At 60.0% G+C, this 57671-nt stretch carries 57 protein-coding genes and 1 pseudogene (1 of these 58 running past the window's edge); 16 read left to right on the top strand and 42 right to left on the bottom strand.

The window, feature by feature from the left end; genetic code table 11:
* Positions 1–163 precede the first annotated feature (163 nt).
* A complete protein-coding gene (locus tag ABD112_RS09785; RefSeq protein WP_343925419.1) occupies positions 164–589 on the top strand; it encodes an OsmC family peroxiredoxin in 426 nt (141 codons plus the stop codon).
* A gap of 2 nt (positions 590–591) precedes the next feature.
* The gene (locus ABD112_RS09790; RefSeq protein ID WP_343925421.1) at positions 592–1491 is read left to right on the top strand and encodes a TIGR01777 family oxidoreductase; all 900 of its coding nucleotides are present in this window, start codon (positions 592–594) and stop codon (positions 1489–1491) included.
* 62 nt (positions 1492–1553) lie between these two features.
* Here the strand turns inward: ABD112_RS09790 and ABD112_RS09795 are convergent, their stop codons facing one another.
* Both ABD112_RS09795 and dapB read right to left on the bottom strand, forming a co-directional pair.
* Complete coding sequence (locus ABD112_RS09795) at positions 1554–2009, bottom strand: hypothetical protein (protein ID WP_343925423.1); 456 nt, start codon at positions 2007–2009, stop codon at positions 1554–1556.
* Positions 2006–2761, bottom strand: coding sequence for a 4-hydroxy-tetrahydrodipicolinate reductase (dapB, locus tag ABD112_RS09800; RefSeq protein WP_343925425.1), 756 nt, complete (start codon positions 2759–2761; stop codon positions 2006–2008). Before dapB ends, ABD112_RS09795 begins: the two co-directional genes overlap by 4 nt.
* A gap of 70 nt (positions 2762–2831) precedes the next feature.
* On the opposite strand from dapB, the gene ABD112_RS09805 reads away from it, so the two are divergent.
* Positions 2832–3290, top strand: a complete 459-nt coding sequence (locus ABD112_RS09805; protein ID WP_343925427.1) for a GNAT family N-acetyltransferase — start codon at positions 2832–2834, stop codon at positions 3288–3290.
* On the opposite strand, the gene ABD112_RS09810 is transcribed toward ABD112_RS09805, so the two are convergent.
* Together ABD112_RS09810 and ABD112_RS09815 are read right to left on the bottom strand one after the other, a co-directional pair.
* Entirely contained in the window at positions 3287–3889 is a 603-nt protein-coding gene (locus ABD112_RS09810) for a histidine phosphatase family protein (RefSeq protein WP_343925429.1), read from the bottom strand. The genes ABD112_RS09805 and ABD112_RS09810 overlap by 4 nt on opposite strands.
* Positions 3890–3907: 18 nt before the next feature.
* Positions 3908–5275 carry a M16 family metallopeptidase gene (locus tag ABD112_RS09815; protein WP_343925431.1) on the bottom strand — a complete coding sequence of 456 codons (1368 nt, stop codon included), beginning with the start codon at positions 5273–5275 and terminating at the stop codon, positions 3908–3910.
* A gap of 313 nt (positions 5276–5588) precedes the next feature.
* Between ABD112_RS09815 and ABD112_RS09820 the strand changes: the two genes are divergently transcribed.
* A complete protein-coding gene (locus tag ABD112_RS09820) occupies positions 5589–6179 on the top strand; it encodes a TetR/AcrR family transcriptional regulator (RefSeq protein ID WP_343925612.1) in 591 nt (196 codons plus the stop codon).
* Between the two features lie 54 nt (positions 6180–6233).
* On the opposite strand, the gene ABD112_RS09825 is transcribed toward ABD112_RS09820, so the two are convergent.
* Positions 6234–7226 carry an aldo/keto reductase gene (locus ABD112_RS09825; protein WP_343925433.1) on the bottom strand — a complete coding sequence of 331 codons (993 nt, stop codon included), beginning with the start codon at positions 7224–7226 and terminating at the stop codon, positions 6234–6236.
* Between the two features lie 192 nt (positions 7227–7418).
* Here ABD112_RS09825 and ABD112_RS09830 point away from each other — a divergent pair, with 192 nt between their 5' ends.
* On the top strand, positions 7419–7961 hold the full coding sequence (locus ABD112_RS09830) for a YbhB/YbcL family Raf kinase inhibitor-like protein (protein WP_425563821.1): 543 nt from the start codon (positions 7419–7421) through the stop codon (positions 7959–7961).
* A gap of 63 nt (positions 7962–8024) precedes the next feature.
* Here ABD112_RS09830 and ABD112_RS09835 read toward each other — a convergent pair whose 3' ends face one another.
* Positions 8025–8210 (bottom strand): hypothetical protein, encoded by a 186-nt coding sequence (locus ABD112_RS09835; RefSeq protein WP_343925434.1) that lies wholly within the window; start codon positions 8208–8210, stop codon positions 8025–8027.
* Between the two features lie 174 nt (positions 8211–8384).
* Positions 8385–10634, bottom strand: a complete 2250-nt coding sequence (locus ABD112_RS09840) for a polyribonucleotide nucleotidyltransferase (protein ID WP_343925435.1) — start codon at positions 10632–10634, stop codon at positions 8385–8387.
* 308 nt (positions 10635–10942) lie between these two features.
* On the opposite strand from ABD112_RS09840, the gene ABD112_RS09845 reads away from it, so the two are divergent.
* Positions 10943–11125, top strand: coding sequence for a DUF5302 domain-containing protein (locus tag ABD112_RS09845; protein ID WP_343925437.1), 183 nt, complete (start codon positions 10943–10945; stop codon positions 11123–11125).
* A 10-nt stretch (positions 11126–11135) separates the two neighbouring features.
* Here ABD112_RS09845 and ABD112_RS09850 read toward each other — a convergent pair whose 3' ends face one another.
* On the bottom strand, positions 11136–11636 hold the full coding sequence (locus ABD112_RS09850; RefSeq protein ID WP_425563822.1) for a CE1759 family FMN reductase: 501 nt from the start codon (positions 11634–11636) through the stop codon (positions 11136–11138).
* Between the two features lie 33 nt (positions 11637–11669).
* Positions 11670–12782, bottom strand: a complete 1113-nt coding sequence (locus tag ABD112_RS09855; protein WP_343925439.1) for an LLM class flavin-dependent oxidoreductase — start codon at positions 12780–12782, stop codon at positions 11670–11672.
* Positions 12783–12939: 157 nt separating this feature from the next.
* Between ABD112_RS09855 and ABD112_RS09860 the strand changes: the two genes are divergently transcribed.
* On the top strand, positions 12940–13614 hold the full coding sequence (locus ABD112_RS09860) for a helix-turn-helix domain-containing protein (RefSeq protein WP_343925441.1): 675 nt from the start codon (positions 12940–12942) through the stop codon (positions 13612–13614).
* A gap of 36 nt (positions 13615–13650) precedes the next feature.
* Here the strand turns inward: ABD112_RS09860 and ABD112_RS09865 are convergent, their stop codons facing one another.
* The 5 genes from ABD112_RS09865 to ABD112_RS09885 form a co-directional block, all read right to left on the bottom strand.
* Positions 13651–14421 carry an anti-sigma factor gene (locus ABD112_RS09865; RefSeq protein ID WP_343925443.1) on the bottom strand — a complete coding sequence of 257 codons (771 nt, stop codon included), beginning with the start codon at positions 14419–14421 and terminating at the stop codon, positions 13651–13653.
* Positions 14408–14941, bottom strand: a complete 534-nt coding sequence (locus ABD112_RS09870) for an RNA polymerase sigma factor (protein ID WP_343925446.1) — start codon at positions 14939–14941, stop codon at positions 14408–14410. The genes ABD112_RS09865 and ABD112_RS09870 overlap by 14 nt, the downstream gene beginning before the upstream one ends.
* On the bottom strand, positions 14925–15533 hold the full coding sequence (locus tag ABD112_RS09875; protein ID WP_343925448.1) for a class F sortase: 609 nt from the start codon (positions 15531–15533) through the stop codon (positions 14925–14927). The genes ABD112_RS09870 and ABD112_RS09875 overlap by 17 nt, the downstream gene beginning before the upstream one ends.
* Positions 15534–15593: 60 nt before the next feature.
* Positions 15594–16286 carry a DUF4397 domain-containing protein gene (locus tag ABD112_RS09880; RefSeq protein ID WP_343925450.1) on the bottom strand — a complete coding sequence of 231 codons (693 nt, stop codon included), beginning with the start codon at positions 16284–16286 and terminating at the stop codon, positions 15594–15596.
* 122 nt (positions 16287–16408) lie between these two features.
* Positions 16409–17326 (bottom strand): NADP-dependent oxidoreductase, encoded by a 918-nt coding sequence (locus ABD112_RS09885; protein ID WP_343925452.1) that lies wholly within the window; start codon positions 17324–17326, stop codon positions 16409–16411.
* Positions 17327–17444: 118 nt separating this feature from the next.
* Here ABD112_RS09885 and ABD112_RS09890 point away from each other — a divergent pair, with 118 nt between their 5' ends.
* Positions 17445–18035 carry an HdeD family acid-resistance protein gene (locus tag ABD112_RS09890; RefSeq protein ID WP_343925454.1) on the top strand — a complete coding sequence of 197 codons (591 nt, stop codon included), beginning with the start codon at positions 17445–17447 and terminating at the stop codon, positions 18033–18035.
* Between the two features lie 144 nt (positions 18036–18179).
* On the opposite strand, the gene rpsO is transcribed toward ABD112_RS09890, so the two are convergent.
* The gene (gene rpsO, locus ABD112_RS09895; protein WP_009771894.1) at positions 18180–18449 is read right to left on the bottom strand and encodes a 30S ribosomal protein S15; all 270 of its coding nucleotides are present in this window, start codon (positions 18447–18449) and stop codon (positions 18180–18182) included.
* A gap of 131 nt (positions 18450–18580) precedes the next feature.
* The gene (locus tag ABD112_RS09900) at positions 18581–19426 is read right to left on the bottom strand and encodes a hypothetical protein (protein ID WP_343925459.1); all 846 of its coding nucleotides are present in this window, start codon (positions 19424–19426) and stop codon (positions 18581–18583) included.
* A gap of 94 nt (positions 19427–19520) precedes the next feature.
* Between ABD112_RS09900 and ABD112_RS09905 the strand changes: the two genes are divergently transcribed.
* Positions 19521–20702, top strand: a complete 1182-nt coding sequence (locus ABD112_RS09905) for a MarP family serine protease (RefSeq protein ID WP_343925461.1) — start codon at positions 19521–19523, stop codon at positions 20700–20702.
* Here ABD112_RS09905 and ABD112_RS09910 read toward each other — a convergent pair.
* The 5 genes from ABD112_RS09910 to ABD112_RS09930 form a co-directional block, all read right to left on the bottom strand.
* Positions 20699–21409 carry a hypothetical protein gene (locus ABD112_RS09910; protein WP_343925463.1) on the bottom strand — a complete coding sequence of 237 codons (711 nt, stop codon included), beginning with the start codon at positions 21407–21409 and terminating at the stop codon, positions 20699–20701. The genes ABD112_RS09905 and ABD112_RS09910 overlap by 4 nt on opposite strands.
* Before the next feature lie 9 nt (positions 21410–21418).
* Positions 21419–21739, bottom strand: a complete 321-nt coding sequence (locus tag ABD112_RS09915; RefSeq protein WP_343925464.1) for a hypothetical protein — start codon at positions 21737–21739, stop codon at positions 21419–21421.
* Between the two features lie 45 nt (positions 21740–21784).
* Positions 21785–22219: a VanZ family protein gene (locus tag ABD112_RS09920; RefSeq protein ID WP_343925466.1), complete on the bottom strand. Its 435-nt coding sequence runs from the start codon at positions 22217–22219 to the stop codon at positions 21785–21787.
* Positions 22220–22341: 122 nt separating this feature from the next.
* Positions 22342–23136, bottom strand: coding sequence for a nuclease-related domain-containing protein (locus tag ABD112_RS09925; protein WP_343925468.1), 795 nt, complete (start codon positions 23134–23136; stop codon positions 22342–22344).
* A gap of 216 nt (positions 23137–23352) precedes the next feature.
* Positions 23353–25602 (bottom strand): HelD family protein, encoded by a 2250-nt coding sequence (locus ABD112_RS09930; RefSeq protein WP_343925469.1) that lies wholly within the window; start codon positions 25600–25602, stop codon positions 23353–23355.
* Positions 25603–25835: 233 nt separating this feature from the next.
* Between ABD112_RS09930 and ABD112_RS09935 the strand changes: the two genes are divergently transcribed.
* Positions 25836–26354 (top strand): hypothetical protein, encoded by a 519-nt coding sequence (locus tag ABD112_RS09935; protein ID WP_343925470.1) that lies wholly within the window; start codon positions 25836–25838, stop codon positions 26352–26354.
* Positions 26355–26659: 305 nt separating this feature from the next.
* Here the strand turns inward: ABD112_RS09935 and ABD112_RS09940 are convergent, their stop codons facing one another.
* Complete coding sequence (locus ABD112_RS09940) at positions 26660–27904, bottom strand: PrsW family intramembrane metalloprotease (protein ID WP_343925472.1); 1245 nt, start codon at positions 27902–27904, stop codon at positions 26660–26662.
* Positions 27905–27946: 42 nt separating this feature from the next.
* Positions 27947–28774, bottom strand: a complete 828-nt coding sequence (locus ABD112_RS09945; RefSeq protein ID WP_343925474.1) for a hypothetical protein — start codon at positions 28772–28774, stop codon at positions 27947–27949.
* A gap of 126 nt (positions 28775–28900) precedes the next feature.
* Here ABD112_RS09945 and ABD112_RS09950 point away from each other — a divergent pair, with 126 nt between their 5' ends.
* Both ABD112_RS09950 and ABD112_RS09955 read left to right on the top strand, forming a co-directional pair.
* Positions 28901–30376 carry an AlkA N-terminal domain-containing protein gene (locus ABD112_RS09950; protein WP_343925475.1) on the top strand — a complete coding sequence of 492 codons (1476 nt, stop codon included), beginning with the start codon at positions 28901–28903 and terminating at the stop codon, positions 30374–30376.
* Positions 30377–30385: 9 nt separating this feature from the next.
* Positions 30386–30979: a protoporphyrinogen oxidase gene (locus tag ABD112_RS09955; RefSeq protein WP_343925477.1), complete on the top strand. Its 594-nt coding sequence runs from the start codon at positions 30386–30388 to the stop codon at positions 30977–30979.
* Positions 30980–31099: 120 nt separating this feature from the next.
* On the opposite strand, the gene ABD112_RS09960 is transcribed toward ABD112_RS09955, so the two are convergent.
* The 4 genes from ABD112_RS09960 to ABD112_RS09975 all read right to left on the bottom strand — a co-directional run bounded on the left by ABD112_RS09960 (position 31100) and on the right by ABD112_RS09975 (position 37321).
* Positions 31100–32593 (bottom strand): aspartate ammonia-lyase, encoded by a 1494-nt coding sequence (locus tag ABD112_RS09960; RefSeq protein ID WP_343925479.1) that lies wholly within the window; start codon positions 32591–32593, stop codon positions 31100–31102.
* 98 nt (positions 32594–32691) lie between these two features.
* Positions 32692–34836, bottom strand: coding sequence for a DEAD/DEAH box helicase (locus ABD112_RS09965; RefSeq protein WP_343925480.1), 2145 nt, complete (start codon positions 34834–34836; stop codon positions 32692–32694).
* A gap of 206 nt (positions 34837–35042) precedes the next feature.
* Positions 35043–35375 carry a DUF6804 family protein gene (locus ABD112_RS09970; protein ID WP_343925481.1) on the bottom strand — a complete coding sequence of 111 codons (333 nt, stop codon included), beginning with the start codon at positions 35373–35375 and terminating at the stop codon, positions 35043–35045.
* A 38-nt stretch (positions 35376–35413) separates the two neighbouring features.
* Positions 35414–37321 (bottom strand): DUF2207 domain-containing protein, encoded by a 1908-nt coding sequence (locus ABD112_RS09975; RefSeq protein WP_343925482.1) that lies wholly within the window; start codon positions 37319–37321, stop codon positions 35414–35416.
* Between the two features lie 72 nt (positions 37322–37393).
* Between ABD112_RS09975 and ABD112_RS09980 the strand changes: the two genes are divergently transcribed.
* Positions 37394–38725 (top strand): M20/M25/M40 family metallo-hydrolase, encoded by a 1332-nt coding sequence (locus ABD112_RS09980; protein WP_343925484.1) that lies wholly within the window; start codon positions 37394–37396, stop codon positions 38723–38725.
* Here ABD112_RS09980 and ABD112_RS09985 read toward each other — a convergent pair.
* The 8 genes from ABD112_RS09985 to ABD112_RS10020 all read right to left on the bottom strand — a co-directional run bounded on the left by ABD112_RS09985 (position 38722) and on the right by ABD112_RS10020 (position 47482).
* On the bottom strand, positions 38722–39666 hold the full coding sequence (locus ABD112_RS09985; RefSeq protein ID WP_343925486.1) for a glycerophosphodiester phosphodiesterase: 945 nt from the start codon (positions 39664–39666) through the stop codon (positions 38722–38724). The two genes, ABD112_RS09980 and ABD112_RS09985, sit on opposite strands and share 4 nt — an antisense overlap.
* A 64-nt stretch (positions 39667–39730) precedes the next feature.
* The gene (locus ABD112_RS09990) at positions 39731–40657 is read right to left on the bottom strand and encodes a ribokinase (protein ID WP_343925488.1); all 927 of its coding nucleotides are present in this window, start codon (positions 40655–40657) and stop codon (positions 39731–39733) included.
* 40 nt (positions 40658–40697) lie between these two features.
* Complete coding sequence (locus ABD112_RS09995; protein WP_343925489.1) at positions 40698–42167, bottom strand: SDR family oxidoreductase; 1470 nt, start codon at positions 42165–42167, stop codon at positions 40698–40700.
* An 85-nt stretch (positions 42168–42252) separates the two neighbouring features.
* A complete protein-coding gene (locus ABD112_RS10000; protein WP_343925616.1) occupies positions 42253–43095 on the bottom strand; it encodes a CAP domain-containing protein in 843 nt (280 codons plus the stop codon).
* Positions 43096–43153: 58 nt separating this feature from the next.
* Positions 43154–44011: an aldehyde dehydrogenase family protein gene (locus ABD112_RS10005; RefSeq protein WP_343925491.1), complete on the bottom strand. Its 858-nt coding sequence runs from the start codon at positions 44009–44011 to the stop codon at positions 43154–43156.
* Positions 44008–45519: an aldehyde dehydrogenase family protein gene (locus ABD112_RS10010; protein WP_343925493.1), complete on the bottom strand. Its 1512-nt coding sequence runs from the start codon at positions 45517–45519 to the stop codon at positions 44008–44010. The genes ABD112_RS10005 and ABD112_RS10010 overlap by 4 nt, the downstream gene beginning before the upstream one ends.
* Positions 45520–45527: 8 nt before the next feature.
* On the bottom strand, positions 45528–46541 hold the full coding sequence (gene deoC, locus ABD112_RS10015) for a deoxyribose-phosphate aldolase (RefSeq protein ID WP_343925494.1): 1014 nt from the start codon (positions 46539–46541) through the stop codon (positions 45528–45530).
* Positions 46538–47482, bottom strand: coding sequence for a sugar-binding transcriptional regulator (locus tag ABD112_RS10020; RefSeq protein WP_343925495.1), 945 nt, complete (start codon positions 47480–47482; stop codon positions 46538–46540). The genes deoC and ABD112_RS10020 overlap by 4 nt, the downstream gene beginning before the upstream one ends.
* Positions 47483–47672: 190 nt before the next feature.
* Here ABD112_RS10020 and ABD112_RS10025 point away from each other — a divergent pair, with 190 nt between their 5' ends.
* Complete coding sequence (locus tag ABD112_RS10025) at positions 47673–48632, top strand: ROK family protein (RefSeq protein WP_343925497.1); 960 nt, start codon at positions 47673–47675, stop codon at positions 48630–48632.
* On the opposite strand, the gene ABD112_RS10030 is transcribed toward ABD112_RS10025, so the two are convergent.
* From ABD112_RS10030 to truB, 5 genes are read right to left on the bottom strand one after another with little or no spacing between them, the layout of a single operon-like run.
* Positions 48629–49876: an MFS transporter gene (locus ABD112_RS10030; protein WP_343925498.1), complete on the bottom strand. Its 1248-nt coding sequence runs from the start codon at positions 49874–49876 to the stop codon at positions 48629–48631. The genes ABD112_RS10025 and ABD112_RS10030 overlap by 4 nt on opposite strands.
* A 10-nt stretch (positions 49877–49886) precedes the next feature.
* Complete coding sequence (locus ABD112_RS10035) at positions 49887–50843, bottom strand: bifunctional riboflavin kinase/FAD synthetase (protein ID WP_343925499.1); 957 nt, start codon at positions 50841–50843, stop codon at positions 49887–49889.
* A 1-nt stretch (position 50844) separates the two neighbouring features.
* Positions 50845–51258, bottom strand: coding sequence for a hypothetical protein (locus ABD112_RS10040; RefSeq protein ID WP_343925501.1), 414 nt, complete (start codon positions 51256–51258; stop codon positions 50845–50847).
* Between the two features lie 24 nt (positions 51259–51282).
* Positions 51283–51651, bottom strand: coding sequence for a hypothetical protein (locus tag ABD112_RS10045; protein WP_343925503.1), 369 nt, complete (start codon positions 51649–51651; stop codon positions 51283–51285).
* Positions 51644–52579 carry a tRNA pseudouridine(55) synthase TruB gene (gene truB / locus ABD112_RS10050; protein ID WP_343925505.1) on the bottom strand — a complete coding sequence of 312 codons (936 nt, stop codon included), beginning with the start codon at positions 52577–52579 and terminating at the stop codon, positions 51644–51646. Before truB ends, ABD112_RS10045 begins: the two co-directional genes overlap by 8 nt.
* Before the next feature lie 136 nt (positions 52580–52715).
* On the opposite strand from truB, the gene ABD112_RS10055 reads away from it, so the two are divergent.
* Together ABD112_RS10055 and ABD112_RS10060 are read left to right on the top strand one after the other, a co-directional pair.
* Entirely contained in the window at positions 52716–53723 is a 1008-nt protein-coding gene (locus tag ABD112_RS10055) for a ketopantoate reductase family protein (protein ID WP_343925506.1), read from the top strand.
* The gene (locus ABD112_RS10060) at positions 53713–54606 is read left to right on the top strand and encodes an HhH-GPD family protein (RefSeq protein ID WP_343925507.1); all 894 of its coding nucleotides are present in this window, start codon (positions 53713–53715) and stop codon (positions 54604–54606) included. The genes ABD112_RS10055 and ABD112_RS10060 overlap by 11 nt, the downstream gene beginning before the upstream one ends.
* On the opposite strand, the gene rbfA is transcribed toward ABD112_RS10060, so the two are convergent.
* Positions 54603–55106 carry a 30S ribosome-binding factor RbfA gene (gene rbfA / locus ABD112_RS10065; RefSeq protein ID WP_343925509.1) on the bottom strand — a complete coding sequence of 168 codons (504 nt, stop codon included), beginning with the start codon at positions 55104–55106 and terminating at the stop codon, positions 54603–54605. The genes ABD112_RS10060 and rbfA overlap by 4 nt on opposite strands.
* 120 nt (positions 55107–55226) lie before the next feature.
* Positions 55227–57671: pseudogene (infB, locus tag ABD112_RS10070) on the bottom strand (translation initiation factor IF-2) (its annotated part continues 375 nt past the right edge of the window); the annotation flags it as partial.

The raw sequence follows: 57671 nt of genomic DNA on the forward strand, positions 1-57671 counted from the left end.
AACCGGCCACGCAAAATCCTCGGCTGGGCAACACCCGCCGAAGTCTTCCAAGAACTATCATCGAACGAAACCACACCGTGTTGCACTTCGAACTAGAACCCGGGTTTTCTCATGCGCGTCGCTCAGCCACCGCATAGTGTTGAGCACGACGAAAGGAACGGCAATGCCTGTTACGAGCGAAGCAACAACACTCTGGTTTGGTGACCTGTTTAGTGGCAAAGGTACGACATCGCTAGATTCCTCTGACGCCGCAGAATTCCCAGTCACCTGGGCAGCGCGGTCAGAAGGCCAAGAGTCGACGACAAATCCCGAAGAACTGCTTGGCGCCGCCCACTCGGCATGTTTCGCCATGGCATTCTCGAATGGTCTCGCCAGCAATGGAACCCCAGCGGAGAGCCTTCAGGTTACTGCCGCAGTTACCTTTGACCCAGCCGAAGGAATCACCGGAAGTCACCTGCTCGTCAGCGCCAAAGTGGCCGACCTAAGCGAAGAAGACTTTCAGCGGCTGGCACAGGAAGCCAAAGAAGGGTGCCCCGTTTCACGCGCCCTCACCGGCGTCCCGATCACGCTTGAAGCAAGCTTGGCGTAGCGGTGGCTGAAGCAGCGGTCACGCGGGTACTGGTCGCCGGCGCGTCAGGCTATATTGGCACAGAGCTTGTCTCGCAGTTGGAGACTGAAGGTTTCGAAGTTCTGCGTCTTGTGCGTCGCGAACCACGCACTTCTACTGAGTTTTACTGGGACCCCCGGTCGAGAACAATCGACGATCGAGCGATCGAACTCGCGGATGTTGTCATCAATTTGGCCGGTGCAAGCACAGGGAAGCTTCCGTGGACTCTTGGCTACAAACGTGAGATTCTGCGCTCTAGGGTGGATGGCACGCGCACTATTGCCGAAGCTATCCGACGTGCCACTTCTCCCCCGGATGCTTTTCTCAGTGGTTCAGCGGTCGGCTACTTTGGCAGCCGGCCCGGTGAGGAACTGACCGACGAGTCCTCAAAGGGAACCGGATTCCTCAGCGACGTTGTTGACGCGTGGGAGAAAGCTGCACGGCTCACGCCTTCGAGCACACGCCTTGTCATTTTTCGCACCGGAATCGTCGTCGGCGAGGGTGGAGCGTTCACACCGCTCAATTTGCTCACCCGCTTCGGCCTCGGCAGTCGACTTGGCAGCGGCGACCAATATTGGCCATGGGTCAGCCTTCACGATGAAGCTGCTGCCATCATCCATTTGCTGCGCAGCGACTTCTCCGGGGTCGTTTCACTCGTTGGACCAACTCCGGCAACCGCAAAAACAGTCACTAAGGCCCTCGCGCGCTCGATGCAGAAACCGCACTGGCTGGCGGTTCCCAGCTTCGCCTTTCGGATGCTGGGCGACGCAGGCAAAGATCTCATTCTGGTCGACGAGAACGTTCAGCCGCGCACTCTGCTCGACACCGGATTCAGCTTTACGCACACGACGATCGAGCAGGCGATCGACGAGTTCGTCGATTAGCTCATCGTTGCGCGGCTCGCTCTTGCGACTAGCTGCGACTAGCCATGACCGGGTGCGTTCGCCTACGCAGCCTTTTGGGCAGAGCTACGTGACAACGAGATGGCCCGGCGAGTGGCCCAACGGGCTCGGCTTCGGTCACCACTGGCGTCATAGGCAAGTCCAAGGCGTAGCCAAGCGCGCCACGACTCAGGGCTTGCCTCAGCTTCTTCGCGGTAGAGCTCGAATGCCCGGTCTGCCGCTTCAGGGTCGGGTCGACCACTTGGCCGACGTTCGTCAACTTCTTCGGGCAGTGCGCCTTCATCTCGGAGGGTGTTGAGCAACCTCTCAGCACGGAAAATGAAAACAAGCTCAGCGGCAAGCGCCCAGAAGCCGATCAGCGGCAGCACGAGCAGCGCCCACCCCATTACCTGCGCAATGAGCTCACCTGTTCCGATCAAAATGAACGAATAGTTGATGACAAAGACGAGATAGAGGGCCAGAAGACCCACCATCACCAGAGCCGCTATACGGGTTTTCACGCTGACTCCGTGCGACCACGAGGTGCTAGATCAATGAGCTGGTCGAGCCCGACTGTTACGCCACGCGCTGTAACGACCGCGCGCAAACCAAGCAGGATTCCGGCCTCGTAAGAGTCCTGAGACATTGTGCGGTGGTCGAGTGTGAGCACCTCGCCAGGGCCGCCGAAAATGACCTGCTGGTGCGCGACCACTCCCGTCATCCGCAGACTGTGCACGGGAATACCAGCAACCTGCTCGCCGCGGGCACGCTGGTCATGGTGGGGCGCAGCTACTGGCCCACGCTCACTCCGGGCGTCTGCCATGAGTTCTGCCGTGCGAACCGCTGTGCCGGATGGCGAATCGACCTTGCCGGCGTGATGGCTCTCAATGATTTCGATGGAGTCGAAGTATCGCGCGGCGGCGGCAGCAAACGATGTGGCCAGCGCGGAGCCGAGCGAAAAGTTAGGGATAAAGATGACACCGATGTCGGGCTTATCGGCAAGCGTGGATTTGATGCCCTGAATACGATCCTCACTCCAGCCTGAGGTACCAACAAGCACACTCTTGTCATGAGAGGTCGCGAACTCGACCACCGAAGGCGACACGCTCGGCTCAGTGACATCCACCACAACGTCTGCCTCAAGCATCTCGCTAAGATCCGACCGAGAGTTGAGGGTGGCAACGAGCGAAAAATCGTCTGCTGCGTCGACCACACCACTGATGAACTTTCCCATGCGACCGGTTGCGCCGACTACCGCTACTTTCGTTGTCATGGTTCAAATCTATCAATGCTGAGCGACGCTGCCGACTGCCCCAAGCCGCGGCCACGAGTACTGTTGTGCTGTGCCACAGTTTCGCCCCGTCCCCGTCACGGATGCTCTCGCCCACGAACTTCTTTCCGAGTACTTCAGCTACCGCGCTGAGACGTTCCCCTCGCCCGCGGGCTATGTCACGACGTTCCCCAGTGATGAACAGTTCACACCACCCCACGGCGTGTTTCTCTTCGTGGAGGAATCGGGCAACGCGCTGGGCTGTGGAGGCATCCGTCAGCTTGATTCAGGTCGCTATGAAGTAAAGCATTTGTGGGTGCGGCCCGAGGGTCGCGGCGCAGGGCTCGGGCGTCAACTCTTGAGCGAACTGGAACGTCGCGCCCGCCAGTGGGGCGCCATAGAGCTGGTACTCGACACCAATGAGAGCCTCGCAGCAGCTGGTGGCCTCTACCGGTCTAGCGGATTCGACTCAGTCGAACCGTACAATGACAACCCCAACGCAACCACCTGGTACCGCAAGGTGCTCAGCTAGTACGGCTGCTCCTCAGGCAAGCCCGTGCGGAGTTCCGCCGGCAGGTGCCCAAGATCATTGTGAGCGACGAGTACAGGCGGTTTCGCGCTGCGCACCCGGATGATCGTGAGACCGCAATTGGCTTGATTGAGCCCTAGCCAACGCCACTGATCGCCACCAAGCACTTCGCGCACGAACCAGGCGATTACGAAGTTGTGCGTGATGAGAAGATCGTGGCGATCCTCGCGCGCTGGCGTAAGGAATTCCGCAACAGCGTCTTCCATCTGGGCCTGCCCGGCATCGATCTCTTCGGGAGTGACAGAACCAAAAAAATGGTCAAACGCTGAAGGCATATCGACGGTCGGGCCGCTAGGGATGCAGTCCATCAGCAGTGTTGTGGGCTGCGACTCGAGGGCGGGCATCCGCTCGGTCATGATTGCCGCGGTTTCGGCCGCACGCTGTAGCGGCGAGTGGAAAGCGCGAGTAAACGGAACGCCGCTCAGCCGTTCAGAAATCGCCTTCGCCTGACGTGTCCCTTTGCCCGAAAGCGGGCCATCGGGCAGTCCGTGTTCTGCGTCTTGCTGTTCGCCGTGACGCACGAGGTACAGGTAGTGAGCCATCACCATTCCTTTGTTGATCTAGCTCTGGGCAACTCTGCCGAGAGAAAGCCCGGAAAACATCTCGTCAGTGACCGCACCGACTGCCGCGATGGACAGCGGGCGCGATGAGAGTTCGTGAGCAAGTTCTTGGATGCCGTCGGCCGTGACCGCCGAGATCCGTGCGATTGAGGTGTCGAGGTCGATAAACTCGCCGAGCGTCAGCTCGCTGCGACCGAGTCGCGACATGCGCGAGTCTGAGTCTTCAAGCGCGAGTGCTGAGGCGCCCCGTAGTTGGCCAACCGCCCGACTGATTTCTTCGTCAGTGACGTGAGAGTCGCCGAGCTTGTTGAACTCTTCGAGCATGAGTTCGGCAACCTGCGCAGACTTTGCGGGCGAGCATCCGGCATAAATGCCAAAGATTCCTGCGTCGGAGTAGCTGGGAGCGAAGGAGTACACCGAGTAGGCTAGGCCACGCTTCTCGCGCACTTCTTGGAACAATCGCGAAGACATTCCGCTGCCCAGAATGGAATTGAGCACGGTGAGGGTTGCGCGACGCTCATCAGTTGCTGACAACCCTTCGACGCCAGCAATGATGTTTGCCTGTTCGATGGGGCGATGAGTAACTTGAAGTCGCTGAGCTGGGGTGCTGGCTGATGCTGCTGTCGTTGCGTTGTTTCGACGCGCAACCGGTGTCGCCTCAAGTGAGAGGTCCCAGCCCGCCCCCACAAGGCAGGCAGAGACTGCGGCGACGAGCACGTCGTGGTCGACTGCACCTGCCACTGTGATCACGAGATCTTGTGGCCGATAGTTGCCGCGGTAGTGCTCCATTACTGATTCGCGCGAGATGGCGTTGATCGTTTCGGGGCTGCCGCCGATGGGGCGGCCTAGTGGATGATCGCCAAAGACCGCTTCGAAGAAGCGCTCACTGGCAACATCAGTGGGGTCGTCATCTGCCATGGCAAGTTCTTCTAGGATCACCCCACGCTCGTTGGCGAACTCTGTTGGATCGATCAGGCTCGACGTGAGCATGTCACCGATCACTTCGATCGCCATGGGCAAGTCGATGTCTTGCACTTTGGCGTAGTAGCAGGTGTATTCCTTGGCGGTCATGGCATTATGCTCGCCGCCGACCGCATCGAAGCTGACCGCAATATCTAGCGCAGTGCGTGACGGGGTTCCTTTGAACAGCAGGTGCTCAAGGAAGTGAGTGGCACCAAAGGTGCCAGAAAGTTCGTCTCGCGAACCAGCAGCTACCCAGTAGCCGACAGTGGCGCTGCGCGCGCCAGGAACCTGTTCGCTGAGGATACGCACACCACTCGGCAAAACGGTTCTGCGAACGAGACTGTCGCCGGTTGCGGTGAACGACAGTTCGGGAAGGTCAAGTGGAAGAATCACAGCGTCGTTCATCACTACGATCTTACGTCATTTGAATTGGCCGAGACGCTGGGCCCAAAACTCTCTTGACGAGACCCCCCAAATTGGGGATAATAAATGAGGACAGACAGACTTGTCTGTATGTCCTCATGTGCTACAGTCTTTTTTAGGCACCCGAAGCCGACAAACCATCACTTGGACCCGAACCGAGCGATGTCCACAACCACACAACCCGGACCCGAACCGGGTTGTGTACTAAAACCGCATCGCACGCCCCGAATCGAGCGATGCACTAATTAGGGGAATAGTTCCTGATCCGAATTTCCCCCGGAAGGAGTGCGCTGTGATGGTATTTGAGACACCAGAGACCGCACAGCGCGCTCCGGCCAAAGGTCGCATTCTTGACACGGCCAACGAACTTTTCTACCAAGACGGCATTCTGAACGTCGGAGTAGACCGCATCATCGCTAAGTCAAGCGTGACGAAGGCAACCTTCTACAAGCACTACCGCTCAAAAGACAACTTGATTCTTGAGTACGTCAAGAGCCGCAGAGCAGCCGCAGAGTCACAGGTGCAGTCCATCGTTGAGGGCGCAGCATCTCCTCACGACGCTGTCCTCGGCCTGCTTGAGGGAATTGCCGCTGAGCTCACGAAGCAAGACTTTCGTGGATGCCCGTTCCTCAACGTTGTCGCTGAATTCCCTGACCCGGCACACCCGGTACGTCAACTGATCGCCGAGCACCGCGACTGGTACAACGAAGCTCTCTACGAGCTCATGCGCGGCACAAATCATCCCTTCCCCGGCGACGCCGCTGACGAGCTCATGCTCGCCAAAGACGGTGCACTTGCTGGCGGATACGCTGGCGACACAATTGCTGCGGGAGCAGCAATGGCGCGAGTCGTCAAGCGCGTGCTCGCCGAATCCGTCTCCGTCTAAGCAGCTGTCAGCCTTAGTTAGCCGCAGCTCCAGCAGTACCTGTAGACCGCAGCCTTAGTAGGCTGAAGCTCGATCCAACTCGGCTGACTGATGCCGCGTCAGCTGCACACGGGCGGCCGCAAGCAACTCCGGCACCTGTGTGGCAGTGCTCGCGCTAACGACGGGTGCAACCACTCCAGGCTTGTTGAGCAACCACGCCAAGGCAATAGTGGCGACGCTGGCATCATGCTCATGAGCGACCTCATCCAATGCGTTCAGCGCTTTGAAGCCGCGACGACGAAGGTACCGTGCCGCATCATGTCCCCGCGAGTTGAGGGCCAAGTCGGCGCGCTGCCGGTACTTGCCGCTCAGAAATCCGCTAGCAAGCGCAAAGCGCGGCATAACGCCCAACGCTTGAATTGCCGCGACATGCGCAAGTCCAGTCTCATAGGTTTCGCGATGCAACAGGTTGTAGTGCGACTGCACGGCCACCATCGGGGCAACCCCCATTTGGCCGCAGGCAATGCGCGCCTGGATGAGTCGGTTGCCGGTGTGATCTGAGCCGCCAAAGTAGCGAACTTTGCCCTCACCAATCAGCTCATCGACCGCCAAGAGCGTCTCATCAAAATCTACGCTCTCGTCGTCAACGTGCAGGTACAACAAGTCAATGTGCGACGTACCCAAACGGGCAAGAGACGCCGTCACTGAACGCTTAATAGCGTCAGCCTGCATGCCGGGATTGTCGCGGCTCTTTCCGACTTTCGTGGCAACGACCATGTCATCGCGGTTGCGACGCACGCGCATCCACTTGCCAATCATTAGTTCACTGCGACCGGACGCATACGAGTCAGCGGTGTCGACAAAGTTGCCGCCGCCCTCGGCGAAGGAATCGAGAATGGCTGTTGTTGCGGGATCATCGGCAGTCCAGCCAAAGACATTCCCGCTGAGAGCGAGTGGGTACACACGAAGGTCAGAGGACCCAATCACTCGCGTGATGAAGTGCGGCTGGGCGGTTACTTGCGCGCTGGTAGAACCCGGCAGTGATCTAGTCGGGTGTACCTGCGTCATAGGGGCCTCCCACAAGGCTTTTGGCAAGGATAGGACGCGGCACCGCTCAATGCGTGCAGCGCAGGGCGATCGTTATTACTCCGTGTCGAAAACCGACAAATCTGTGCGTTGTGAGGGTCGTCGGTGTCGTTTCTGTTGCATCATCGCGATAATGGCAACAGCACAGTTTTGACCATCGAGAGGACTGCCATCGTGAATGACCCGAATTGGAAACTTCCCGTCGTGCCCTCATTTGAACTTGAGAGCCCCGATTTCGAAGCCGGCGGCACATTGCCTCAATGGGCACGCTCAGGGATAGCAAACGCCGGGGGCGAAGATCGCTCCCCCACACTGCACTGGCACGGGTTCCCTTCTGGCACTAAAAGCTTCGCACTGACCGTATTCGACCCGGATGCGCCGACGAGCAGCGGCTGGTGGCATTGGGCCGTGTTCAATATTCCGGCCTCGATCGAGTCACTGCCACAAAATGCGGGCAGCACCGACGGTGCACTAATGCCGAACGGTGCCATCACGCTGCCCAACGACCTGCAGCTCGAGTCGTTTCAGGGGGCAGCCCCTCCCGCCGGCCACGGCGACCACCGCTACGTTTTTACCTTGAGCGCATTGAACACCGAACGCCTCGAGCTCGCTGAAGGAAGTACGCCAGCGATGCTCGGGTTCGTTATGCGCGACCACGTCGTGGCGCGAGCCCAACTGACAGGGCTGTCACGCACAGAAAAAGACGGAGCAAGCTAGAAGGCACGTCAAACATCCCGCCTCGGGAATACGGGAAAATGGGAGAGCGCGAAAGCGTCTGCGTTAGCTGTTCTGGCGGAAGTAGTGCGGCACCCGCTCGTAGTCACGGCTGCGCATCTTCGCAACAACCACGCTGACGACAACGACAAGCACAACAATGCCGAGAGCTACCCACAGGTACCAAGCGGTCTCAACCCACACAAGCATGTCGCTCATAAAGGCGTCGAGGGGTGTAGTGATTCGGGTCACAGCACCACCCTACCGTTCTCAGGTGCGGCGGTCGCCACCCTTTGCTAGGGGAGACAAGGGTGACTACCCCCTGATCTAGGGATAACCTGCCTAATCCAACGGGCCTTAACGACACAGTGCCCACCCTCAAAGAGGATGGGCACTGTGTGCTAATGCAATTGCGTTTAGCCGAATCTAGCTTTCGTCAGCGGGAGCCGCTGCTTCTGCGTCGGACTCTTCGGTAACCGGAGCGAGCGAAAGCTTTCCGCGGTCATCGATCTTGGTGATTTCAACCTGAATCTTCTGGCCGACGGCGAGCACGTCTTCGACGTTCTCAACACGCTTGCCACCGGCAAGTTTGCGAACCTCAGAGATGTGCAGCAACCCGTCCTTGCCCGGAGTGAGCGAAACAAAGGCGCCGAAGGTAGCGATCTTGACGACCGTACCCAAGAAGCGCTCGCCAACCTCAGGGTTAAGCGGGTTCGCGATGGCGTTAACCGCCGCGCGTGCAGCCTCAGCCGAAGGACCATCGACAGCACCGATGTAGACGGTTCCGTCATCCTCGATTGAGATGTCAGCTCCGGTGTCATCCTGAATCTGGTTGATGTTCTTGCCCTTAGGGCCAATCAGCTCGCCGATCTTGTCAATCGGAATCTGAACCGAGATCACGCGAGGAGCCGTGGGGGCCATCTCGTCGGGAGCATCGATTGCAGCGTTCAGCACCGAAAGAATCGCGGTACGCGCTTCCTTAGCCTGCTTGAGTGCGCCGTCGAGAACCGACGAAGGCAAACCAGCGAGCTTGGTGTCGAGCTGAATAGCGGTAACGAATTCGCTCGTACCGGCAACCTTGAAGTCCATGTCGCCGAGTGCGTCTTCAGCACCGAGGATGTCGGTGAGGGCCGCGTAACGCGTCTCTCCGTCAACCACGTCCGAAATGAGGCCCATGGCGATACCCGCAACAGGAGCGCGCAACGGCACACCAGCGTTGAGCAGCGACAAGGTCGAAGCACAGACAGAACCCATCGACGTTGAACCGTTGGAACTGAGAGCCTCAGAAACCTGGCGGATCGCGTAGGGGAACTCTTCGCGGGGAGGAAGCACGGGTGCGATGGCACGCTCTGCGAGGAAACCGTGACCGATTTCGCGACGCTTCGGGCTGCCAACGCGACCGGTCTCACCAGTCGAGTAAGGCGGGAAGTTGTAGTGGTGCATGTAACGCTTCTTGGTCGCTGGCGCCAGTGAGTCAATCTGCTGCTCCATCTTGAGCATGTTCAGTGTGGTGACACCCAAGATCTGGGTCTCGCCGCGCTGGAAGATTGCCGAACCGTGAACGCGAGGAATAACCTCGACCTCAGCATCAAGCGCACGGATGTCGCTCAAGCCACGGCCGTCGATACGGATTCCCTCGGTCAGCACGCGAGCGCGCATGACCTTCTTGCTGACAGCCTTGTATGCGCCGCCAACCATTCCAAGAACGTCTTCGCCGAGTTCTTCAGCGTCGACCTTCGACTGAACCTCAGCCTTGACGCGAGCCTTGAGCTCGTCGTCTGCGGTCTGGCGCTCAACCTTGTCAGCGATCTTGTAGACATCGCGAAGCTCTGCCTCAGCGATTTCGCTGACTGCGTTGTACGCCTGGTCGGAGTACGGCGGGAAGAGCTTAAACTCTGCAACAGGCTTTGCAGCCTTGTTAGCAACCTCGAGCTGAGCCTTGACGAGCTGCTTGAGGAACGGCTTGGATGCTTCGAGGCCCTGAGCAACAACAGCCTCGTCGGGCTTGGTTGCGCCGGCCTTGATGAGCTCCCAGCTGTTCTCGGTAGCTTCTGCCTCAACCATCATGATGGCGATATCTTCTTCGCCCTTGTCGTTGGTGACCATACGGCCAGCAACAGTGAGGTCGAAGACAGCGTCAGCAAGCTGGCTGTGCTTTGGGAAGGCAACCCACTGGTCACCGATCAGAGCCAAGCGGATGCCGGCAACGGGACCATAGAACGGCAGGCCCGAGATCTGGGTGCTGAGTGACGCAGCGTTGATCGACAGTGCGTCGTAGAACTCATCAGGAGCGATGCTCAGAACGGTGATGACGATCTGAACTTCGTTGCGGAGCCCCTCAACGAATGTCGGACGCATCGGACGGTCAATGAGACGGCAGACGAGAATCGCTTCGGTCGATGGACGACCCTCGCGACGGAAGAAGCTGCCGGGGATCTTGCCTGCAGCGTATGAACGCTCTTCAACGTCCACAGTAAGGGGGAAGAAGTCGAAGCCCTCACGCGGGTGCTTACCCGCGCTCGTGGCGCTCAAGATCATTGTTTCTTCGTCGAGGTACGCAGCAACGGCACCCTGTGCCTGCTGAGCGAGTCGACCGGTTTCGAAGCGCACGGTGCGCTTGCCGAACTTACCGTTATCGAGAACGGCTTCGGCGAATGTGATTTCTGGACCCTCCATGCGGGGGTTTCTCCTTTGTTTTACGTCGCGCACCCGTGTGGTGTGCGACTCGTCAAGGAGCAGGAGCGGGCAGAAGGACGCGATGGTTCATGCGCATGCCTAGAGTGGCGGCGCATGTCTGGCCAACAGTAGAAAGCCTCCGAACGACTCGGAAAATTACCACCGGTGACCAGCTTCTTGCCAGCCTGCTCCGGTGTTGCCCTATAACTATGGGGACAACGCTCATAATCGTACCATTAGGCACCTTCCGACCCGAGAAATCAGCGGTATCGACACGCTAACGCTGTGAGTCGATTACGCTTGAGGGTATGGAACCCACAAAAGAAACACCCTCTGCGAGCGAAGAGAACAAGCGCAGGTTCCGCGAGGCGCTTGATCGCAAGCAGGGCAAAGAGACGGCGCGTCCGGGACACTTGGATGCCGAATCGGCTATCCACGGCACCCAAGACCGCGCTGACCACAAGCGCGACTTCCGCCGCAAGACCGGATAAGCGAGCGCTACTACGCCCTGAAGCTGCCCGACGGGCTAAAGCCCTCGGGCAGCGCAAACGGGTCGATCACCCGGTCGGAACGATCCGACACTGCCACAAGCGCCGCCAACTCCCCCGCCGCGCGAGCAATTCGTGTTGGTAGTGTGCTCGATCCACTCTCTCCTCCACCTCCCCAGTCTGCGGATGCCGCATACACGCCAGTCGGCACAGCCACGGCATGCAGGTAGGTGAACAGCGGTCGCAGCGTGTAGTCAATCGAAAGTGAGTGCCGATCGGTGCCGCCCGTTGCGCCGAGCAGTACGGGCAAGTCCGCGAGTGATTGCGGGTCAAGAATGTCGATGAACGATTTGAACAGCCCGCTGTAGCTTGTCGTGAAGATAGGTGTGACGGCGATGAGTCCGTCAGCACCGGTGACGGCGCGTATGGCTTCGTCAAGCTTGGCGCTCGGGAAACCCGTGAGCAGGTTGTTGGTTACGTCGTGCGCGAGGTCGCGCAGTTCGATCACTGTCACGTCTGTTTCTACGCCTCGTTCGAGGACTTGTGGCTAGACGGTGGTGTCGACAGCTGCGTCAGCGGCAAGAGCCGCGTCTCGTTTGGCGACGAGAGACGCGTGGGTGGGTGCATCCGCAACTTCGGCAGGCCGGTTGGTGGCGAACTCCTTGCGGAGCACTGGCACGACTTCTTCGCCCAGGATGTCGAGCTGTTCGAGCACGGTCTTCAGCGACAGACCAGCGTGGTCCATGAGGAAGAGCTGGCGTTGGTAGTCACCGAAGTGGTCGCGCATCCCGGCATACTTGTCGATGACTTCTTGCGGGCTGCCGACTGCGAGCGGGGTCTGGTCGGTGAAGTCTTCCATCGCTGGGCCGTGGCCGTAGACGGGAGCATTGTCGAAGTATGGACGAAACTCTGCCTTTGCGGCCTGCGAGTTGCTGCGCATGAACGCCTGGCCGCCGAGCCCAACGATTGCTTGCGCCGCGCTGCCGTGGCCGTAGTGCTCGAAGCGCTGACGGTAGTAGCCGACGAGGCGCATGTAGTGCTCTTTGGGCCAGAAAATGTTGTTGGCGAAGAAGCCGTCGCCGTAGAAGGCTGCCTGCTCGGCAATCTCAGGGCTGCGGATGGAGCCGTGCCACACAAACGGAGGGACGCCATCCAACGGTCGCGGTGTCGACTGGAAACCCTGCAACGGCGTGCGGAACTTGCCCTCCCAGTTCACAAACTCTTCACGCCACAGCTTGTGCAGTAACGAATAGTTTTCGATCGCGAGCGGGATGCCCTCACGAATGTCTTTGCCAAACCACGGGTACACCGGCCCGGTGTTGCCGCGCCCCATCATGAGGTCCGCACGTCCATCAGACAGGTGCTGAAGCATCGCGTAGTCTTCGGCGATCTTCACAGGATCATTTGTCGTGATGAGAGTCGTGCTCGTCGAGAGAATGAGCTTCTCGGTCTGTGCCGCGATGTAGGCAAGAGTCGTGGTGGGGCTGGAGGAAACGAATGGCGGGTTGTGGTGCTCGCCCAGGGCGAAGACATCGAGCCCGACTTCTTCCGCTTTCTTAGCGATCGTGACGATGGCTTTAATGCGCTCGCCCTCGGTGGGGGTGGTGCCATCGGTAGGGTCGGTCGTGACATCGCTAACGGTAAAAATCCCGAACTGCATGGTGTGCTCCGGTCTCCCAAAATCTCTCTGGATTAATCAGTCATCCCGTTCAACCACGCTGTTTCATGATAATTCCAGTACCGTACCGCCAAATGGCGGGTTTGGCCTTGGGCGTCGTACAGTAGTGGCGCACCGACGAGAAAGGGAGCTTGCGACCATGCACGCACTGAACGAGATTAGCGCCCACTCAAGCAACGAAATTGCCGTAAACACTCTGCTGGACGGTGAGCGCACTCCGGAGGACCGTCGCACCGCAGCTGGCTCACTCCACCTCGCTCCGACGACCCGCTATCGGGTGGTCGCCCAACCCGCAAGCACCACCAGCGCCACGGCCGGACCGTCAGCAGTGCTTACGACGCTGGTGGGTGCCGTTCGCGCGGAAGTAGTGCTCAGCTCGGTTCCCGTAGGTGCGCCGCGAGCCGGAATCGGCATCGCTGCCGCACCGGGAGAACTGGCGCGGTCGTGGCAGTCCGCACTTACCGCCCTGCGGTTGACCTCAGATGGCGAACCTGTGTTGTACGCGGACGATCTCGGTTCGCTTCTCCTCCTCGCCGAAATTAGTCCGGCGGGAGCACCCGAGAACTGCGACCTTCAGTCTGTTGGCGTTGTCATTCGCGAGTCGCCGCGCGTCATCGCGATGCTCGACACTCTCGCTGCGAGCGACAGTCTGCGTGCTGCCGCCAGCACTCTCGGCTTTCATCACTCCACAGTGCAGTCCCGCGCTGAAGAGCTCAGTGGAAAACTCGGCTTCGATGTGCGTACCTCCCGCGGGCGTACGCGGCTCTCGGTTGCGCTCGCACTGTATCGACTGGAGACTGCGCGCTTCGACTGAGCGACACCGCTCGTCAACACGCGGATCAGAGACCGCTTAAGCGTTGTCGGTAAGTTGACCCCGCACGATCGAATCACCCGAGTGCGCAGGGTTGCCGTCGAACTGTTCCTCCGAGATATCTACGAGGTCGTAGCGATCGATATCGAGACCGTCGGGAACCGTGAACTGACCCGACGTGCCCTCAACGATTCCGAGGCTCACGAGAGCCGAGGCATCCGAGGTGATTAGCCACACTTCGCGATAACCGTCCGCTGTTGCCGGCGCATCGAATTTCACCTCGATAACTCGCGTACCATCTGGAAGTTGCTCAAGCTTTGCCTCGCCCGTCGAATCGGCCCAATCCGGGAACGCATCAAGAGTTGCGCTCGCAAGGACCATCGGCTGCTCGGCCGGCTGGAACGTCAACCAAATCGCTGAACCGGCTGCAGCGACAAGAGCCAGAGAGGCTGCCGCCGCGAGTGCTCCAACCCAAGGACGACGGCGTTTCTTCTCAAGCGAATGCACTATAGCGCCACCGGTGACTTGGCTAGCGTCCTCGACCACGACAGCAGTGGATGCTGCACCTGGCAGCGTCGCTGCTTCAGGGCTCAGAGCTAACTCGTCACTGATACGCTCCCACACCCGCGCTGGTGAATCGAGCAACTCGCCCGCGTCGAACGTCGAACGACCAACCATTGCCGCACGCGTCAGGACTTCAATCTCGCGTCGACACTGCTCACACTCGCTAATGTGCCCGCTGTCGTCAGGGAGGGCAACCTGCTCGCCGAGGGCAAGCAGCGCAAGCACCTCAGGATCAACGTGTCGCATAGGCCTCCTCCAATCGTGTTCGCATCCGTTGCAGACTTCGCCGGATATGGCTCTTAACCGTGCCCAAAGGTAGTTCGAGGCGGTCTGCTATTTGGTTGTGTGTGAGATCGTCGAAGAATGCCAGTCGCATAATTGCTTGAGCATCCGGTTCAAGACGGGCGATTTCGTCGGCCACCATCAGAGTGTCAGCCAGATCGAAGTCTTCCACAATCGGCTCTCTTCTCGACGTTGTCGCTGCGAGCTCTTCCTGAAGTCTGCGCACACGCGCCCTTGCTTCGTGAGTATCGGCGATCTTGTTCTTGGTGATTCCTACAAGCCACGCAGAGAGACTTGAGCGCTCAGGCTTGTAACTTGCTCGAACAGTCCAGGCCGATACAAAGACTTTCTGAGTGACATCTTCGGCGTCTCCGCGAGCGCCGATTCTTCTCCAGCAACGAAAGCGTGCGTGATGCGCGCTTCGTTGGCTAGATCCTCGTCGGTCATGGCTCTCCGGTTGGTTGTGGTCACAGCGGATTCGCAATCGCTACGACGTTGTCAGAATATCTCCGCACATTCTGATCGAACTGTCCACCACACGTCAGAAGAACAATTCGCGGGGCCCCATCCCGATCAAATACCTGATCGAGCGGAACTTGCTCCTTCTGGATGCTCTGCACTGACTCCAGGCGGTAGCGGTGATCTACCCCATCATCCGTCGTCACGATTATTTCGGCATCAGCGGGCATCTCCGAGAGGTAAGCGAACGGTCCAAGCCCCTGAACGAAGTCATCCACGTGGGCGGTTATCACTGTTGAGCCCGTGTCACTGCTGGGTGAGGGCCCATAGCTGTACCAGCCGGCGACCGTAATGTTTTCGGGAATCTGCATGAAGCCGTCCGCCTCGATTCCGACCGGAGTGATCTGGATGTCGATAGAGACGGAAGGAATCTGGATTCGAACCGGTGCTGCAACTCGCTCTACCGGCGCAATTTCACTCGACTGACGCGGTACATCGATGACGGCAGTCGGTAGCGGAGCCGGTCCCGGATCGGGAGCTATCGGTTGTGCTGATGTTGCCGTGCAACCAGCAAGAAGAAGCGCCATGGCCGCGAGGCCTAGGGATCTCGCGGCCATGACGTTCTCCTTGCTGAGGTATGTGAGTGCTTGTTTGTTCAGTGTTGTTAGTGCCGGTGACTACTTCGCTGCGCGAGCGGCCGTGAGGCGAGTCGCTGCGAATCCTGCGAGAGTGAGGTTGTCGTCAGCGGCACTGCCCCAGGCGTACACGATGGTGTTGACGCCTTCGGCGATGGTCACGTCAGCCGGCCCGATAACCGGGTCAGTGGTTCCCGTGAGCGCAACAGCAGCCGAAATAGTTCCGACCGGAAGATTCGCTTTCACTTCATCAGGGTTACTGAGGTTCTCAAAGGCAGCCGCACCGTTCGCAAGCACGTCTACGGCGGGGGCCGCAGCCGTGTGGCGCACGGTGAGCTTTCCCTCACCGGCAGGAATCGTGCTCAGGTCGTTCGTGAACAGGCTCGCTGTGGGGTCACCAGAAGCATCCAAGTGAGCGACAGCGGTGTAGCTCATGTTGGCTTCGAGCACGAGATCGATCGGGCCAACGGCGGGCGACGAGTCGTCAGCGGCATCCGCTGCGGTGATCGCTACCGTGTAGGTGCCAGCGGGCAGGTCAAGGGGACCAGCGAGATCACTGGGCTCAAAGTTGTCGAGCGTGAGGTCACCGTTGACGTACACGTCGACCGTGAGTCCTGGCACAGCGTGAAGTACGTACAGGTCCGCGCTGGAGTCGGAGATTGCGTTTGCGGGGATGGCGACGCCTACTGCGGCAATCGCGCCGACAGCGACGCCGGCAAGGATTTTGTTTCGCACTGTTCTTGTCCTCTCATGTTCGGGCGTAATTCGCCTGACATGGAGTACTTCTGGCTGAGCACCCAATTTGGATGCATCAATCTCAAAAAAGTTTCAAGAAGGCGCCTAAACTGACCAACAGCTTAAAGTGCGAGCACAATCTTTCCCCGCGAGTGACCCTCGACGAGCTTTGCGTAGGCCGTCGATACCTGATCGATCGGGAACACCGACTCGATCGGCACCTGCACGGTACCCGCAGCAACGAGTGCGGCGAGAGCCCCGAGATCATCGGGGGTTGCACCGGCAGCGCCAACGCCCGTTGTGCCGTATTCCTGCTGAGCGGAATAGTCGGCGATCGAGTTGATGCGGCCAGCCAGAGCACCAAGCGCGAGAGCGGCATCCACTGTTTCGCGCCCGTTATTATCTAACGCAGCTGTTATGCCTTCGGGGCTGATCTCAAGAATTCGCTCGACCATTCCCTCACCATAGGTGACGGGGTGGATGCCGAGCGACCGCAAAAATTCATGGTTCGATTCACTGGCGGAGCCGATTACTTTCGCACCCTTTAGCTTGGCCAGCTGTGCAGCGATCACGCCGACGCCACCCGCAGCAGCACTGACGAGCACGGTGTCTGCGGCCGTCAGAGAAAGACTTTCGACGCTGGCCCAAGCGGTGCGACCAGCAATGTCGAGGCCGCCGGCCTGCTCCCAGCTGAGAGCCGCTGGTTTGCGAACGAGTTTGGCCGCAGGAACCACCACGTAGTCAGCTTGAGCGCTGAAACCCTTGCCACCGAGAACCTCGTCGCCGACCACCCACTGGGTAACACCCTCGCCAATCTCATCAACAACACCAGCGAAGTCGTTGCCGTTGCCGCTGGGGAACGTGACATTCTGCGGAGTCGAAGTGGATGCACCACTAAAGACTTTGGAGTCGAACGGGTTGATGCCGGCAAATTTCACCCGCACCCGCACTTCGCCTTCACCAGCATGAGGTTCAGAAACTTCGGAAATTGTGAGCACATCAGGCCCACCGAGCTGAGAGTAAGTAACACGACGCGACATATATCGAGCCTAACGGGTGCGTCGTTCTTGCACATTCGCACCCAGAAGCTGGAAGAATGGGCAGATCACGCACCATTTGACCACACCGGTTAGGACTTTCATGAGCTCGTCTGACAGCATGACTTCCCGCTCCACTTCGGCCGAGACCCTACTCCCCGGACTGCTGCGCGCACACCGCGGTCAGCTCATGGCCGTGGCCGTCATCGGTCTCGTACTGGGTGTCGTCGGTCTGCTGTTCCCGGGAGCAACCATGCTGACCGTTGCGGTGCTCTTCGGTATCTACCTCATTGCCTCTGGCATGTATCGCATCATGTCCGCCTCCCTCGCGAACAACCTCGACTTCTCCATGCGCTGGGTTACCGGCATCCTTGGGCTGCTGATCGTCATCGCGGGCATTCTGTGCCTCTCTAACCCGTTCCAGTCGCTCATCGCGCTCGCGCTCGTGATCGGAATCGGCTGGATTCTCGAAGGAATCATTGACCTCGTCGGCGGCGTTCGCGGCACCGTCCACCCCCGCTGGTTCGGCTGGGTCAGTGGAATCGTCTCCATGGCTGCCGGTGTCGCCATGTTCGTACTGCCCGCAGCCGACCTCGTCTCGCTCGTCGCCATCGGCGCGATCCTGATGATCGCCGTCAGCGTCTCCACGCTGCTTACGCTCCCCCGCAAGAACAAGGCCGCAGAAGAGGCCACAGCGGGAGCCGCAGCCTAACGGCGCACTACCTCGGCCGAATGCGGTCTAATGCTGGCTATTTGCAGCACTCGACCGCGCTCATTGAGTGCTGCACTAACCCCGCCAACAACAAAGGCCGCCATCGCATTGCGATGACGGCCTTTGGTAAGTGTGACGAGTCGACTAGCGGCGCAGTCCCAGCTTCTCAATCAGCGTACGGTAACGCGTGATGTCAACGTTCTGCAGGTAACCCAGCAGACGACGACGCTGACCAACAAGAAGAAGCAGCCCACGACGTGAGTGGTGGTCATGCTTGTGCATCTTGAGGTGCTCGGTGAGGTCGAGGATGCGACGAGTCATCATCGCGATCTGGACCTCAGGGGATCCAGTGTCACCTGGGTGGGTTGCGTACTCTTCGATGATCGCCTTCTTGATGCTAGCTTCAAGAGCCATAAGGTGATCCCCTCTCTAGTCGTTGCGCGGTGCCCATAGCTGAATGCTTGAGCTCTCTTTATCCGCGGCCGTTAGACGGCAACCTTGAGATTCTAGCAGAATAGGGCGCCCCGCAGGACTACTCCACCGAGCTACCCGGCAAACAACCCGATAATCGCCGGGGCTGCAACAACAACCATGGTGACTGTTGCCGCGATCGCAGCCGCGCCCCCAGCGACAACCCACAAACGGTATCGCTGGCGGGCAGCATCCACTTCAGTACGAAGTCGTTCAAAACGTGCAGTGAGCCGCACACTCGCGCTGCCTGCCGCCGGGCGAACCTGCCACGACCCGAGTTGGCCCGCAACAGCAACGAGAGCTTGTACTTCGCTCGCTGAATAGACAGTCGATTCATGAAGAAGCCAACTGACGAGTTCCCCGAGCTGGAGAACCGGAACCGGGGGGCGCTTGTTGCCGTAAATGACTCCCGACGCACCGCCAATTACCACTAGCGGACGAACCGTTGTCGAGCCAGCGCCGAGTTGCGAAAGGGCCGCAGTCAGACGATCTGCGCCGACCAAGGCATCCCGAACGTACTCAACTCGGTGACCATTCACCATAATCATGCGCCCAGCAGTCACGATCTTTGCATGAGGATGTTGCCTGCTGCACACCAAGAAAGTGCCCGAAGGACCCAGCACGATGTGGTCCTCATCGACATGATCGTCGGCGGTCTGGGTTGCATTCGCCACCATCCAGTCGGAGCCCAACGCCGCGAGGGCAACCGCTGTCTCTAATTCGCTGAGCGCGCTCGAATAGAACTCGCGCGCTGCGGCGGAGAGCGGATTTGTGCCAAAGGCGGTCGCCAGCGCGCTCCGTGGCTCGCGAACTGCCTGTGCTCGGAGGCACGCTGCCATGGAAGAACCAAAACCGGCCGCACCTTCTGCGCCCGCCGCTGACACCGTTTCGGCGCTATCGTCACGCTCAATACCACTCACTTGATCCCCCACACGCCTCCCGCAGAGAATATCTCGGTTGTGCGCTTCCTCCCAATCCGGCGCCGAGAGGTAAACGGCGGTTTAGGGTTAAGGAGTGAACGTTGCCCCGCTACTCGACCTGCTGCTTATTGCGCTGCTGCTCGGCTACGTGGCGTACGGTATCTCGATCGGACTCACCCGCAGCGTCTTCGTGATCGCCGGCATCGTAGCGGGAGTCATTGCTGCGGTGCTGCTCGCACCAACAATATCGATCTCAATCCCGTGGCCACAGCTGCGCGTCGCGCTCACCATTGTGGCGGCAATCGTCCTGATCGCGATCGGTCATGCAGTCGGTGCCGCAATCGCTCGAGCGCTCCGTGACGATCTCGAAACCAGCAGGATGAGAGGAATCGATCGAGTCGCAGGCGGCATTGCGAGCGGCATTCTTGCCGCGCTCATCGTCTCAACCGTAAGTTTCAGCGTCGCTCAGCTCGGGTCGCCCTTGCTGTCTCGCACGATTGCGGGCTCGGCTGTCATCAGCACGATTCAAGATTTGACGCCCACCGACGTGGAAGTGCGAATTGCGCAACTGCGCACTGTGCTCGCCGACAAGGGCGTGCCATTCTTCACTTCTGAGCTGGGAACCGGTGGCGCAAAGATACCGTCAATCGATACCGACAGCGCTGTTCTTGCCGCTGCCGCCGAATCCGTTGTGCGAATTACCGGCAACGCCTACGCGTGCGGACAAGCTCAGACCGGAACAGGGTTTGTCGTTTCTGACGAACGAGTTGTCACGAATGCTCACGTCGTGGCTGGCACCGAACGGCCCGTCATCGAGGCACTCAACGGCCAGGTGCTCACCGGAACAATTGTTTACTTCGACGCACGCGATGACCTTGCGGTAATCGCCGTGCCAGGGCTCACGTCTGACGCCTTGTCCATGGGCGCCGCAGCACGCCCCGGCACCAGTACTGCAATCGAGGGCTATCCCTACGGTGGCCCCATCACGGTCGATGCGGCGCTGGTGCAGCACATCAGCGTCACCAACAGCCCCAATATCTATGGTTCAGGCGGTTCCCCTCGCGAGGTTTACACGCTTGCCGGGCAAGTAAATCCGGGAAACTCTGGAGGCCCGCTACTCACCCTCAACGGTGAAGTCGTCGGAGCAGTCTTTGCCCGCAGCGCCGACCAAGCAAACGTGGGCTATGCGCTAACCCTCACCGAGCTTCAACCCGTTGTGGATGAAGCACCCGCGCTTACCGGCGCAGTGTCAAGCGGGGCATGCATTCCCGGCTAGTCATCGCGCTCAGCGCGGCCCGACGAGCCTGCGGAGCGCTCAAATTTCAACGTCTCGAACGCGCCAGGATCGCCCGGGCACGCATCGACTGAAGTTTCGTTCAGCGTTGTGAAAGCAAACCACGACCAGTCACCGCCCAACTTCTTGGCAACCTTACTCGCCACGACAAAGCGCACAACGGCGCCGCTGACCTCTGCATCGTCAGTATCCATGCGATCACTTTTGTCGCTGTTCAGCTCATACGAGGTAACACTCTCGATTTCACCATCTTCAAGTTCGATGGAGAACTGATAAGTGCGATCAGCATCCGAGCTCTCCGCATACAGCCCCAGCAGCGCCGAGCCATCAGGGAGTGCGGATGTCAAGGTGAACTCGACCAGCAGCTCGTCGCGATCCGACTGAGCAACCGAAACCTCGTCGATATCAAGCGCGTCGGCCTCTGCCGTGAAGTCCACACAGCGCGCACCCGTCGATTCCTCTGTCGGGGCAACAGCAGCCGGCTCAGGGTCGGCACTGTTTTGCTCATTCGCCGATGGCGTTGCGCTAGGAGCGGACTGTAGAGCGCCGCCAGTCGGTGCAGTCGCAGTCGCGAGAGTGACAACAATCGTCACGACTACCGCGAAAGCTAGAACCGCGAGAAGGGCCACGACTACGGGAACCACAGCGACACGACGGTGAACGGGTTCTAGAGGAGGCTCTGAAGTCACCCAGACACGCTAGCAGTCTCCTCCGAGCGCTCCCGCACACGCAGAAATCCCGCGACAATCAATAGCTGGCCAACCAAGAACAGCACCGCTCCGGTCGCAATCGCGACACTGGTTGAAAATATCGCCGATCCATGCACACGCTAACGCGACAAGCAGCGCGACTTCCGCTGCGCGCAGCCGCAATCGAACGCGACCGACAACAGCAAGAATCAGCGCTGGCATCAAGAGGAACTTGGTGGCGTGTGCCGCGTCATCAGCTCCAAGAGCAAGGCCGACAACGTGCACGATTGAGACTGTGAGGTACGGAAGAAACCAGCGTGCGCCAGACATCCTCACAGCGTATGTCCCGATCGCTCAAATTCTGAAGAATCTTCGTTATCGTCTCGTCGGCTGATTGCGTCGCCGACGGATAACGGTGTGGGCATGCTGGCGAGCCGCAGCAACGCTAAGAGTAATCACGACCCCAATAGCTGCGCCCAATGAGTTCGAAAGGATGTCGCGCGGATCAGAAACTCTCGAAGGGATGAACTGCTGCACCCACTCAATGCCTGCCGTTAGCCCGATAGCCAGAGCAAGCGCAAGCCACCACTGCCGTTTGCCCACGAGCAACACAAAGAACAAGCCAAGCGGCACGAACAGAGCTATATTTGCCACGAATTCAAGATCATTAAAAGTCAGCCACTGTGTTGCAGAGAACCGATCAAGAAAGAGCGCGAGCTGCCAGAGCGGCCCATCCCGCTGATCGGGCGCCTGCGGGCTCAACGTCAACCACGCCACCACGGCCAAATACGCGAACGTGGCAGCGCTCAAATACGGATGGCGCCTAAACATTCATCAATCGTGCCCTACCTCGTCAGGGAAAGCCTTCGACTCGCTAGCAACTCACTACCTACTCAGGACCAACTCATAACTAGCTCATAACTAGCTCATAACTAACCAACGACAACAGATGCCAAAATTGACACGAGCGTCCACACCGAAAGAATAGTGACGATCAACGCGGCAACCACCCACAAAAAGCGCCTCACCGTCGCAGAACGCACATCGTGATGGATGCGCACGAACACCCGTGTCAGATTTCGTGCCTTACGCGCACTCTGCTGAGGTTGCGGCCACGTGTCATTGGACTCGGCTGCGCCCGAAATGTTTGCGACATCCTCGCCCGTGAGCACTGCGGGGGCGGCAAGGAGCCACTGTTCGAGCTGCATTGAGGTGAGCACCCGAACGTCGTCGGGCGCCTGCAACGTTATGACTTTGGTCGGCTCCACCAAGACAAGCACCGGCGTCACCGCGATTCGGTTATCGAAAGCGTCGCTCAGCGAATCAGAAACAATTGCCGCCACAGATCTCGCATCCAGAATGCTGGCCTTAACGCTCTTAGCAACAATGAGCTCGTCACCATTGACCGCAACTTCATCGCCCTGGCAATTGACAACGACGACGGCGAAGACGCCTGCACGTCCGACAGCAAAGTGATCGAGCGACGACAGCCCAAGCGGCACCCCGTGGAGTACATCCCAGCTGTGCCCGAGCTGATCAAGGATCGAACCAACGAGAAGTTCGCCGACCGCACCGCGGTAATGGGCTTTTCCTGCGTCGGTGAGAGGCGAAATACCAAAAGTGCGCGCCAGTCGTCCTCGCGGCGCACGACCCGCTTGCGCCTCAATGACGGCGGCCATAGCTGACTGTCCAGCAATCCGGCCGCGAAGATCGTGATTCTGCGACACGCAGACCCTCCAGCTCTCACATGCCCGTAATTGCATGCAGAAATACGTTGGGCCGGAGGCTCCCCCGCCTCCGGCCCGACTCGTGGCGAAAACTCGCTCCCGAGCGAAGGTCCCTCCCCCGAGGAACAACTTCTAGATACATAGTGCCTAACCTGAGAAGTTCATGAAACCCCCACTTTTGGGCCTACCCGAGTGGGGGTGAACAGTCGGAGCACCCTATTTCGGTACCGGAATACCTTCCGGAAGACCCTCGGAAGCGACAACGCTGAGGCGTTGGGTTGGGCGAGTCATTGCGACGTAGAGTGCGGCGGCTCCGCGCGCGATCTCGTCGACGATGCGCTGGGGCTCGACCACAACCACCGAATCAAACTCCAAGCCCTTCGATTCGCGAGGTGTCAGCACGGCGATCGACTTATTGAGGCCTGCAGCGCCCTCGCCGACCTGGCCGGGGAACTCGCTCGTGAGCGCCCCCACAGTTTCAGCAGTGAGCGATTCGCTCACGATGACCGCGATGGTTCCGTCAGCAGAAATTTCCCGATCCGTTCGCACAGCCTCAACAACACTCGCTGAACGCCTCTCGGCAGTAGCCACGGTGACCGCCACGGGCCACGGACTCTCCCGCACGGCGCGCGACGGCGTGATCGATACCTCGTGTGCCAGTGCGACCGCCTCGGCAACCGCAACAATCTGTGACGGTGTGCGGTAGTTGACGGTGAGTTCTTCAAGCCGCCACGCGCTGCCAACGTGGGCTGCGAGTGCCGTATCCCACCGAGTCGCGGCCGCGGCTGCACTTGCCTGCGCCACGTCACCGACGATTGTGAACGACTTCAGCGGATTGCGGCGACCCAAGAGTCTCCACTGCATAGGCGAAAGTTCCTGCGCCTCATCGACAACGATGTGACCATACGCCCACGAGCGATCAGCCGCAGCAATGTCGGCAGTCGAGGCACGGTCTACCTTTACCTCAAACCCGTCGGCAAGAGTCTCGGCATCGATCATGCCTTCAACCCCCATGTTCTGGATGGCTGCGGCCGCGTTCTCGAGGTCGCGCTTGCGTTGCTGAGCATGTTCGTGTTCAGCCGCCGTATGGGCGACATCCACTTCGCCGAGCCATTCTGCTGCTTCATCGAGCAACGCGACATCGCTAATGGTGACGGGCGCATCGCGCTCGCGCAGCAGCAGCCGCCTCTCCTCGGGGCTCCAGCGCGGCGTGAGGCTGTGCAGCCACGTCGGGCGGGCGTACAGGTCATTGAGAAGCTTGTGAGGGGAGAGGGGCATCCATGCGCTGTTAAGCGCAACCTTGACATCGTGCGCGGTACGAATGTCTTCGCGCAGCCATTTCTGGTCGGAGTCATCAATCGTATTGCCGTGCGAGCGGAGCTGATCAGCGAGCATGCGGCTGAGCGCAGCGATCGCCGCCTTATTGAACGTCACGCGCGCCAGATTGTGCGGCTTGTGGGAATCCCACGCTTTTTGCATCGCACTACGAATCAGCTCAGCAGGAACATCAAGAATTTCGCCGTTGATTTCCATGCGCTGGGTTGCGGTTGGCACCACCTGGCGAGCCCGAACGGCCCGACGAATGAGCGCAGCCATTTCTAGAGAACCCTTGAGGCTCGCCACCGCGTCGATATCTTCGCGTCGAGCATCCACCCCAGGAAAAAGCTGCCCGAGACTGGCCAGCACCACGCCGGTCTCACCAAGTGATGGCAGAACAGCTTCGATGTAGCGCAAGAATGAGCGTGACGGGCCAACGATCAGAACACCGGATGTCGATAGTCGTTCGCGGTGCGAATACAGCAGGTAGGCAGCGCGATGCAGCGCAACCGCCGTTTTGCCGGTTCCCGGACCACCCTGCACGACGAGCGCGCCGCTGAGCTCGGATCGAATGATGGCATCTTGCTCAGCCTGGATCGTCGCGACGATGTCGCCCATGCGGCCGGTACGCTCAGCGGTGAGGCTCGCCATGAGCGCTGCCTCTCCCTGAAGCGACACCGCGTCGCTCTCAAGAATCTCTGAATCAAAGACTTCGTCGTCGATGCGTACAATGTTGCGCCCGCTGCTTTGGAGATGACGTCTGGCTCGTGCACCAAGCGGAGTTGCTGCGGTTGCCTGGTAGAACGCTCTCGCCTGAGGCACCCGCCAATCGAGCAAAAGGGGCAACTGCTCTTCATCGCGAAGACCAATCCGCCCGATATAGCGCAACACTCGCTCGCTGTCGTCGCTTTCGGGTTCCAATTCGAGTCGCCCGAACGCCAAGCGTTCGTCAATTTCACGCAACTGACCTACCCGGTCTTCGTAGATGCGAGCAAACGCATCGCGCTCAGAACGGTTCTGATGGGTACCGCCCGGAGCGCTTCTGCGCACGGCCTCAAGCTGCTGCTGCGCCGCATCCCGAAGTGAATCGAGTCGACGATAGAGGCCGTGGACGTAGTCCCGTTCCCGTGCAAGTTCACTCGATGACATCCGGGTTCCTCTCCAAATTGCGACCTCCAATGGTACGCCGTTTTTGACTATGAATTCGCCGATCAACTATTGCGCTCAGCGAAACTTGGTGGCACGCTAAAAGCAGTAACACTCATCGCTCACCAGAGTCGCAGGCAGTGCCGCACCGGTGGGCGATGAGTCTTGATACGGGCTACCTGCCGCTAGCTACCCAGCGTCGGCCACCCAGCGTCGGCCACCCAATACGATGGCGCATGCTTCGCTCTATTGACTACTCCGGGCTGATCTACCCGATCGACACTCAAGCCGTCTCCCAGTTTCGAGCGAATCGCCGCGGTCTATTCAGCTACTCGCAGCTGGGGACGGCGGCAAAGGTCGCGCTCGTCGCTGTCGTGGCAGTGCTCTTTTTAGCCATTGTTGGCACTCAAATGATTGGAGCGCTCGCTAGTGTTGTGAGCTCTGTTATTTCTGAGGGCGCGCTCGTTGCCGCTATCCCCGTCCTACTATTTTTTGTTGTCATGGTGGCTGTCGCCGGAGGCGCCATCTATGCGGGAGTACGCGCCTGGCGCCACAACGGCGGTCCATGGCAACGCTTCCACCGCATGAACAAATTTGCTGAGGACAACGGGCTCACACCTTTGCCCCCCTCGACTACGGCAATTACCGCAACGTCACCGGCTCCGGCAAGAACCGCCGAACCCACAATTAGGGTTTCATGGCACTCGAACTTGACCGCGCCCTCCCCACATGGTGTTGGATGCTCGCGCCAATAACCAGTTATTTGGTTTCAGCAACCTGCCCAAGTCATTCGCTCGCGATCAGGTGTTGAAGCTCGAGGGTGACTTCAACGAACACTTCACTTTGTATTCTCCACGCCACTACGAGCGCGACGCTCTCTACGTATTCACGCAGCACCCTATGACGTCGACGTTGTCCACAAATGGCTGTTGGTTTACTCACCTAAAGAATTCGACCTAGTGGATCCAGCACAACACCGCCGGCTGCTCGGCATCGCCGATACGGTGGGCGCCAAGACGCTCCGTCAATCACGAAACTATGCGGAGGAACGAATCGGCGACTACCGTAGCGGATGCTTCGCGCCCGTGAGCACATGACGTGCCTCAACAACCGCACCAAGCAGCACCGCTTCGTCAGTGGTTGCACTAATGCGGTCGCGCCCCGTAATGATGCGCTGACGGGCGAACGCGAGTCGCGTCGCATCCTGAATGTAGTTTTGCATCGCAGCACGCTTGTTGTTCTGACCCGCCCAGACAAGCGCCTGTCGACGGCCACGCGCAGTTGCAAGTACTGCCACTTCGTCACGGTTGAACCAACCGACGCTCGCATATTCGGCGAGGCGATCGAAGGTTAGTTTCTCCTCTTGCTTGCGCAAATAGATAACAATCACGATGGCCACCATAAAAAGGGGAAACTGCACGATGACGTAATAGCCGAAGAAGTCGTTGACGAAGAACAGTGCACCATTCCACAGGGCGTGCAGACCAATCGCCAGAGCGAACCCCGCCACCAATATCCCCGTCCTGCTGGAAGCACGAGTGGATCGCGCAGCAAACCCCAACGCGATTCCGGTGCACGCAGTGAACATCACGTGGGCGAACGGCGACATGAGGCCTCGCACCAAGAATATTGGGAAGAGCCCAGCGCCGCCCCCCTCGAGGCTGACAAGCTCAGAACCGAAGTACAAGATGTTCTCGGTGAAGGCGAACCCGCCAGCAACCCACGCCCCGTAGACCAATCCATCAATCGGTCCGTCAAAGTGGCGGCGAGCGACCCAGAAGATGACGAGAATGCCCAACGCCTTACCTAGCTCTTCGACGATCGGGGCTTGAATCGCGGCAGAGAAGAACTCGTAGCCCGGCCCGGGACCGCCGAGGGCCGCGATGACGTTGTCGATCTCAGCGCCAGCAATGAGAGCAAGCAAGACAGCGACGCCGGCACCCCAGAGGAACGCAAAGACGACCGCAAGTCGTGGCTCAGGTTCCCAGCGGTCAATCCAGCGCACGGTGAAGAATACGACGGCCAGCGGTACCACCGCCAAGACACCGCCGAGCGCGAAAGCATCGGTACCGATTGCTGAAATCACGTAGACGACGACGAAGAGCAAAACGAATGCGAGAGCAACAACTCCCAAAATTCCGAGCACAAGCAGGCCGGGCCCGCGACGGGGAGGTACTCCAAAGTGCAGCTGGTTTTGCTGAGCTTCGCTAGCAACCTCAGCTGGAGCCGGCATCGGCCGCTGAGCGGTAACACCTGCCGATGCCGTGTAATCGGGAGTCGCGGAAGGTTGATCGCTCGCGGTCATGTGAAAGACCCTAGCGTGCGAGTGGCACCTCTCTGGGGAGGCCTACTGCGCGGCTTGCTGCTCCCGCAGAATGCTCAACGCACGTGCTACCCGGTCGCCAAGGCCCGCGACGCGTTTCTTCGACGATCGTTCGGCCTCGACGATAAGTCCGACTAACTCGCGGCGATACACGTCCTGCGTGGAACGCACCGCAGTACGCAACGCCGATGATGCGCGGACTGCCGCGATGCCGAAGGTGACACTTGCAATGACAGTAAGCAGCGCTACCACGAACACCCACGGTTGTGATGGGTAATTCGCCATGTGCACGAGTGCCGAAATCGCAACCGCGAGCGAAATAAGGGGAGCGATCAACCGCTGGGGCGTTCGCACAAGCAGTTGCAACGCTGCGGGAATCGTTGCGGCATCCGAACTCTTTCGATCTTTGGATGCGGCATCGATTGCGGCGACGCGAGCGTGAAACTCATCGACCTGATCCTGATGCAAGCGCACATCGGCGAGCTCGATGAGTTCGTCACGCACCAGGCGGTAGCTGTCGGCTGGAGGCCGCACCACGACGACGGTGATGACCGAGACGATAGCAACGAGCACAACTACAGTGCTGAGAGCGATCAGTACAGCTGCGGGCACGCTGCCGGGGCCGGCGAAGAACGATCGCGTACTCCAATCCACGCCAACCGCAACCGCTACGAGCGCGCTACCTGCTGCGGGAACAACCCAGGCAACCGGATGCAGCCGTACACGCGTCCGCACTGCGCGAGCGAGTCGGAGGTGGTCAAAGCGCGCTGTCGCGTAGTCGGCCAATTGCGTTGAGAACGCGATGAGCCAGACGGCGGCGAGAAAGGTGAGTGCTGTCCACGAATATTCCACGGTGCGACTGTAGTCGCTTCGCCCAACTTCAGGACAGTGCGACGAGCAGTAGCCGACCGTTGTCCCAGGATGAGTGATGTCTGATTTCCGCTGGTCAGCGCCGGTCGGAGATGGCACGCTTGAGTCATGCCCACCACCACGTTGAGCTTTGATGAACAATACCGAGCGCTCTGCTCACGGGATGCCCGCTTCGATGGGCAGTTCATCGCCGGCGTGCATTCCACCGGAATCTACTGCCGACCAAGCTGTCCAGCTGTCGCTCCCGAGCCGCGCAATGTGCGGTTCTATCGCACGGCGGCAGCAGCGCACGAAGCAGGCCTACGCGCCTGCAAGCGCTGCCAGCCAGACGCAGTGCCCGGCTCCCCCGACTGGAACCTCAGCGACGACCTCGCCTCCCGGGCAATGCGCCTTATTGGCGACGGTGTCGTCGAACGCGAAGGAGTGCCTGGCCTCTCCGCCCGACTGGGCTACACCAGCCGCCACCTCACCCGAGTTCTGTCGGCAGAACTCGGCGCTGGCCCCCTTGCACTGGCCCGCGCACACAGAGCCCAAGCTGCGCGAACGCTCCTGAGTGCAACGGAGCTGAGCGTCTCAGACGTCGCCTTTGCTGCTGGCTTCTCGAGCATCCGGCAGTTCAACGACACGATCCAGGCCGTGTACGAAACCACGCCGAGCCAGTTGCGCGCCCTCGCGCGGCGCGGCGTGGCGGCACATCCGCATCTTGCTCAGGAGCGACCGTCGACCCTGACCCTTCGGCTTCCGACTCGCGCCCCGTTCGATGGCGCGGGTCTCATGACGTTCTTTGCGAACCATGCGGTCGAGGGCATTGAGACGGCTACCGAGAACAGCCTTGAACGAGCGTTACGCCTGCCTGGCGGAGTTGCGACAGTGCGTCTGCAGCTAATCGATCAAGGCATCTTGTGTACGGCACTGTTAGCCAAAATTTCGGATGTCGCGCCTCTCGTTTCCCGAGTACGCCGCCTTTTCGACCTCGACGCAGATTCGCACGCCATCGATCGCGCTCTGACCTCCGACCCTTCATTGGCCTCGTCGGTCACGCAGGTGCCCGGAATTCGCCTCCCTGGGAGCGTCGACATCGAGGAAACCCTCTTTCGCACGTTGATCGGTCAGCAGATTTCCGTTGCGGCCGCGCGAACGGTTCTCGCCCGCGTTGCGCGCGAACTCGGCAGCGATGGGTTATTTCCGACAGCGTCTCGCCTGGCAGAGTCTGGCGCTGAGGTGCTTCGCGGCCCCCACACCAGGGTTGCGAGCATCCTTGCCGTCGCAGAGGCGCTCGCATCCGGCGATCTCAACCTCGACGTGTCGACTCCTGTCGACGAATTCACAGCAAGGTTGATCGCGATGCCAGGAATCGGCCCGTGGACAGCCGGCTACATGGCAATGCGGGTGCTCGGAAATCCAGACATCATGCTCAGCAGCGACCTCGTTGTTCGCCAAGGCGCGGGAGAACTAGGTCTTCCTGCTACCGCGACAGGGTTGACCCGGTACGCGTCGCGTTGGGCACCGTGGCGCAGCTACGCAAGCATGCATTTATGGCGATCTCGCCCGACACAGGTGGAGAGAGTCGTCACCTCACCGTAGGCTGGAGCTATGAACGCCAGACTTTTTATGCTCGGACTCGGTATCGCCCTCGGCTACGTGGTTGGAGCGCGCGACGGGCGCGAACGCTACGACCAGATGAAGGGCAAAGCAACGCAACTCTGGGAGAGCCCACGTGTGTCCAAGGCACGTACGAGCGTCGAAGACTACGCACGTACACAGGCGCCGATTCTGCGCGACAAGGCTGAAGCCGTTGCTAAGGCCACACCGGGATTCGTTGCCGGTACCGCCAAGGATGTCGCCGAGACGACGCGTGAAGTCGCAGAGTCAGCTACGGGAACTGCCAGAGAGTTCGCCGAGACCGCCATTACCTCTGCGAAGGATCTCGTCGAGACCGCTAAGGGCTCGGCTAAGGATCTCGCCGACCGGGCCACCACATCGGCGCGGGATGTCGTTGGTCGTGTGACTCACACGGCGAGCGACGTGCGCGACAACGCCACCCATACCGCTGCTGAACTTCGCGAGCGTGGCGAGAGCGCGATCGATCGCGCCTTCACCACTGCGGGGAAGGCGCGCGACGAAGCTCTCGCGCCCCTCGACGACGACGACGAATCGGAGAACGACGTCACCACCTCGAAGAAGTAACGCTCGGTTCCTCGTGCTCCGCTAACGAGCACACGGCACCACTAAAAACTGTCTTACTGAAAGAAGACGGCCAGCCCCTCACTATGAGAGAGGCTGGGCGTCTTCTGCGTTCAGAGCCGGTTACTCTTCCTCGTTCAACCAGGGAAGAGTTATCGCTGAAGTCATGGGCGAAACGCCGCTCAAACGTTCCGGAGTAAGCACCCGGGCAACGTCTTCTTCTTTCATCAGCCCAGCAGACACGACAAGCTGCGCAATTGATGCGTTGGTCGTGAGCGCCGTGTGCGCGAGAGTGGCCGCCGCCGCGTAGCCGATGTAGGGCGTGAGAGCAGTGACGACTCCAACGCTCGACTCAACCTGTGCCGCAAGACGTTCCTCGTTGGCGGTGATGCCATCGATGCAGTTCTCGCGCAAAGTGCGGCAGGCATTCGTCATCCAGGCCAGCGACTGAAGCAGCGAGTGGGCGATGACAGGTTCGAAAGCGTTGAGTTGCAACTGCCCAGCCTCCGCAGCAGCAGTCACCGTGGCATCCGCACCGATGACGCTGAAGGCGACCTGGTTGACAACCTCTGGGATGACCGGATTCACCTTGCCGGGCATGATCGATGAGCCTGCCTGCTTGGCCGGGAGGTTGATCTCGCCGAATCCGGCCTGAGGGCCGCTCGAGAGCAAGCGGAGGTCGTTGCAAATCTTGGAAAGCTTAACGGCGGAACGCTTGAGAATGCCGCTCAGCGACATGAAGATTCCCACGTCGCTCGTGGCTTCAATCAGGTCGAACGCGGTTTTCATCTCGATGCCAGTGGCGTCGGTCAGGTGGCGTCGAACCGCCTCTGCGTACCGAGAATCAGCTGTAATCCCTGTGCCGATCGCCGTAGCACCCATATTGATCTCGCTCATGAACGGCAAGACATCAGTGAGTCGGGCGTGGTCTTCCTCAAGCGTGTGCGAGAAGCCAGTGAATTCTTGGCCAAGAGTCATCGGAACCGCGTCTTGCATTTGCGTGCGGCCGATCTTGAGGATCTTGACGAACTCGCGACCCTTCGCCGCAAAGGAACCAGACAGCAATTCATGCTCAGCGAGCAACCGGTGAACGCCGAAGACCATCGCGAGCTTGATCGCAGTGGGGTACACATCGTTGGTGCTCTGACTGCGGTTGACGTCGTCGATGGGGTGCAGAAAGGAGTACTCCCCCTTGCTGTGGCCCAAAATCTCGAGGGCACGGTTGGCGATGACCTCGTTGGCGTTCATGTTCGTCGAGGTACCAGCACCGCCCTGAATAACGCCGACACAAAACTCTGCGTGCAGTGCTCCGTCGAGGATCTCCTGGCACGCGGTGTCAATCGCGTGCGCCTTCTTGGACTCGAGTACACCGAGGTCGGCGTTGGCACGAGCTGCCGCCTGCTTGATATGCGCCAACGCGCGCACAAGATCGGGGTAGACGGAGATCGCACGTCGCGTAATCGGAAAGTTCTGCATTGCGCGGAGAGTGTGCACTCCCCAGTAGGCATCTGCCGGAATTTCAAGCGAGCCGAGCGAGTCGGATTCGATGCGGGTAGCGGTGTTCTGCGAAGAGGCGTTGCTCAACTGTTGGTTCTCATCTCCGTTGACGGTTGGCACGACAAAACCTGCGTGTCACTCACTCCTCTAGTCTACGCTTCGCGACCATTCGAGGCAGAATGAGACCAGAGGCCATAAAGGCAGTTCTTAACGGATTGCTAATTCTTGATTGCATCACGCAGCAGCGCTGACAGCGCCTGCAACTGAATGTTTGATTCCGCAACGACGTCTTCATCTGAACCGTCGAGCGCACGCGCCGCAAGACCAGCTTTGCTATCGATGAGCTCAGCGATACGCGCGTCGATGGTGTGCGCGGCGATGATGCGCCAGGCGGTGACCGGAAGTTCCTGACCAATGCGGTGCACGCGGTCGATAGCTTGAGTCTGTTCCGCGTTAGTCCAACTGAGCTCGGCGAGAACGACGTTGGATGCCGCCTGCAGGTTCAGTCCAACACCGGCGGCACTGAGCGACGCGACGACCACCGAGACCTCGGGGTCGTCGGCGAACGAGTCGATCGCGTGCTGACGTGCTTTGGCGCTCTGGTCACCACGAATGGAGACTGATTTCAAGCCGACCTTCGCGAAGTGAGCTTCTGCGGTGTCCATCACGTCGATGTGCTTCGCAAAGAAGACGACCTTGCCGACCGAGCGGGCCAGTTGCGCGGTGTAGTCGGCGGCAAGCGTTGCTTTTGCTTGTCCGATACGGCGCACCATGGTGAAGACATTCTCACCGGTGGTTGCGCTCTTGGACTCTTCGAGCTCGGCATGCGCGACCACACGGATGAGGTCTTCGACTGCGACATCTGGTTTGAGGTTGCGCACTCGAGTGAAGCGATCGAGGAGGCGTGCGGTGAGCGCTTGCTCGGCGGCCCGAATGGAGCGACCAAGATCGTCGTCGAGTTCAACCGGGATGTCGGCGACGCGCCGTGCAGGAATGTCGGCTGCGACATCCACTTTCTTGCGGCGCACGATGCCCATATCGATAACTGCGCGTCGGGCTTCAGAAAAGAAGCCGGGGTCTGCCGGGGTGAGATCTGACTCTTCGAGCTTCGACATGAGTGGGGCGAGCGGCTTGGTGCCGTCGATCCAGCCGAGGTACTGCCAAATTGCGCGGAAGTCTTCGATCGAGTTGATGAGTGGCGTTCCCGTGAGCGCCATCAGGAGCGCTTTCGGGTAGGTGGCACGGATGCTACGCGACAGGCTCAGTACATGCTTCGAGCGTTCAGATTTGAGGTTCTTAATGAAGTGCGCTTCGTCAACGACCATGCCCTTGAAACCGAAACGACCGAGCCACCCGACGTGGCGGTCGAGTACTTCATAGTTGACGATGACGACGTCGCTGAACGCGTCGACAGTGTCGCCATCGCCGTGCACAACAGTCGCAGTGCGGCCAGGGGTCCACAGTTCTACTTCGCGTTCCCAGTTGGTTTTGACGACGTTAGGCACGACTACGAGAAGTGGATAAGAGTTTGAAGCTTCTGCCGCCATCAGCGCTTGAGCAGTCTTGCCCAGCCCTGGCTCGTCGGCTAGCAGGAACGTGCGGTGCCCCTGCTTGACAACTTCGACGAAGCGAGCTTGGTGACGCATGAGGTCAAGGGTTCCGCGGGTGCGAAGCGATGATGCTTCTGGCAATTCCATTGACGCAGCGCCTCCGCCGGAGCCGTGCTCGAATGCGCGGAACAGCGGGTCGATGAGTTCCCAGTTGGCAAGACGATTGCCATGCTCGGGTTTAGCAGCCACGGCGCTGAAATCGGGAGCCAAGAACGGGTTAGCCATCTGCATTTGACGAACGGATGCGGGAACGACCTGCTTGTCAGTCTGTTTGTCGACAGGCTTCGGCTCGGCAGAAATGATCAGCTCTTCTGGGCTCAGCTCCACGCCAGCGGCGAGCAAAAGATCACGGCGCAGCGCTTTCGCTGCGGGAGTGATCGGAGCGGCCTCCCCCAGCATTGACAGCAAGCTGGTGTCGCGTGCAGCCGTTTTTGCAAGGATGCCGGCGAGGCCATCGAGGCGCTTTTGTTCGTTTGCTCGTTCAGAGTCCGACAGCGTCGCATCGATCTTGACTCTGGCGCGCTCTTCGCGAAGCAGTAGCGCAGCGACTTGGAAGCGTGCACGGTTGGAAGGCTTGAGCGGCCCCTTCTGCACAGCGGTTTCAACTTCGCGGGCAGCACGGGCGAGTACGGGGATTACCCCAGTATCGTCACCGGGCCGCGCACGCCGACGCTGAGCGCCTGCCTGTCGCTGACCAGAGTTTTTGGGTCGCTTGTTGCGCTGCGAGGGATCGGTCTTTGACGAGTTGGTCAATTATTCTCCTGGCGCTAGGCAAAAGGCTCAGTCACATGGATCGCAGACTCGTAGACGTTGCCACGAATGGGACCTCATGCTGAGTGACAACATCCACTCGAGTGAGCCAGACCCAACTGCGGTGCGATTGGTGGTCTCAAGGGATGCGTTCCCAGTGTACGCAGAAAATGGCAATCATGCGCTACTCGAGCGAATTAAGCTCGACTTTACGAATCTGTGACCCGAACGGCGACACCGATAACGATGAACACGAGCGCGGCGATGTAGTGCAATCCTGCGAACAACTGGGTATCAGCAACCTCAATCGGAAACACCGGATTCCAGAGAATCGCAATCGGAACCAGACCAATCGCCCACCACCATTGGCGCGCCTGCACCACGAGTACCACGCAGATCAAGGCCAGAATGCTCACCACGTAGCGAACCACGGTGAAGATTTCAGTTTCGACGATGCCTGCGCCGACAAGAAGCACGAGCACAGCGAGTACCGCCGCCGGAAGAACCACTCGGCGAGGTCGGTTGGGATAGGTTGCACTCACTAGATCAAATATACCGGTCGATGAGAGGTGAACGAGCGCTAGACGCCGCCACCGCCACCACCACCACCACCACCACCCGAAGAACCGCCGCCGCCAGAACCTCCGCTGGAACTACTCGAGGCGCTGCCGGTATAGGAACTCGCGATGGAATCAGAAATGCTCGAGATGCTGGAAGCAAAGACAACGCCGTTGAAGGCGCCCGAACCTGCGTACCAGTCGGGCGAGTGCTCCGTGTAGTACCGGCCTAGCTCCTCTGACCACTGTTTTTCGAGCCCGAACAGCACCGCATATGGCAAGAGTTTTTCATAGACCTTGAGCACGTCACTGTCACCTGTTGACTCGTTTCGCTCACGCAGCGCACCCTTGGGGCTCTGCAACATCCGCAGTCGGTCAGCTTCGGCCAGCCGGATGTACAGCTCAAGTCCCTCGAGATGATCACGAGCTTCGGCGCCGCGAGCGGTCACCGGCGTACGGAACAGCAACACTAGGGTCGCGATCCCCGAGGCAATAGCGAAGCCAATCAGCACAAACGGGATCGCTATCCCAAAGGAGCCGTCGATCAGAACTATCCCGAAGAAGATGGATACGGCAGCCGCGATCACCGAAACAACGATGGGCAGATAGCTGCTCGCCGATACTTTGCGGCGGAAGCCAGCAGCCACGAGCCCAGAGTTTGCGCGCTCGACGATCTTGTAGAGCTTCTGGCTGAGCTTCTGGTCGGCCTTGGCAAGATCGCGCACTGCTCCGTGCTGCAATGACTTGCCAAACAGCGCGCGCAGGATATCGAGTTCCGCTCCACGCGCGCCCGTCGGGTCGACCAGCTCGAGACGATAGTCAGTGTGTGATGAGAAGAATCCCTTCGACTCCGACTCGAGAATTCGCAGCTTTCTGTTCACCGCAAAGTCGAGAATCTGCCCGGCGATTACCTTATTTCGCTTGCCAAGCAGGAGAGCTGCAGACACGATCGGCACGTCGCGAGGAGGAGCATACTCCGCAATGATCGTTGGTCGTCCTGCGGCATCCGCAAGTTTCGTTCGGCGTGTACGGAACGCCCAAACTAAGGCTGCGAGCGCCCCAAACGCTCCAAGAGGCTGCACGAAACCGGCACCTGTTGCGAAATAAGAACTATCGCGAGCCGTAAAGGTACCGGGCTCGAACCCAAATAGGACGGTCATGTTTTGGCCGGCACCTAGCGAACTGTGCACGGCAACGTATTGATTCGAACCGTTGGCACTGATGTCACAGAGCTCAGTAGAGCCTTCGTAACCCCAATAGCAGCGCGGCTCTGCGATTAGAGCCTCCGCGAGCCCGTCCCCCAAATGAACGGTGGCAGTCGCGTCACCAAAGGGCTGATCCCACCCCGTGCCGTTGGTATCCCAGTACCACTCATCGGCATCCGTGTTCGAAAAGTATCGCGTGACATCCGACTGCTCATAGCTGAAGACGTAAGTCTGAGCGCCATCGACGAACGAGTCAGCCGCACTCGTCACGAGGGTGAAACCTTCATCGTTCTCGACCACAAATGGGCGCGGTGTTCCGGCCTCGTCGGTAACCGAAATGTTCGACACCGTGACCGGCGCACCCTCGTAGTAGTCGGGTATTGCGCGCCGCATCCCTTTGTTTTGATTAGCAGGGAACATGGCAACGAACGTCTCGATGGTGCGCAAAGTCGATCGACCCTCACCATCGCGATCAAGAAAGAAGTCAGCATCGTAGGTGTCGAATTCAAAGTCATCAACTCCGGCGCGCACTATTCCAGGGGCGGCATGTGGATGCGCGGCTCTCGCAGCGGCTGCAGCCGAGGCTGAGGAACCGTTCGTCGTCACCGTCGCGGCGTTCGCCATCGTTGGCGCCGCAATTGCGGCGAATCCCAGAACAATCGCACCGACAAGTACGCCCCGTTTTCGTGCGCCCCTGCCTTTGGCTGTCGGCAACGGTTGAGCCACAGTGTTCCTTCCTCAAGAATCGCGACCCCAGAGTGGCGGCAATCACAGCCCCGCTCTCGATAGAGTCGACGTATGAAGAGTGCCTTGGCTGTCGAACACCTGCAAGAGCTCGTGCGAATCCCTACAGTTTCTCGCGAAGACGCCGACGCTACCGAGTGGACCGAGTTCACCCGCTTCGCCCTAGCGTTGCGCAAACTCTATCCGCTGTGCCACAGTCGCCTCGAGCGTGAAACGGTGCTCGATTACTCTCTCGTTTTTCGTTGGCGTGGGCGGTCATCCGCTGAGCCTTCGGTGCTGTTGGCACACTATGACGTTGTAGCTGCGCCCCCTGAAGGATGGAAACGCCCACCTTTCGCCGGTGAATTGAGTGGCAAAGGCGACGAGCGGCTCATCTGGGGCCGCGGAACACTCGACAACAAGGGTTCGGTAGTTGCGATCCTCGAAGCGGTTGAGTCCCAGCTAGAAGCTGGGCTGGTTCCCGCTCAAGACATTTACCTGTGCTTTGGGCACGACGAAGAAACACACGGCACCGGAGCGTCAGCGATCGTTGATCTGCTTGAGAGGCGTGGAGTGAAACCCGTCATGGTGCTCGATGAGGGTGGTGCGATCGTCGACGACGTATTCGACCAAGTAGAAGCACCCATGGCTGTGGTCGGGGTCGCCGAAAAAGGTGCGGCCACCTTGCGCTTGACCGTGGATCAATCTGGCGGACACGCATCCACACCGCCGCGCACGCCTGCCGCAGTTCGACTCGCGCACGCGATTATTCGACTCAACTCGAGCCCATTCCCTGCTCATCTGACTCCCACTGGCGCTGACCTGCTTCGCACTCTGGGAGAACATGCTGGAGGGTTTACCGGGTTCCTGTTGCGCAACGTGTCGTGGACACGGCCGGTACTCGTGCCGATTCTCGTGCGCAGGAGCGACGAACTGGCTGCAATGCTGCGCACAACACAGGCCGTGACAATGCTGGAAGGCGGCCATGCTACGAATGCGCTGCCCGAACGTGTCACCGCAATCATCAATGTTCGAATCGCTGTGAATTCCAGCTTGGAAGCAACTCTCAAGCATGTGAACCGAGCCATCGGCGACAAGCGCGTCAGGATCACTGTTGAGTCCCCTGGTGAACCGTCATCGGTCTCGCCAACCGCTGGACTCGCGTGGGGGCTCCTACGATCAACGATCGAGAAGAGCTTTCCGGGAACCATCGTCACTCCCTACGTTCAGAACGGCGCAACAGACAGCCGCCACTTCACGCGCATTAGTCGCGGCGTCTACCGGTTCACTCCGTTTGCGATGGCTCGCGAGGTGCGAGACACACTTCACGCACGGAACGAACGGATGCTGGTCAGCAGCTACCTCGACGGCATCGACTTTTATCGGGCGCTAATCGCCTCGCTCTAACCCGCAGCGTGCACGCCCTTGGCGAAGGGTAGGTTGTCGGGATCGGTGAACTCCTGTGCGATCCACTGTCCCAACTCGGCCGGACGATCGGTAACGATTCCGTCAACGCCCAACGACACGGCATCCGACCACGTCTCAGAGTCGTTGAGCGTGTAGATGAGTATGCCGAGACCGGCATCATGCACTCGTTCCACAAGTTCGGGGTCTTGCGTAATGGCCTTCTTGCTGGTCACTAGGGCCACTGCTCCCGCGGCCGCCGCAAGCGCGCCGGGGTCTCCAACGATGTCGCGAACGATGAGCATTCCCGGCAGCTCCGGGCTCACCCGCTGCAATGCTTGCAGCGTCATGATGTCAAAACTGCCGATCATGACGTGATCGCTGACGCCGTGACGTGCAATCAAATCGGCGATGAGCCCTACTTGTTCATCAGTCCAAGAGCCTTTGAGCTCGAGGATCGCGTTCTTAGTTGACCAGCGCAGCAAATTGAGAAATTCTTCGAGCGAAGGCACCGTTGCGCCGGCAAACTCTTCTCCGAACCACGAACCAGCGTCGAGCGCTGACAACTCCTCGTAGCTGTAATTCCACACCGGGCCAGTGCCATTGGTTGTTCGATCAACCGTCCAGTCGTGCATGAGCACCGGGACACCGTCAGCGGTGAGCTGCACGTCAGTTTCGACGTAGTCTGCCGCGCTATTGAGCGCCTGGCCGAGTGCCTGGAGTGTGTTCTCTGGCGCGACCGTTTTGTCGCCGCGATGGCCCGCAATGAAGGCGGCCTCCCCTGGCGAACGGAGAGATGAGAATGCGCCGGCGGCATGAACACGCGTGACGTTGGCGTTCAGCACTAGCGCGAGAGTGATCGCGGTGACGATTGCTGCTGCAAGGGTGGCTCTGCGCACGCGTTGGTCACGATATGCAGGTGCCGGGTTCTGCGATGTCACCATTGACTCGCCATCCTTTGTCGGGTTGCCGCACGTTCACGGTTTCCCCACTATAGCGAGCCTGTTATCAATCTGTTATCAAATTGCCGGATTCTTTTGCGCGTGTCTCAATAGCAGCACGCAGCGGGATCGACGGCACCGCCCCGTGGCTCTCCACCGAAATGGATGCCGCAGCTACCGCGAATCGCAGAGCGTCATCCGCCAGCATCCCCTCGACGATGCCCGCAGCGAAGGCACCACAGAAAGTGTCGCCTGCCCCGGTGGCGTCGACCGCGGTAACCCGATGAGCAGGGACCACAACCTCCTCGGACCCTGCCCGATGCAAAGATGCACCCTTGGAGCCCAAGGTCACGATCACGGTTGGAACAAGGGCGAGCAGTCGCTCCCCCAACCCGTCAAGCTCAGGAGCGAGGCCGTTATAGCGGGCCAACTCAGCAGCCTCATGCTCGTTCACAATCAACACATCAAGCGTGTCGAGCAACCCCTGGGGCAGCTCCTGGATGGGAGCAGCATTCAGGATAACGCGCGTGCCAACCGCCTGAGCAATACCTGCTGCTTCAACGACGGTGGCGAGCGGAATCTCCAACTGCATCACCAGGGCTGATGCAGCACTGATCGCTTCGACATCCGCGCTGGTGAGAGCAGCAACTTCGCTGTTGGCGCCCGGCTCGACAATGATCGTGTTTTCGCCTGTGCCGTCGACAGCAATGAGCGCGGTGCCTGTGGGCTTGACTGAGGTGCGCAGTTGGGCGACACCAATCGCATCGTCGCTCAGGCCCGAGCGGACCATCTCGCCAAAGGAGTCCGCTCCAACCGCACCGATGAAGGTCGTTTCGACTCCAGCGCGAGCTGCAGCGACGGCTTGGTTTTGACCTTTGCCCCCGAGAGCAGTGCTCACTCCATGCGAAAGCACGGTCTCTCCCGGCGAAGGGATACGATCCACACGAAAGACCTGATCAATATTTGCACTGCCGACTACGACGATTCCAGACATTAGTCAAAAGTAGCGTAATCCGAGCGCTCGCGGAGCACGCTCAGTCCGCGTCGTCGGTTTCTGCTGCCGCGACGATCCTGTTGACCATGCCGCTAAAAATCACGCCGTGAAATGGAAGGATCGCGAGCCAATACAGGCGGCCGCCCAAACCACTCGGGAAAAACACTGCGCGCTGTCGATAGAGCGAGCCGCCGCCACTCTCGTCAACGGTCAATTCGAGCCATGCCCGACCCGGCAGTCTCATCTCAGCACGAAGGCGAAGACTGTGCCCGCGGTCGATGCTTTCGACTCGCCAAAAGTCGAGTGCATCCCCCGTGTTGAGAGTGCTCGGATGACGACGCCCCCGTCGAAGACCGACCCCACCAACCAGCTTGTCAGCCCAGCCCCGCAGAGCCCACGCCAGCGGGAACGAATACCACCCGTTCTCACCACCAATACCTTCAACAACCGCCCAGAGAGCTTCTGGTGACGCGGGAGTGCGACGTTCGCGCAGGTCCGTGAAAACCGTGTGGCCAGTCCACTCAGGATCGCTCGGGATCGGGTCACTCGGGGCACCAGCAACCGTGGCATTCTGCCAACTCGTCTCCACTTCGCCGTCGCGCATCTTGACGAGCGCCAACCGCACCGAAGCGCGATAGCCCGTGAGGCCACCCTCTGGTGCCGGAATAAAATCAGAAATGGAATCATCGCGCACGATGCAGTCAAACTGAAGCGACTCGATGATCGGCACAGCTAGCAGCCGGGGAATGGGAGTCACCAGATTTACCCACTGCGAGGCGAGCCAGGGAGTCAGCACCGGCAACGACGCGATGGGGCGTTGGTGAAGGCCAGCCTCGAGAGCGTAACCGTTCATCATCTGGCCGTAACGCAGCACATCCGGTCCACCGATGTCGAAACTGCGGTTGAGCTCCTGGGGCAACTCAAGCGCGGAAACTAAGTAATAGAGAACATCGCGCACGGCGATCGGCTGAATGAAATTTCGCACCCACTGTGGCGCCGGCATGTACGGCAAGACTTCGGTGAGGTGACGGATCATCTCGAATGATGCCGACCCTGAGCCGATCACGACACCCGCGTTGAAGGCGATCGTGGGCACACCCGAATCCATGAGGATGCGCCCGACCTCGGCGCGACTGCGCAAGTGGCGGCTGAGCCCGCTGATGTCGCCCTCAGGGTGGAGACCGCCGAGATAGACGATGCGGGAAACTCCAGCGCTCTTCGCTGCGTCGGCCACATTGATCGCTGACAATTTTTCGGTCTCTTCAAAGTCGCCCTTGGCGCCCATTGCATGCACTAAGTAGTAGAGCGCATCGATGTCGGTGACCGCATCACTCAGGGTTGCGGCATCCGTTAGATCGCCGACAACTGTCTCGACATCGTCTCGCCACGGAACGTCACGCAGCTTGCGGGGGTTACGTACAAGCACACGCACGGTGTGCCCTGCATCGATCAGCCGAGGAACGAGTCGGCCACCCAAATATCCTGTTGCTCCAGTTACAAGAACGCGCATGTGAGAACCCTAAACAGCGCAACTGAGAAGCAGCGCACAGTACTACGGAAACATTCGAGCCTAGAACGCCTGCCTCAGTTTGTACCTAAGGCAGAGAGCGCCTGCGCCAGACCACAAACCAACCGACGCCACCGAGCAGCACAATGCCGCCGAAGAATACCCACACGATCCACGCTTGGTCAGGCTTGTCGCCGTAGAGGTTCGCCTGTAATTCTTCCGGCGACATGCTCGAAGGCGGCTGAGAGTCGGTGTCACTTGATCCACCAGCGGATGCTGAAGGCGTCGGCGTGTTCGTCGCGCCTTGCGCAGCGTCGGCGCTCGCAGTCGCGTCTGGCGTCGCGGCTGGGCTCGGGTCGCTCGCCTTGGAGGGCTCCGCCTTGAGGGCGGGAGCAGGCGCAGGCGCAGGCGCTGGAGCAGGCGCTGGAGCAGGAGCAGGAGCAGGCGCAGGCGCGCCTGGCCCAGTGTGACCGGCATAGTTCGCGAAAACTTGCACACCCCAGGTTGTTCCACCGCTCTCGTAGAACGCGATGCCGACGTCGGTGAACGACCCAAGAATGTTCGCTCTGTGAGGGGACGAGGCCATCCAGCCATCGTGCATTGCTTGCGCGGTGCGGTGGCCCTGGGCCACGTTCTCGCCAGCCTTATTCCAGCCGCTTGGGATCTGAGTCGAGTAGTTCGGGTTGTGAGACAACGTGTTATTCGCGGCCATTTGTTTGGCCCAACTGAGCGCGACGGTGTCCATCGCCGAGTTGCGAATGAGACCGCGTTTACCGGCATCCCACCGCGCTTGGTTCACCAAGCTGTAAATCGTGTCTGCCGGGGCCGCGCTGGCAGGCAATGCGGTGGCAAACGGCAGCACGACTGCAGCAATCAGCAGCGCAAACAGTGCGCTACTGATGCGAGTAAGAGTGCGGCGTGAAAAGAACATCACCCAGCAAGTATCCGCCGATAATCGCGTTGGGCAAGCTTCACGCCGCACTTCCCTACTAAATCAGAGACTTCGTGTGCCACACCGTCTTGGTCTCGGTCCACTGCACAACGCGCTCAATCGACGGTGCAGGAACACCAACTACCGGCCCGGAAACGCGCTTTAACGTGTCGGCAGCCGCGATCTGAAGGTCCACCCACTCGAGCTGTTCGGCTCCAGCAAGGTCGAGACCATTGACATCCGCGTGGCTAGCAAGCCACGGCGCGATCTCGGCGGGCGAACCGGTGAGGATGTTGACGACGCCACCGGGAACATCACTCGTTGCGAGCACCTCAGAGAGGCTGATCGCGCTGAGCGGCGCGCCCTGATGCGCAACGACCACAACGGTGTTGCCGCTGACGAGCGCCGGAGCGATAACGCTCACTAGGCCGAGCAGCGATGACGACTCCTGCGGGGCAACAATCGCGATAACACCAGTGGGCTCGGGCGTAGAGAGGTTGAAGTACGGGCCAGAGACCGGGTTGCCGTTTCCCGCAACCTGCACGTATTTGTCTGCCCAGCCCGCATACCAAACCCACGCATCAATCGCGGTGTCGAGCTGCGCAGTTGCCGCCGCCTTCGACAGCGACTCCGTTGCCATCAGTTCGTCGATGAATTGCTCGCGACGACCCTCCAGCAGTTCGGCGATGCGGTACAGCACCTGTCCGCGGTTGTAGCCGGTTGCTCCCGACCAACCGCTGAAGGCTGCGCGAGCCGCGACAACGGCATCCCGAGCATCCTTGCGGCTTGCCAAGGCTGCATTCGCGAGGAAGGCGCCCTTCTTGGTGGCTACCTCATAGGTGCGGCCGCTCTCGCTGCGCGGGAACTTGCCACCGATGTAGAGCTTGTAGGTCTTAGGAACCGTGAGACGGGTCATTTCTTGCCACCTTTCGTGACGGCGGGCGCGGCCCATCCAGCAGATTCTAGGTAAGCGGCCAGTCCGTGACGGCCACCCTCGCGGCCGTAGCCACTCTCCTTGTAGCCACCGAACGGCGACGCAGGATCGAAACGGTTGAACGTATTGGCCCAAATCACGCCGGCACGCAGTTTGTCGGCCACGGCGAGGATGCGCGAGCCCTTGTCGCTCCAGATGCCCGCAGACAGCCCGTAGGGCGTGTTGTTGGCCTTGGCGATGGCTTCGGCCGGGGTGCGGAACGTCATGACGCTCAGTACGGGCCCGAAGACCTCTTCGCGAGCAATGCGGCTCGAGGTTGACACGTTCGTGAAGATCGTCGGCGCAAACCAGAAACCGTTCTCGGGGATCGCGCAGTCGGCGGTCCAGCGCTCGGCGCCTTCGGCTTCGCCGACGTTGCTGAGTTCACGGATGCGGTCGAGCTGAGCTTGGGAGTTGATTGCCCCGATGTCGGTGTTCTTGTCGAGCGGGTCGCCCATTCGCAAGGTCGAGAGTCGCGCCTTGAGACGGTCGACGACCTCATCGTGGATGTTCTCCTGAACCAGAAGGCGAGATCCTGCACAGCAGACGTGACCCTGGTTGAAGAAGATGCCGTTGACAATTCCTTCAATGGCCTGATCGATAGGCGCGTCGTCGAAGACAATGTTCGCGTTCTTTCCACCGAGCTCGAGGGTGACCTTCTTGCCGCTGCCCGCGATGGACTTAGCTATCGCACGGCCAACACCGGTTGAGCCAGTGAAGGCGACCTTGTTGACATCAGGGTGGTTGACGAGCGCTTGGCCTGTGTCGCCTGCGCCGGTAACGATGTTGACGACACCCTTGGGCAGGTCAGCCTGCTGCAGGATCTCGGCAAAAATCATTGCGCTCAGCGGTGTGGTCTCGGCCGGCTTAATCACGACAGTGTTTCCTGCCGCGAGCGCCGGAGCGATCTTCCACGCCAGCATGAGCAGCGGGAAGTTCCACGGGATCACCTGAGCGGCAACACCGAGTGACTGCGGATTCGGGCCCAGGCCGGCGTAGTCGAGCTTGTCAGCCCAACCGGCGTAGTAGAAGAACCACGCAGCAACGAGAGGGATGTCAACGTCGCGGCTCTCCTTGATCGGCTTGCCGTTGTCGAGGCTCTCGGCGACAGCAAGCTCGCGTGCGCGCTCCTGCACGAGACGGGCGATGCGGAATAGGTACTTGCCGCGGTCTGCACCAGACAGCTTCGACCACGTGCGGTCGTAGGCCTTACGGGCGGCCGCAACTGCGACATCCACGTCAGCGTTGTTTGCGTTGGAGATCGAGGCGATCTCTTTCTCCGTTGCTGGCGAAATTGTGGTGAACGCTTCTCCGCGCCCGTCTACAAACTCACCGTCAATGAAGAGACCATAATGCTTCTTCAGGTGGAGAATCGAAGTCGATTCTGGGGCTGGCGCGTAGTCGAGAAAGCTTGGTGCTTTCACGCTCAGTGCTTTGTCATTCTCAGTCATGGTGTGCCTTAGTCAATCGTGACGTAGTCGGGGCCGGAGTAGTGGCCGGTGGAGAGCTTCTGACGCTGCATGAGAACGTCATTGAGGAGACTGGATGCACCGAAACGGAACAGGTGCGGCTGCAGCCACTCCTCGCCGACAGTTTCAGCGACAGTCACCAGATACTTGATCGCATCTTTAGAACTGCGGATGCCGCCGGCCGGCTTCACGCCGATCTTTTCACCGGTGAGTAGGTGCCAGTCGCGCACAACCTCAAGCATCAGCAGCGTGACGGGCAGCGTTGCTGCTGGGGCGACCTTTCCGGTGGACGTCTTAATGAAGTCTCCCCCGGCAAGAATCGCCAACCACGATGCTTTGCGAACGTTGTCGTAGGTGTTGAGTTCGCCGGTTTCAAGGATCACCTTGAGGTGGGCGTAGGTGCCACTTTCGCGACGGCACGCCTCTTTTACGGCAACGATCTGATCGAAGACGACACCGTACTTGCCGGAGAGGAATGCGCCACGGTCAATGACCATGTCGATCTCGTCAGCACCGTTAGCTACGGCTTCCTTGGTATCAGCAATCTTGATGGGAAGCGATGAGCGGCCACTGGGGAACGCAGTCGCAACAGCGGCAACGTTGATTCCATTGTCTGAGCCGTTCGACCATGCTGACCCCAATGCATCTGCCGCGTAGGGAACCATGTCGCCATAAACGCAGACCGCAGCGACCTGGGGTGTAGAGGCATCCGAAGGGTCAGGAAGCACGGCTTTAGCGGCGAGTGAACGAATCTTTCCTGGGGTGTCTGCACCCTCAAGGGTCGTGAGGTCGATGAGCTTGATGATGGTGTCGAGAGCCCACGCCTTTGACGTGGTCTTGATCGAGCGCGTACCGAGACCAGCAGCACGCTGCTCAAGGCCGACCGCGTCGACGCCCGAGAGGCCCTCAAGGTGAAGCTTGAGAGATTTCTCGGTCAGATCTGCACCGATGAGATTGACCGCGCGCTCAGCAGGAGCGAGCGCGATGGCCGATTCGATTGTCATGTGGTTTCCTCCAGAAGTGCGTGTGCTGTGGCCTCATCGGTAACGATGACGGAACACAACCCACTCGTAACGACGGCGCGCGCGACGTCATGTTTAGCGTCGCCAGCGACGACAAAAATTGCATGCTCTGCTGCACGTAGCTCATCAAGACCGATGCCCACCGTGCGCTCATCCAGAGTCGAATCGACGATCGCGCCATTGCGATCGATATACCGCCCGACGACATCGCCGACGGCGCCTTTCGCGACGAGCTCGTCAACATCAGCTTCAGTCAAATAGCCGCTATCGACGTGCACCGAGCTCGCACCAGCAACCCCGGCGCTATACAGATACGCGGATGCCGAAGCACCAAGCGCCCGAACGCTAGCAACAGCGCGGTCACGTTCGACCGCACGTTTCGTTTCGACCTGCTCAAGAATTGCGGGGATCGGCAGCAGTGTTGCCTGACCGTGGCCCTTCTGGGCGATCGTCACAGCGGTCTGTGCTGCAGTTCCCTGTTTGCTATTGAGACTCACACCACCATTGATCTGCACGACCTGGACGCCAACAGTCCACCCGGGGGCAAGCAGTCGAGCGACCTCATCGAGGGTGCGACCCCAGCTCACGCCGAGAGTGCGCGGAATGGGGCGGACGGCCGCAAGGTAATCGGCAGCCGCTTGGGCAACGCGAGGGCTAACCTCTTCGTCGTCGGCGGGCAGCGGAACAACGACCGCGTCTTTGAGGCCGAAGCGATCTCTGAGCTGGCGTTCGACATCTAACCGCCTGGCACGAGGGTGGACGATCTCGATGCGCACAATCCCGACTTCGCGGGCGCGGGTAAGAAGGCGGCCCACTTTCCAGCGGGTGATGCCCAGGAGGGCACCGACTTCGTCTTGAGTCTTGTTTTCTTCGTAGTACAGCTCGGCAACGCGCACGGCCAAGAGTTCGGTTGATTCGTCCACTGCTGCCTCCTGTCCTCAACGATAGAGCCCCGCGCACCCTGCTGCAACAAATGCGGGAGTCCTTGCTCAGATGAGCAACTTTAGCGACTGAAAGTTGCGCACATGCGCAGCCAACACCCTGAAGCTGAACGCCCCACGAATGACGGACAGTGCACATCCACCACCCCGTGCACCCAATAAGGTGGATGCCGTGACCACCACCACATCGAATCGTTATGCCCTCGCCATCGACATTGGCGGAACCAAAGTCGAGGCTGCCGTCGTTGACCCGAACGGTGTCGTTCTCGCAACAAGCCGTTTTCGCGCACCAACGGGCCGCACTTCGTCGAGCGAACAACTCGCCGAGAACGTTCGCCGCGTTGTTCGGCAGTCAAGCGCAACGCTCCCGGATGGGGCTGAACTACTCGGCGCCGGTATCGGCAGCGCCGGCCCAATCTCGGTTTCTCGCGGTGAAGTCTCCCCCTTGAACCTGCCCGCGTGGCGCGGCTACGGCGTTCGCGCTCTAGTCGAAGAAGAACTCCCCGGCCTTTCTGTTGCCCTTCGTGGCGACGGAAACTGCATCGCTCTGGCTGAACACTGGATTGGCGCGGCCCGTGGAGTGAAGTACTTCATGGGAATGGTCGTCTCAACCGGGGTCGGCGGAGGGCTCATTCTCGATGACCGACTTATCGACGGCCCCACAGGCAACGGCGGCCACTTCGGCCACATCGAAGTCGGCGGCGAAGACACGGCATGCGGATGCGGCGGAACGGGCTGCGTCGAAGCAGTTGCGTCGGGCCCCAAGACTGTCGAATGGGCTCAAGCTCACGGTTGGACCGGCACCACCGGAGAAGAACTCGCGGCAGACTATGCCGCAGGCAACCAAGTCGCGGTCAGCGCCGTGCGCCGATCTGCTCGCGCAGTAGGTCACGGAATCGCCTCGGCTACCGCCCTCGTTGACCTCGAACTCGTCGCAATCGGTGGTGGCTTCTCCCACGTTGCCGCCGACTACATCGACCTCGTCGCCGACGCCATCACCGAACGCGCACCGTTCCCGTTCATCACGAAGGTTCGTGTCGTGGCATCCGCACTCTCCAGCGACGGTCCCCTCATCGGTGCTGCAGCCCTCGTGCACCACCCGGAGCGACTCAGCGAGGTCGCACGAGCCTAATCGGCGAGTTCGCCTACGGGAATGCACAGTTCATCCTCGACGAATCGCGGCCGAGTCAGCCAGAACGCACTGAGGATGGCCAGCAAGCTTGTCGCGAGCAGCAGCATCAGTGGCGCAACCCACCCCCCAGAAAGCTCGCGAACTAAGGCCACGGCGAATGGACCGAGCGCGCCAACCGTGTAACCAACGCTCTGCACGAAACCACTGAGTGCGGCTGAAGCTTCGTGGCTACGCGTGCGCAGGTTGATGAGCACAAGGCTCAGCGGGAACATGATGCTCCCGATGCCGACGAAAACGACCCACAGCCAGGTCAGTGTTGTCGGCGCGAAAGCGAGCCCGAGGAATCCCGCGGCGCCGGCGATAACTCCGCCAATCATGACGAGGCCAACGTTGGAGATCCGAGTCACCAAAATGGGGCTCACGATGCCAAGCGGGATCCCGATTAGCCCAAAGAGCGACAACATCGCCCCCGCCTCGACAGGGGTCATGTCGGCCGACTCGATCAGGATCTCGGGTAGCCACGCAAAAAACGAGTAAAAACTGATCGACGAGACAGCAAACGCGATAGTGATCGCCCAGGCTGTCCTCGAACGCGCCATCGACCACACCGAAATGCTGCTCGACGTTGACAGCACGGCTGCGTCGCTTGCCGCGGTGCGACGCGCATGACGCCCCCGCACCCAGAGCACAAGCCATGGAACAAGAGCAGTGAGCGCTAACAGAGCCCACACGGCAACCGACACACGCCATCCGGCCACCTCCGCCACCGGGGCGGCAAAGAATGCGGGGATCGCAGCACCCAGCGACACGAGCATGACATAGCCGCCAGTAACGGTGCCCAGGCGATCCGGGAAGTACTTCTTGACGGCAGGCGGCAACAGGATGTTTCCGATTCCCATTCCGCCGAGTGCGATGATGCTGCCGAGCGCCAGCATGACGTAGTTGTCGCTGACAGCGCGGATGCCCGAGCCAAGCACCATCGCAATAGCCGCGATCAACAAGCTCGCGTCGAGACCGCGGGCGCGGGCCAACGCAGGTGCGCCGATGCCGGCAAAGGCAAAGGCCACCGGCGGCAACATCCCGAGCACGCCGAGCCCCAAGCTCGAGAGCGGAATATCGTTCTCGATGACCCCAAGAATGGGAGAAATTGCGGCAACCGCGGTGCGCACGTTCAAGGCAATAAAAAGGATGCCTAGGAGTGCAAGAATTCGCCCTCGCCAGAGAGTGCGGGTGCTAGTAGTCATTCGAACGATTCTACTTGTAGAGCGTCGCTTTCGCGGGGACGCCCAAGATAGTTCTCACAGTTTCTTCATCGCGGCGCATCTCCTCGACCAGAGAATCAATCGAGGAGAACTTCACCATTCCACGGATGAAGTCGACAAACTCGATCTCAACGCGTTTGCCATAAATGTCGAAGTCTTGATCCAGAGCGTGGGCTTCGACCTGCTTCTCAGCCACTCCCTCGAAGGTTGGATTGTTGCCGATCGAGACCGCCGCGGCGAATCTCGTTCCGTCGACGACCAACCACGCCGCATACACACCATCCGCGGGAATGAAGCCCTCGGGCATCCGCTCAAGATTCGCAGTCGGGTAGCCAAGCTCACGACCGCGCTGCTGACCGAGCACCACAATGCCGCGCACGGAATGCAGCGCCGTAAGAATGCGACCAGCCTCGGCCACCTGGCCATCGGCGAGCAGCTCTCGCACGAACGTCGATGAAATGCGACGGCCAGCCTCGAGCTCAATGTCATCGATGACGATGACCTCAAAACCGTGTTTCTCGCCGAGCGTACGCAGCAACTCAACGTCGCCAGCGCCCTGTGCCCCGAAACGGAAGTCTGCACCAACAAGAATGACCCGAGTCTCGAGAGCACCGGCCAACACCGTTGCGACGAAATCTTCGGCGCTGACTTCGCTCAATGCACGATCAAAAGTAAGAACGAGAGTTGCATCAACACCGGTGGAACCAAGCCGCTCCAGCTTTTGCCCTGTGCTCACGAGCGGTTGAGGGCAGGACTCAGGCTTCAACAAACTCATCGGATTGCGGTCAAAGGTCACAACCACCGAACGCAATGACCGCTCAGCAGCTATCTGCTGCAGGCGCTCAAGCACCGCGCGATGGCCACCATGCACGCCATCAAACTTGCCAATCGTTAGAGCGACCGCACCAAAGTCATCCGGAACAGCGTCGATTGATTCGAACAACTCCATGTCAGCGATTCTCCTGAGGATTTCGCACCCGGTAGAGCCAGATGAGGCCAAGAACGGGAAGTACGAGAGGCACAAACAGGTAGCCGGCCCCGAACGATGACCACACCGTGTCTGCAGGAAACAAAACGGCATCGACGAGACTGAGCGTGCCGATCGTCAGCACACCGACGAGCTCGAAAATAATCGCAACGGCAGCAATCCTGAACCAGACAGCACCTGAGCGAACAAGAGCGACCGTTGCCACAATGTAAACAATCCCCGCGAGCGCCGACAGAAGATAGGCAACCGGTGCGTCATCAAACTTGGTCGCGATCTGAAAGAGCGACCGGGCGGTAGCACCCAGCGCCATCACCGCATAGACGGCAATAAGCACACGGCCAAAGCCGGTTGCGGTAGAAGAATCCTTGCTAGTCATCGCATCAACTTTAGGCGCTCTGGCCTAGGCCAATTGCACAAACCAGATTTGGCTCATCCGGTAGACCATCACGGCAATCGATAGGCACGCAACACCCAACACAACACTGCTCCAGCGATTGCGTTCGATGAGTCCCCACATGACCGCTGCTGGCGGGATCAGGATGGCGGAAACCAGATAGATCCAGAACTCTAAGCCGCTGCCGGTAGCGACATTGCCGAACGCGGGAGCGATAATCGCCATCACCAGTTGGACAACCAAGAGCGCCTCAACGAGCAGGGTGGCGCCCAGAGTGTAGTCATTGGGCTTCACGCCAGCGAGACCAACAACGATTGCCGCTGTGCCGGCAAGCACCGCAATGACCACCTGTACCCCCACAAACCACTCAACCATCGCTCGGTGCGCCTTGCTGGGGAACTACGGCGGCATCCGCTGGAAAATTCGAGAGGATGCGGGTGCGCCCGTCGACGACTTCGGCGAGACCAATCAGACGGCCAGCAGGGTTCACCACGGCGATCGGGCCTGTGCCGACGGAGCCGAGCGGAATCTGCTGGCCGCGCGAGAGTTCGAACGCCTGCTGGTCATCGATCTCCACTGTAGGGAACAGGGTTCCTGCCACCTGGGCCGGCGCGATGAGGTGAACTTCAAGATCATCGGCGAGAGTGCTCGCAGTCTCAACATTGAAGGGCCCAACCTTGGTGCGGCGTAACGCTGTCAGGTGGCCGCCAACGCCCAGCACCTCCCCCACATCACGCGCTAGCGCTCGGATGTAGGTGCCAGAGGTGCAGTCGACACGAACCTTGACATCGATGAACTCGTCGCGCGCGATCTCCAGCACGTCGAATGCCGACACTGTCACGGCACGTTCCGCTAACACCACTTCTTCGCCAGACCGAGCCAAGGTGTAGGCACGTCGGCCATCAACCTTGATCGCACTGACGGAGCTTGGCCGCTGCATAATGGCGCCGGTGAACTGCGAAACTGCTGCGGCAATGGCCTCATCGGTGATCGCAGCGAGAGCTGCGACATCCGCTGGGGCAGAAAGTTCACCTTCGGCGTCATCGGTGTTCGACGACACACCGAGCCGAATCGTGGCCATGTACTGCTTATCGAGTCCGACCAGATAGGTCAAGAGTCGTGTCGCATTGTTCGCGCCGAGCACGAGTAGACCCGTCGCCATGGGGTCAAGAGTGCCCGCGTGGCCAATCTTGCGGGTGCCGACGGATGCTCGCGCACGGGCAACGACACCGTGGCTCGTGATTCCCTGTGGCTTGTCGATGAACAAAATTCCGCTTGCGGGGTTGCGCGGTGGCTTAGCCATGACCGTACCTCCCCAACCAGTCGGCCCCAGATGGGCAGCGCAACAACATTAGCCAATTCTCTCTCACTGCACACTCCTATCGAGACCGCCGGTCAGCCCCCACAGGAATACGCCGTCGAGCACATAGACTTCGGATATGCGAATTGGCATCATTGGGGCGGGTGCCGTTGGCGGCGCAATTGCGGCGTTGCTTGCCCGCGCTGGCAACGATGTTGAGGTCACTGCTCGCGGAGCTCACCTTCACGCCATCCGTGAGTCAGGTCTCTCGCTCACTGGCGCGTGGGGCGAAAGCCAGTCTCGTATGAGGGCAGCAGCAACGCTTACCCGGATCAACGAGCTTGTGATCGTGGCCACGAAAGCACACGACGCAGAAGAAGCACTGCGCGACAATATTAGGTACCTACGCAATGTACCGGTCGTCATTTTTCAGAATGGGCTCGACTCACTCGCGACCGCCACACGCGCCTCACCACGATCAGATGTGATTGGTGGCCTCGCGACTTTCGCATCATCGTTCCTCTCCCCCGGCAAAATCCATGTCACTGCTGCTGGCCCCAGCTATCTCGGTGTTACTGGTGACAATGATGTTCCTGCCCGATATGCAGCACACATCCTGAACGAGGTTATGCCAACGTTTGCCGTGCCCAACTTTCGCGGAGCACAGTGGACAAAGCTCGTGATCAACCAGGTCAACGCCCTGCCCGCGATCACCGGCCGCAGCGTCCAGGCAGTGATTTCACACTCTGAACTCCGCCGCGTGATGACGGCAAGTATGCGGGAGACCGTGCGGGTGGCTCTAGCCTCTGGCATCCACTTCGAAAAATTGCAAGGTCTCAACCATCGGCGACTGCGCACTTTTGCGCGAACCCCGCTGTGGGTTGGCCAACTGCTGCCTCGACTCATGGCCAGCCGTATGGGCCGCACGCCCAACCCCGGTTCGACCCTTCAGAGCATTCGACGGGGTCAACTCAGCGAAGTAGATGCCCTGAACGGCGCCGTCGTACTCGCCGCGGCCGCCAACAGCAGCAGTGCCCCCGTGAACACGCTCATGGTCGAACTCGTCCACGCCGTAGAAGACAGCGGCACGTTCTTTAGCCCCGACGATGTCGCCGCTCGTTACGCGGCTCTGACGAGTGACGGCTGAGACAGCTGCCGCTGATCTCGGCACAATCTCGCGGCTGACACGGGAATGGTTCGTCGAACACGGTCGTGACCTTCCCTGGCGTCAGGACGGATTCGGCGCCTGGGGCATTCTCGTCAGCGAAATTATGTTGCAGCAGACACCCGTCGTGCGAGTGATTCCGCGCTTGGAGCAGTGGCTTGAGCGATGGCCGACCCCTGCCTCGCTCGCCTCAGCTGCCCCCGGGGACGCCGTACGCGCTTGGGAGCGCCTCGGCTACCCGCGCCGCGCACTCAACCTGCACGCCGCCGCCACAGCGATTACAGAACACCACGGTGGCGTTGTGCCTGAGGACGTGCCCACACTGTTAGCGCTGCCCGGCATCGGAGACTATACGGCTCGCGCCGTCGCCGCGTTCGCGTATGGGCACCGACATCCGGTCGTCGACACCAATGTGCGACGCGTGATCGCTCGCGCGGTACTCGGGCAGGGAGAGGCCGGCCCGCCGTCGACTAAGCGTGACCTTGCAGCGATGGAAGAACTCCTGCCCAGGGATCTCGATGCCGCTCGCGCAACAAATGCAGCGGTCATGGAACTGGGCGCCCTTGTGTGCACCGCCAGAAAGCCGCTGTGCGATGAGTGTCCGATCAAGCAACTCTGCCAGTGGCGCGCAGCAGGCTACCCGGCGTATGAAGGAAAGCGCCAAGCGACCCAGAAACGATTCGAGGGATCAGATCGCCAAGTCCGCGGCCTCATCCTCGCCGAATTACGCGCGAGCGATGTGCCAGTAACGACCGATGAAATTGCTCAGGTGTGGCCTGATGCCGACCAGCGCGAACGAGCTCTCAGCGGTCTACTGACCGACGGACTCGCCGTGCAGGTCGATTCTGAGTACGAGTTGCCCTAGTCGTCTTTGCTGACGTAAACCGCGTCGTCATCGTCGTCGTCGTCGTCGTCGAAGCCTGCTGCTTCTTCTTCGGCAGCAAAGTCACGAGGCTTTACATAGGGGTCTTCGTCGCCGGCGTAGGTCGCGTTCTGCTTCAACGAACCAATTGTTGCGTCGCGTTGGTGCGCCTCGGTGAGGAGTGAATCGATTAGCGCTGCGTTCTCAGGAATACCGTCTGGGATGAACTCGATCGACGGGGTCAGCCGTGCTGTGAGGTTCTTGCCAACTTCGCGACGGACGAGGCCAGTCGCGGACTTGAGGGCTGCCGCGCTGTCGAAGCGCTCCTCGTCGGTGCCGTAGACAGTGAAGAAGACTGAGGCGTGCTGCAGGTCACCGGTGACGCGAACGTCAGTGATTGTGACGAACCCGAGTCGTGGATCTTTGATGCCACGCTCCAGAGTCTTCGCAACGATTACCTTGATGCGGTCGGCCATTTTCGCCGCGCGAGCTGCGTCAACCATCTCTACTCCTTAAGTTACTATCTGCCTCGGGGCTAGCTGAGACGTTGACGACAACCCGGTCAAGAAGCTTGCGAAGCTCCGCTTCTTGACCGGGTTGTCGTCATAAGCCGGACGGGTNTCAATTGTTTCGATCTCGTCACCGATTTGGATGTCGTTGAACTTGCCAAGACCAATTCCGGCTTCGAAGTCGGTACGGACTTCGGTAACGTCATCCTTGAAGCGACGCAGCGAGTCGATTGCCAGGTTGTCGCCAACGACGACACCATCGCGAATAACTCGGGCCTTGGCGTTTCGCGTGATCGTTCCCGATCGCACGATGACACCAGCGATGTTTCCGACCTTGGAGGATCGGAAGATCTCGCGGATCTCGGCAAAACCGGACTGAACTTCTTCGAACTCGGGCTTGAGCATGCCCTTGAGCGAGTTCTCGACGTCTTCGAGTGCCGCGTAGATGACCGAGTAGAAACGTACGTCGACACCTTCGCGGGCGGCGCGTTCGCGTGCCTTCGGGTCGGGCCGAACGTTGAATCCGATGATGATCGCGTTGTCGACCGTTGCGAGGTTGATGTCGCTTTCGGTAACAGCACCAACACCGCGGTGGATGATACGCAGCTGTACCGAGTCATCAACATCAATCTTGAGCAGCGACTCTTCGAGGGCTTCAACAGCTCCCGATACGTCACCCTTGATGATGAGGTTGAGCGATTCGACCTTGCCGTCTTCGAGTGCCTTAGTGAAGTCCTCGAGGCTGATGCGCTTGCGGCTACGAGCCAGCTGGGCGTTACGCTCTGCTGCTTCGCGCTTTTCGGCGATCTGACGGGCCATACGGTCATCGTCGGTTACGAGGAACACGTCGCCGGCCTTGGGAACCGACGTCAATCCAAGTACAGCAACCGGGCGCGACGGCTCGGCCTTGGTGATCGAATCGCCGTTCTCGTCGAACATCGCACGAACGCGGCCGTAGGCGGTTCCCGCGACGATGGGGTCTCCGACCGACAGCGTTCCCGACTGGATGAGCACGGTTGCAACAGCACCGCGACCCTTGTCGAGCTTGGCTTCGATCGCGACACCACGAGCATCCTTGTTGGGGTTTGCGCGCAGGTCGAGTCCGGCATCCGCTGTCAGGAGCACAGCATCAAGAAGCTCGGTGATGCCGATCTTGTTGAGCGCCGAGACGTCCATGAACATGGTGTCTCCACCGTATTCTTCAGCCACGAGACCGAATTCGGTGAGCTGCTGGCGAACCTTTGCCGGGTTTGCGCCCTCTTTGTCGATCTTGTTGATTGCGACAACGATCGGAACGTTGGCTGCCTGAGCGTGGTTGAGTGCTTCAACCGTCTGCGGCATGATTCCGTCGTCTGCTGCAACCACGAGAATCGCGACGTCAGTAACCTGCGCACCACGTGCACGCATGGCGGTGAACGCCTCGTGACCCGGGGTGTCAATGAAGGTGATCGGACGCTCGATGCCGTCGTGCTCTTTGACAACCTGGTAAGCACCAATGTGCTGCGTGATGCCGCCGGCTTCGCCAGCAACAACGTTGGCGTTCCGGATCGAGTCAAGCAGCTTGGTCTTTCCGTGGTCAACGTGACCCATGACCGTGACAACGGGAGGACGGATGACGAGTTCGTCATCTGATTCCTCTTCGAGTTCTTGATCGAGGTCCATATCGAAGCCGAGCAGGAGCTCGCGGTCTTCTTCTTCTGGCGAGACCATTTCGATCTTGTAACCGAGCTCATCGCCCAGAATGTTGAAGGTTGCCTCGTCGAGCGACTCTGTCGCGGTTGCCATCTGTCCCAGGTGGAACAGAACGGTAACCAGATTGCCGGGGCTCGTGTCGATCTTGTCAGCGAAATCGGAGATCGATGCACCGCGACGCAGGCGAAGAACTTCGGTGCCATCGCCACGGGGAATGCTTACGCCACCCAGTGAAGGAGCGGCTCTCAGCTCGAACTCTGCCCGTTTCGCCCGCTTCGACTTACGTGCCTTGCTCTTGCCACCACCGCGACCGAAGGCACCTGCGGTGCCGCCACCCGGTCCACGACCGCGACCGCCGCCTGGCGGACGGTTAGGGCCAAAGTTGTTGCCGGGTGCGCCACCTGGACGCGCTCCACCACCAGCGCCACCTGGGCGCTGACCGCCACCGGCACCGGGACCACCTGGGCCGCCGGGACGCTGGCCGAAGCCACCTGGACGTGCACCCTGACCGGGGCCGCCTGGACGCGGAGCGCCAGGACGTGGCGTTCCGGGGCGAGGCGCACCGGGGCGCGGGGAGCCGGGACGAGGTGCACCGGGGCGCGGAATTCCGCTAGCCGCGCCGCTGCCTGCACCGGAACGTTGCGAACCCTGGTTGGAAGCGTAGGGATTGTTGCCCGGACGAGCGGGCCCGCCGCGCTGCATTCCCTGGTTGGAGGCAAAGGGATTGTTGCCCGGACGAGGTGCGCCCGGACGAGGAATCGCCGAGGGGCTCGGCGCAACCGGAGTGTCGCCTTCTGGCTTTGCGCCAGATTCAGCGGATGCCTTCTCAGCGGCCAAAGCCTTTTCTGCGGCCAGCGCTTGAGCCTG

It is taken from the genome of Rhodoglobus aureus (assembly GCF_039527955.1).
Taxonomy (GTDB): Bacteria; Actinomycetota; Actinomycetes; order Actinomycetales; family Microbacteriaceae; genus Rhodoglobus; species Rhodoglobus aureus.

Coding starts and splice junctions, on each gene's coding strand:
- ABD112_RS09875 (WP_343925448.1), bottom strand. CDS start 15,533: ATGGCCGCGAGATCCCTAGGCCTCGCGGCCATGGCGCTTCTTCTTGCT.
- ABD112_RS10035 (WP_343925499.1), bottom strand. CDS start 50,843: ATGGAGTTGTTCGAATCAATCGACGCTGTTCCGGATGACTTTGGTGCG.
- ABD112_RS09955 (WP_343925477.1), top strand. CDS start 30,386: ATGAACGCCAGACTTTTTATGCTCGGACTCGGTATCGCCCTCGGCTAC.
- ABD112_RS10045 (WP_343925503.1), bottom strand. CDS start 51,651: ATGGTTGAGTGGTTTGTGGGGGTACAGGTGGTCATTGCGGTGCTTGCC.
- ABD112_RS10010 (WP_343925493.1), bottom strand. CDS start 45,519: ATGACTGAGAATGACAAAGCACTGAGCGTGAAAGCACCAAGCTTTCTC.
- dapB (WP_343925425.1), bottom strand. CDS start 2,761: ATGACAACGAAAGTAGCGGTAGTCGGCGCAACCGGTCGCATGGGAAAG.
- ABD112_RS09865 (WP_343925443.1), bottom strand. CDS start 14,421: ATGCGACACGTTGATCCTGAGGTGCTTGCGCTGCTTGCCCTCGGCGAG.
- ABD112_RS10000 (WP_343925616.1), bottom strand. CDS start 43,095: ATGTTCTTTTCACGCCGCACTCTTACTCGCATCAGTAGCGCACTGTTT.
- ABD112_RS09840 (WP_343925435.1), bottom strand. CDS start 10,634: ATGGAGGGTCCAGAAATCACATTCGCCGAAGCCGTTCTCGATAACGGT.
- ABD112_RS10005 (WP_343925491.1), bottom strand. CDS start 44,011: ATGACCCGTCTCACGGTTCCTAAGACCTACAAGCTCTACATCGGTGGC.
- rbfA (WP_343925509.1), bottom strand. CDS start 55,106: ATGGTTGACGCAGCTCGCGCGGCGAAAATGGCCGACCGCATCAAGGTA.
- ABD112_RS10030 (WP_343925498.1), bottom strand. CDS start 49,876: ATGACTACTAGCACCCGCACTCTCTGGCGAGGGCGAATTCTTGCACTC.
- ABD112_RS09845 (WP_343925437.1), top strand. CDS start 10,943: ATGGAACCCACAAAAGAAACACCCTCTGCGAGCGAAGAGAACAAGCGC.
- ABD112_RS09930 (WP_343925469.1), bottom strand. CDS start 25,602: ATGTCATCGAGTGAACTTGCACGGGAACGGGACTACGTCCACGGCCTC.
- ABD112_RS09985 (WP_343925486.1), bottom strand. CDS start 39,666: ATGGTGACATCGCAGAACCCGGCACCTGCATATCGTGACCAACGCGTG.
- ABD112_RS09785 (WP_343925419.1), top strand. CDS start 164: ATGCCTGTTACGAGCGAAGCAACAACACTCTGGTTTGGTGACCTGTTT.
- ABD112_RS09855 (WP_343925439.1), bottom strand. CDS start 12,782: ATGCAGTTCGGGATTTTTACCGTTAGCGATGTCACGACCGACCCTACC.
- truB (WP_343925505.1), bottom strand. CDS start 52,579: ATGGCTAAGCCACCGCGCAACCCCGCAAGCGGAATTTTGTTCATCGAC.
- ABD112_RS09890 (WP_343925454.1), top strand. CDS start 17,445: ATGACTTCCCGCTCCACTTCGGCCGAGACCCTACTCCCCGGACTGCTG.
- ABD112_RS10055 (WP_343925506.1), top strand. CDS start 52,716: ATGCGAATTGGCATCATTGGGGCGGGTGCCGTTGGCGGCGCAATTGCG.
- ABD112_RS09810 (WP_343925429.1), bottom strand. CDS start 3,889: ATGGCTCACTACCTGTACCTCGTGCGTCACGGCGAACAGCAAGACGCA.
- ABD112_RS09995 (WP_343925489.1), bottom strand. CDS start 42,167: ATGCGCGTTCTTGTAACTGGAGCAACAGGATATTTGGGTGGCCGACTC.
- ABD112_RS09990 (WP_343925488.1), bottom strand. CDS start 40,657: ATGTCTGGAATCGTCGTAGTCGGCAGTGCAAATATTGATCAGGTCTTT.
- ABD112_RS09885 (WP_343925452.1), bottom strand. CDS start 17,326: ATGTCGCGTCGTGTTACTTACTCTCAGCTCGGTGGGCCTGATGTGCTC.
- ABD112_RS09950 (WP_343925475.1), top strand. CDS start 28,901: ATGCCCACCACCACGTTGAGCTTTGATGAACAATACCGAGCGCTCTGC.
- ABD112_RS09935 (WP_343925470.1), top strand. CDS start 25,836: ATGCTTCGCTCTATTGACTACTCCGGGCTGATCTACCCGATCGACACT.
- rpsO (WP_009771894.1), bottom strand. CDS start 18,449: ATGGCTCTTGAAGCTAGCATCAAGAAGGCGATCATCGAAGAGTACGCA.
- ABD112_RS09820 (WP_343925612.1), top strand. CDS start 5,589: ATGGTATTTGAGACACCAGAGACCGCACAGCGCGCTCCGGCCAAAGGT.
- ABD112_RS09940 (WP_343925472.1), bottom strand. CDS start 27,904: ATGACCGCGAGCGATCAACCTTCCGCGACTCCCGATTACACGGCATCG.
- ABD112_RS09860 (WP_343925441.1), top strand. CDS start 12,940: ATGCACGCACTGAACGAGATTAGCGCCCACTCAAGCAACGAAATTGCC.
- deoC (WP_343925494.1), bottom strand. CDS start 46,541: ATGACAATCGAATCGGCCATCGCGCTCGCTCCTGCTGAGCGCGCGGTC.
- ABD112_RS09815 (WP_343925431.1), bottom strand. CDS start 5,275: ATGAACGACGCTGTGATTCTTCCACTTGACCTTCCCGAACTGTCGTTC.
- ABD112_RS09980 (WP_343925484.1), top strand. CDS start 37,394: ATGAAGAGTGCCTTGGCTGTCGAACACCTGCAAGAGCTCGTGCGAATC.
- ABD112_RS09915 (WP_343925464.1), bottom strand. CDS start 21,739: ATGTCTGGCGCACGCTGGTTTCTTCCGTACCTCACAGTCTCAATCGTG.
- ABD112_RS09825 (WP_343925433.1), bottom strand. CDS start 7,226: ATGACGCAGGTACACCCGACTAGATCACTGCCGGGTTCTACCAGCGCG.
- ABD112_RS10040 (WP_343925501.1), bottom strand. CDS start 51,258: ATGACTAGCAAGGATTCTTCTACCGCAACCGGCTTTGGCCGTGTGCTT.